The sequence below is a fragment of the Nodularia spumigena CCY9414 genome (assembly GCF_000340565.2).
In the GTDB taxonomy this organism is placed as follows: domain Bacteria; phylum Cyanobacteriota; class Cyanobacteriia; order Cyanobacteriales; family Nostocaceae; genus Nodularia; species Nodularia spumigena.
Genome location: NZ_CP007203.1, coordinates 4,519,332 through 4,574,992, shown reverse-complemented (window position 1 = coordinate 4,574,992; position 55,661 = coordinate 4,519,332). Strand labels below are relative to the sequence as shown.

At 41.4% G+C, this 55,661-nt stretch carries 46 protein-coding genes and 2 pseudogenes (1 of these 48 only partly in view); 19 read left to right on the top strand and 29 right to left on the bottom strand.

Annotated elements, in window-relative coordinates; all coding sequences use genetic code 11:
• From NSP_RS19985 to NSP_RS19960, 6 genes and pseudogenes are all read right to left on the bottom strand, one after another.
• On the bottom strand, positions 1–476 hold a 476-nt coding region (locus NSP_RS19985), incomplete at its 3' end, for an RNA-guided endonuclease InsQ/TnpB family protein (protein WP_017804370.1).
• Positions 460–894 (bottom strand): annotated as a pseudogene (locus NSP_RS19980) (IS607 family transposase); the annotation flags it as partial. The gene NSP_RS19985 and the pseudogene NSP_RS19980, both read right to left, overlap by 17 nt.
• Before the next feature lie 119 nt (positions 895–1,013).
• Positions 1,014–1,289 carry a hypothetical protein gene (locus NSP_RS19975; protein WP_006198233.1) on the bottom strand — a complete coding sequence of 92 codons (276 nt, stop codon included), beginning with the start codon at positions 1,287–1,289 and terminating at the stop codon, positions 1,014–1,016.
• A 145-nt stretch (positions 1,290–1,434) separates the two neighbouring features.
• On the bottom strand, positions 1,435–1,800 hold the full coding sequence (msrA, locus tag NSP_RS19970; protein ID WP_006198234.1) for a peptide-methionine (S)-S-oxide reductase MsrA: 366 nt from the start codon (positions 1,798–1,800) through the stop codon (positions 1,435–1,437).
• A gap of 39 nt (positions 1,801–1,839) precedes the next feature.
• The gene (locus tag NSP_RS19965) at positions 1,840–3,030 is read right to left on the bottom strand and encodes an RNA-guided endonuclease InsQ/TnpB family protein (protein WP_006198235.1); all 1,191 of its coding nucleotides are present in this window, start codon (positions 3,028–3,030) and stop codon (positions 1,840–1,842) included.
• Positions 3,031–3,237: 207 nt separating this feature from the next.
• On the bottom strand, positions 3,238–4,773 hold the full coding sequence (locus NSP_RS19960) for an FAD-dependent oxidoreductase (RefSeq protein ID WP_006198236.1): 1,536 nt from the start codon (positions 4,771–4,773) through the stop codon (positions 3,238–3,240).
• Between the two features lie 487 nt (positions 4,774–5,260).
• On the opposite strand from NSP_RS19960, the gene NSP_RS19955 reads away from it, so the two are divergent.
• The 7 genes from NSP_RS19955 (at position 5,261) to NSP_RS19930 (ending at position 14,786) form a co-directional block, all read left to right on the top strand.
• Positions 5,261–5,506 carry a hypothetical protein gene (locus NSP_RS19955; protein ID WP_006198237.1) on the top strand — a complete coding sequence of 82 codons (246 nt, stop codon included), beginning with the start codon at positions 5,261–5,263 and terminating at the stop codon, positions 5,504–5,506.
• Between the two features lie 14 nt (positions 5,507–5,520).
• Positions 5,521–5,697 carry a hypothetical protein gene (locus NSP_RS26085; protein WP_198138104.1) on the top strand — a complete coding sequence of 59 codons (177 nt, stop codon included), beginning with the start codon at positions 5,521–5,523 and terminating at the stop codon, positions 5,695–5,697.
• A 189-nt stretch (positions 5,698–5,886) separates the two neighbouring features.
• Complete coding sequence (locus tag NSP_RS19950; RefSeq protein ID WP_006198239.1) at positions 5,887–9,750, top strand: hybrid sensor histidine kinase/response regulator; 3,864 nt, start codon at positions 5,887–5,889, stop codon at positions 9,748–9,750.
• Positions 9,751–10,037: 287 nt separating this feature from the next.
• Positions 10,038–12,668: a trans-splicing intein-formed DNA polymerase III subunit alpha N-terminal partner DnaE-N gene (locus NSP_RS19945; protein ID WP_006198240.1), complete on the top strand. Its 2,631-nt coding sequence runs from the start codon at positions 10,038–10,040 to the stop codon at positions 12,666–12,668.
• Positions 12,669–12,891: 223 nt separating this feature from the next.
• On the top strand, positions 12,892–13,191 hold the full coding sequence (locus tag NSP_RS25660; protein ID WP_006198241.1) for a type II toxin-antitoxin system HigB family toxin: 300 nt from the start codon (positions 12,892–12,894) through the stop codon (positions 13,189–13,191).
• Positions 13,175–13,576 carry a helix-turn-helix domain-containing protein gene (locus NSP_RS25655; RefSeq protein ID WP_006198242.1) on the top strand — a complete coding sequence of 134 codons (402 nt, stop codon included), beginning with the start codon at positions 13,175–13,177 and terminating at the stop codon, positions 13,574–13,576. The genes NSP_RS25660 and NSP_RS25655 overlap by 17 nt, the downstream gene beginning before the upstream one ends.
• Before the next feature lie 349 nt (positions 13,577–13,925).
• Entirely contained in the window at positions 13,926–14,786 is an 861-nt protein-coding gene (locus NSP_RS19930) for a sulfurtransferase (RefSeq protein WP_006198243.1), read from the top strand.
• A gap of 62 nt (positions 14,787–14,848) precedes the next feature.
• On the opposite strand, the gene NSP_RS19925 is transcribed toward NSP_RS19930, so the two are convergent.
• The 3 genes from NSP_RS19925 to NSP_RS19915 all read right to left on the bottom strand — a co-directional run bounded on the left by NSP_RS19925 (position 14,849) and on the right by NSP_RS19915 (position 17,391).
• Positions 14,849–15,226, bottom strand: a complete 378-nt coding sequence (locus tag NSP_RS19925) for a hypothetical protein (protein WP_006198244.1) — start codon at positions 15,224–15,226, stop codon at positions 14,849–14,851.
• A gap of 122 nt (positions 15,227–15,348) precedes the next feature.
• The gene (locus tag NSP_RS19920; RefSeq protein WP_006198245.1) at positions 15,349–16,512 is read right to left on the bottom strand and encodes a glycosyltransferase; all 1,164 of its coding nucleotides are present in this window, start codon (positions 16,510–16,512) and stop codon (positions 15,349–15,351) included.
• 435 nt (positions 16,513–16,947) lie between these two features.
• Positions 16,948–17,391: an ATP-binding protein gene (locus NSP_RS19915; RefSeq protein WP_006198246.1), complete on the bottom strand. Its 444-nt coding sequence runs from the start codon at positions 17,389–17,391 to the stop codon at positions 16,948–16,950.
• Positions 17,392–17,423: 32 nt separating this feature from the next.
• Between NSP_RS19915 and NSP_RS19910 the strand changes: the two genes are divergently transcribed.
• On the top strand, positions 17,424–17,606 hold the full coding sequence (locus NSP_RS19910; RefSeq protein WP_006198247.1) for a hypothetical protein: 183 nt from the start codon (positions 17,424–17,426) through the stop codon (positions 17,604–17,606).
• 82 nt (positions 17,607–17,688) lie between these two features.
• Here NSP_RS19910 and petD read toward each other — a convergent pair whose 3' ends face one another.
• Complete coding sequence (gene petD / locus NSP_RS19905) at positions 17,689–18,171, bottom strand: cytochrome b6-f complex subunit IV (RefSeq protein ID WP_006198248.1); 483 nt, start codon at positions 18,169–18,171, stop codon at positions 17,689–17,691.
• Between the two features lie 304 nt (positions 18,172–18,475).
• Positions 18,476–19,123, bottom strand: coding sequence for a cytochrome b6 (gene petB / locus NSP_RS19900; protein ID WP_006198249.1), 648 nt, complete (start codon positions 19,121–19,123; stop codon positions 18,476–18,478).
• A gap of 487 nt (positions 19,124–19,610) precedes the next feature.
• Between petB and ctpA the strand changes: the two genes are divergently transcribed.
• Positions 19,611–20,864 carry a carboxyl-terminal processing protease CtpA gene (ctpA, locus tag NSP_RS19895; protein WP_017804367.1) on the top strand — a complete coding sequence of 418 codons (1,254 nt, stop codon included), beginning with the start codon at positions 19,611–19,613 and terminating at the stop codon, positions 20,862–20,864.
• Between the two features lie 198 nt (positions 20,865–21,062).
• Here the strand turns inward: ctpA and NSP_RS19890 are convergent, their stop codons facing one another.
• Positions 21,063–21,716 carry an MBL fold metallo-hydrolase gene (locus tag NSP_RS19890; protein ID WP_042202815.1) on the bottom strand — a complete coding sequence of 218 codons (654 nt, stop codon included), beginning with the start codon at positions 21,714–21,716 and terminating at the stop codon, positions 21,063–21,065.
• A gap of 221 nt (positions 21,717–21,937) precedes the next feature.
• Between NSP_RS19890 and NSP_RS19885 the strand changes: the two genes are divergently transcribed.
• From NSP_RS19885 to NSP_RS19870, 4 genes are all read left to right on the top strand, one after another.
• Positions 21,938–23,203: a site-2 protease family protein gene (locus NSP_RS19885; RefSeq protein WP_006198253.1), complete on the top strand. Its 1,266-nt coding sequence runs from the start codon at positions 21,938–21,940 to the stop codon at positions 23,201–23,203.
• A gap of 210 nt (positions 23,204–23,413) precedes the next feature.
• Entirely contained in the window at positions 23,414–24,022 is a 609-nt protein-coding gene (locus NSP_RS19880) for a hypothetical protein (RefSeq protein WP_006198254.1), read from the top strand.
• Positions 24,023–24,518: 496 nt separating this feature from the next.
• Positions 24,519–27,113 (top strand): bifunctional serine/threonine-protein kinase/ABC transporter substrate-binding protein, encoded by a 2,595-nt coding sequence (locus NSP_RS23755; protein WP_144360574.1) that lies wholly within the window; start codon positions 24,519–24,521, stop codon positions 27,111–27,113.
• A 91-nt stretch (positions 27,114–27,204) separates the two neighbouring features.
• Positions 27,205–28,788 carry an NB-ARC domain-containing protein gene (locus NSP_RS19870; RefSeq protein WP_006198948.1) on the top strand — a complete coding sequence of 528 codons (1,584 nt, stop codon included), beginning with the start codon at positions 27,205–27,207 and terminating at the stop codon, positions 28,786–28,788.
• 109 nt (positions 28,789–28,897) lie between these two features.
• Here the strand turns inward: NSP_RS19870 and NSP_RS19865 are convergent, their stop codons facing one another.
• From NSP_RS19865 to NSP_RS19840, 6 genes are all read right to left on the bottom strand, one after another.
• Positions 28,898–29,464, bottom strand: a complete 567-nt coding sequence (locus tag NSP_RS19865; protein ID WP_006198949.1) for a phycobiliprotein lyase — start codon at positions 29,462–29,464, stop codon at positions 28,898–28,900.
• Positions 29,465–29,534: 70 nt separating this feature from the next.
• Positions 29,535–30,215: a HEAT repeat domain-containing protein gene (locus NSP_RS19860; protein ID WP_006198951.1), complete on the bottom strand. Its 681-nt coding sequence runs from the start codon at positions 30,213–30,215 to the stop codon at positions 29,535–29,537.
• Between the two features lie 193 nt (positions 30,216–30,408).
• Positions 30,409–32,670 (bottom strand): TolC family protein, encoded by a 2,262-nt coding sequence (locus NSP_RS19855; RefSeq protein ID WP_006198952.1) that lies wholly within the window; start codon positions 32,668–32,670, stop codon positions 30,409–30,411.
• A gap of 99 nt (positions 32,671–32,769) precedes the next feature.
• A complete protein-coding gene (kaiC, locus tag NSP_RS19850) occupies positions 32,770–34,335 on the bottom strand; it encodes a circadian clock protein KaiC (protein WP_006198953.1) in 1,566 nt (521 codons plus the stop codon).
• A gap of 91 nt (positions 34,336–34,426) precedes the next feature.
• Positions 34,427–34,741, bottom strand: coding sequence for a circadian clock protein KaiB (gene kaiB / locus NSP_RS19845; RefSeq protein WP_006198954.1), 315 nt, complete (start codon positions 34,739–34,741; stop codon positions 34,427–34,429).
• A 15-nt stretch (positions 34,742–34,756) separates the two neighbouring features.
• A complete protein-coding gene (locus NSP_RS19840; protein ID WP_267897161.1) occupies positions 34,757–35,125 on the bottom strand; it encodes a circadian clock protein KaiA in 369 nt (122 codons plus the stop codon).
• 904 nt (positions 35,126–36,029) lie between these two features.
• Here NSP_RS19840 and NSP_RS19835 point away from each other — a divergent pair.
• Positions 36,030–39,641, top strand: coding sequence for an ATP-binding response regulator (locus NSP_RS19835; protein ID WP_044482786.1), 3,612 nt, complete (start codon positions 36,030–36,032; stop codon positions 39,639–39,641).
• Positions 39,642–39,937: 296 nt separating this feature from the next.
• On the opposite strand, the gene NSP_RS19830 is transcribed toward NSP_RS19835, so the two are convergent.
• Positions 39,938–41,767 (bottom strand): ArnT family glycosyltransferase, encoded by a 1,830-nt coding sequence (locus tag NSP_RS19830; protein WP_006198350.1) that lies wholly within the window; start codon positions 41,765–41,767, stop codon positions 39,938–39,940.
• 76 nt (positions 41,768–41,843) lie between these two features.
• On the bottom strand, positions 41,844–42,437 hold the full coding sequence (locus NSP_RS19825; RefSeq protein WP_006198351.1) for a hypothetical protein: 594 nt from the start codon (positions 42,435–42,437) through the stop codon (positions 41,844–41,846).
• A 321-nt stretch (positions 42,438–42,758) separates the two neighbouring features.
• Between NSP_RS19825 and NSP_RS19820 the strand changes: the two genes are divergently transcribed.
• On the top strand, positions 42,759–43,091 hold the full coding sequence (locus NSP_RS19820) for a DUF565 domain-containing protein (RefSeq protein WP_006198352.1): 333 nt from the start codon (positions 42,759–42,761) through the stop codon (positions 43,089–43,091).
• 2 nt (positions 43,092–43,093) lie between these two features.
• Positions 43,094–44,014: a hypothetical protein gene (locus NSP_RS19815; RefSeq protein ID WP_006198353.1), complete on the top strand. Its 921-nt coding sequence runs from the start codon at positions 43,094–43,096 to the stop codon at positions 44,012–44,014.
• On the opposite strand, the gene NSP_RS19810 is transcribed toward NSP_RS19815, so the two are convergent.
• The 3 genes from NSP_RS19810 to NSP_RS19800 all read right to left on the bottom strand — a co-directional run bounded on the left by NSP_RS19810 (position 44,007) and on the right by NSP_RS19800 (position 47,099).
• A complete protein-coding gene (locus NSP_RS19810; RefSeq protein WP_006198354.1) occupies positions 44,007–44,951 on the bottom strand; it encodes a response regulator in 945 nt (314 codons plus the stop codon). The genes NSP_RS19815 and NSP_RS19810 overlap by 8 nt on opposite strands.
• Positions 44,952–44,957: 6 nt before the next feature.
• Positions 44,958–45,494, bottom strand: coding sequence for an Hpt domain-containing protein (locus NSP_RS19805; protein ID WP_006198355.1), 537 nt, complete (start codon positions 45,492–45,494; stop codon positions 44,958–44,960).
• 147 nt (positions 45,495–45,641) lie between these two features.
• Positions 45,642–47,099 (bottom strand): protein adenylyltransferase SelO, encoded by a 1,458-nt coding sequence (locus NSP_RS19800; RefSeq protein WP_006198356.1) that lies wholly within the window; start codon positions 47,097–47,099, stop codon positions 45,642–45,644.
• A 240-nt stretch (positions 47,100–47,339) separates the two neighbouring features.
• Here NSP_RS19800 and NSP_RS19795 point away from each other — a divergent pair, with 240 nt between their 5' ends.
• Together NSP_RS19795 and NSP_RS19790 are read left to right on the top strand one after the other, a co-directional pair.
• Positions 47,340–48,542: an anhydro-N-acetylmuramic acid kinase gene (locus NSP_RS19795; RefSeq protein WP_006198358.1), complete on the top strand. Its 1,203-nt coding sequence runs from the start codon at positions 47,340–47,342 to the stop codon at positions 48,540–48,542.
• Positions 48,543–48,692: 150 nt separating this feature from the next.
• On the top strand, positions 48,693–49,139 hold the full coding sequence (locus NSP_RS19790) for a hypothetical protein (protein WP_006198359.1): 447 nt from the start codon (positions 48,693–48,695) through the stop codon (positions 49,137–49,139).
• Positions 49,140–49,786: 647 nt separating this feature from the next.
• Here the strand turns inward: NSP_RS19790 and NSP_RS19785 are convergent.
• The 4 genes from NSP_RS19785 to NSP_RS19770 form a co-directional block, all read right to left on the bottom strand.
• Complete coding sequence (locus NSP_RS19785; protein WP_006198360.1) at positions 49,787–49,984, bottom strand: NblA/ycf18 family protein; 198 nt, start codon at positions 49,982–49,984, stop codon at positions 49,787–49,789.
• A gap of 681 nt (positions 49,985–50,665) precedes the next feature.
• Positions 50,666–51,406: a Stp1/IreP family PP2C-type Ser/Thr phosphatase gene (locus NSP_RS19780; protein WP_006198361.1), complete on the bottom strand. Its 741-nt coding sequence runs from the start codon at positions 51,404–51,406 to the stop codon at positions 50,666–50,668.
• Positions 51,407–51,421: 15 nt separating this feature from the next.
• A complete protein-coding gene (locus tag NSP_RS19775) occupies positions 51,422–53,110 on the bottom strand; it encodes an ABC1 kinase family protein (protein ID WP_006198362.1) in 1,689 nt (562 codons plus the stop codon).
• Between the two features lie 129 nt (positions 53,111–53,239).
• Positions 53,240–53,566 carry a DUF6825 family protein gene (locus tag NSP_RS19770; protein WP_006198363.1) on the bottom strand — a complete coding sequence of 109 codons (327 nt, stop codon included), beginning with the start codon at positions 53,564–53,566 and terminating at the stop codon, positions 53,240–53,242.
• Between the two features lie 259 nt (positions 53,567–53,825).
• On the opposite strand from NSP_RS19770, the pseudogene NSP_RS19765 reads away from it, so the two are divergent.
• Positions 53,826–54,528 (top strand): annotated as a pseudogene (locus NSP_RS19765) (Uma2 family endonuclease).
• A gap of 123 nt (positions 54,529–54,651) precedes the next feature.
• Here NSP_RS19765 and NSP_RS19760 read toward each other — a convergent pair.
• Together NSP_RS19760 and NSP_RS19755 are read right to left on the bottom strand one after the other, a co-directional pair.
• A complete protein-coding gene (locus NSP_RS19760) occupies positions 54,652–55,227 on the bottom strand; it encodes a Uma2 family endonuclease (RefSeq protein ID WP_006198365.1) in 576 nt (191 codons plus the stop codon).
• Between the two features lie 25 nt (positions 55,228–55,252).
• Positions 55,253–55,661: the 3' portion of a CBS domain-containing protein gene (locus NSP_RS19755; protein WP_017804363.1), read on the bottom strand. It continues 2,285 nt past the right edge of the window; only the last 409 of its 2,694 coding nucleotides appear in the window; its start codon lies off the right edge, out of view; its stop codon occupies positions 55,253–55,255.

Sequence of the window (55,661 nt, the reverse complement as noted above, 5' to 3'; positions counted from 1 at the left end):
TTAGCCTTACGACTAATGGTTACTGATTTAATTTCTTTTTGAGGTAGTCTTTCATAAGTTTGGAGAACTCCTATCTTCGGTACTTGTATTTTATTTGACTCTAAATTTTTGACACTACCCTCTAAGGTAAAGCTATCATGTTTACCCTTTCTCTTAAATTTAGGCACTCCTGATATTTTTTTAAAGCACCTATCCCATGCTGTTTTTAAAGCTCGTAGAGCTTCTTGTGGTGCTGATTTTGAACATTCGTAATACCAGGGATTTTCACTTTTTACTAATGCTACTAACCATTTATGTAAATCAATAGCAGTAGGAAATTTTATTTTGGAATTAGGATTTAACTTATTGTGCTCTAATATCTGTTTGGTAAGAGCTAATCCCCAATTCCAAGCATGACGAGCAACACCACAATGTTGAAGTAGTTGGGTACGCTGATGGTTATTGATTTTTAACTCAGTTTTAAAGCCGAACAGCAACTTCTTTCAACTCCTCTATAATTTTCTTGTTTTTGTGACTTCTAGATCCATACAGTCTGGCACTAAAAACTGTAATTATTTCTAAAACATCTTGAGCTAAGTCTTCTTCAAAAGTTGAGTCTTCAGTTCTATTGATAATTACTATTTCTGTTCCAAAATGTTCACACAAACTAAAAATTAATTCACTACCAAATCTCAATAGTCTATCTTTATGGGTTAAAACAAGACGTTCAAGTTTACTATCAACAATTAATCGGATTAATCTCTTTAATCCTTTTTTGCTGTAGTTTAAGCCTGAACCTAAGTCTTCTATAATTTCAAATTGCCAACCATTTTGAGCGCAAAATAATTCAACAACTTGCTTTTGTCTTTCTAGGTCTTCTTTTTGGTCATGGCTAGAAACTCGACAGTAACCAATGGGTGGGTTAGCGCAGCGTAACCCACCATAAACTTAAGGATAATGGTGGGTTACGGACTAGCTTCCTAACCCACCCTACAAATTTGATATTTTTTATTTGGAAGTTTCTAAACGATAAATTATAGCAGTTTAGTTCCAGTCTTCCAAGCTGTTTCTGCTAACTTATCAATGAAATCAAACAAAGGTTTAGAAGCATAAAAAGGTTTGATTCCTAAATCTTCAACTTTATACTTTTTCTCAAGCATGACATTTGGGGGTAAAGAGTCAATTTGTAACTCTTGTGCTGTGACATTTTTAATCCAAAATTCATCAGAGAAAAAAGGTGGATTGTCAAACAAAGCTGCGTGAAGGTTTCCGTTTTTCATGAAGAATTTGATTTCGTGAACGTAAGCCATATATTTGTTAGATAAGTAGTAAAAACACCCAAATTCATGAAATATAGCTCATTCTAACCTGCGAATGCACAAAATTATCTATATTAATCTGTGTTCATCTGTGTCCATCTGTGGTTAATTAATTCTTCTCCAACCTCAAAAGTAATTAACGCCGCCCCTTCTTCTCAAAATACTGCTGATGTTCTGCTGTGGCTAAATAGTATTCACTAGCAGGTTTAATTTGTGTGACAATATTTTGCTCAAATTTGCCCGACATTTGAAGTTTTGCTTTTGACTGCTGCGCTCTTTCTAACTGCTGCGCGTTGTGGCAAAATATCACAGACCTGTACTGTTCTCCTTTATCTGCGCCTTGGCGGTTAAGAGTTGTCGGGTCATGAATATCCCAAAATATCGCCAACAAATCATCATAACTGACAGATTCTGGGTCATACTCTACCTGCACAACTTCCGCATGACCTGTAATTCTCGATAAGACATCTAAATAACAAGGGTTAGGAAAATGCCCACCCATTTGACACTCCCCGGCGTGAACGCACGGGGATTCTTCTCTCTATGAGGCGACTTGCTCTAACAGGATTGCTCCAGCCAAAGTAGAGGTCATCTCTCCAGAAGCGTTGCTCATGTCCAGCATGAAGGTTCCGGTATGCCCTACCGTACCCAATCCTCGACTCAGGATGTTTCTAGCCGCATTTTCATCTCTATCCATGACACAACCACACTGACAAATATGTGTCCTAGTGGAGAGGGATTTCTTCACAACTGCACCGCAGCTAGAGCATTCTTGGCTTGTGTATTGCGGATTCACCGCTACCGTTACTCTTTTGAACACTTTAGCAAAGTATTCAATCCAGACACGAAACTGATACCAAGATGCGTCATTTATCGACTTAGCCAAACCATGATTTTTCACCAGATTTTTAATCCTCAAATCTTCATAAGCTACCAAGTCGTTGGACTGGACTACGCACCGTGCTAATTTCACAGCATGGTCTTTACGTTGCCTACTTATTTTGAGGTGGCGTTTACCTAAAAGTTGCCTAGCTTTGCCTCTATTCTTTGAACCTTTGACTTTTTGAGAAACACGTCTTTGTGAACGTTTGAGAACTTTTTCGCCTTGGCGGAGAAATCTAGGGTTGGGGGCAGTTTTACCTTCAGAATCAGTATAAAATTCTTTCAACCCGACATCTAATCCAATTGTGTTACCAGTTGGTTTTATGTTTTCACTACGGTTGACATCAATGCCGAATTGGACATATACCCCGTCGGCACGTTTGACCAATCTGATCCGTTTTATTTGGTTAATTTGGTAGAAATGCAGGTTACGAGTACCTTTGAGCTTTAGTCGTCCAATCCCTTTTTTGTCAGTGAAAGTGATTGATTTACGGTCTTCGGCAAGTTTCCAACCTGAAGTTTTATATTCAACAGAGTGGCATTGTTTGCGAAACTGTGGAAATCCCTTTTTACCAGGGATACCCTGTTTGCAATTTTCATAAAACCGAGTGATAGAAGACCATGCTCGTTCGGCACTGGCTTGTCTAGCCATTGAATTCAGTTCATTCGCAAAAGGAAAGTTAGCCGCAAGTACAGCACAATATTTCTGTAAATCGTTTTTACCTGTACCCTTAACATCCATCCATAGCCGAATACAGCTATTGCGGATGAATTTGGCAGTCCGAATGGCATCATCTACTGCGGTTAATTGGACTGACTTTCCGTAGGCTTTGAACTCAAAAACAAGCATCTTTTTACCTCCTGCCTTATACTATCATACTTGGTATAAGTTAAACGGAGACATAAAATATTTTTGATAAAAAAGTCCCCCTGGAAGGGAGAGGCTTTAAACCCAGTTTCTCGGTAAAAAAATAACCCACGTAGGTGGGTTTTGTCTGTGTAGCCGCGACTTCTAGTCGCCAGGTGAATTTTAAAACATCCTCTGAAAATCAAATCTTCAGGTTTGCTTCTGATATACAGGTGCAAGCCCATTAATCGCCGGGCCATTAATTACCTTACCCTTAGCATCAAACCGCGAACCATGACAAGGACAATCCCAAGTTTCTTCTGAAGAATTCCAAGCAACGATACATTTCAAGTGGGGACAGACTGCGGAATTCTCATGCAAAGTGCCGTTTTCGTCTCGATAAGCGGCGATTTTAGTTAAGCCTTGACGCACTACTGCACCTGTACCGGCGGGAATCTTTTCGACAGAATCAACTTCCCCTGGTGTAATCCAGTCTAAATATTGAGTAGCAATGTTAATATTTTCAGAGACAAAATCACCTGTTGCACCAATTCTGGTTCTTAATGGGTCGTAGACTTCAGCCCAGGTATTTTTTCGCCCCAAAATCATATCATTGAGCAGCATTCCGGCGATGGTTCCGTGGGTCATGCCTAAACCTGTGTCACCGGTGGCGATGTAAATATTATCCTCATCTAAGGGGTTTTTGCCAATGTAAGCAATGCCATCATCAGCATTCATTACCTGACCCGACCAGCGAAATAACCTCTCTGTCGCCATTGGGAAACGTTCTCTTGTCCACACTTCTAGTCTGGCATATCGGGCATCAGCATCATGAGCTTGCCCGGTTTTATGGTCTTCGCCACCCACAATGAGGACATCATATTGTTCATCGAGATTTTGCAGGCGAATGTAGTGATAGGGGTCGAGAGTATCCCAGTAAAGGGCTTTGGTAACAGAACCGCGAGGAACTTTTATACCAATCACAAATGTCATGTAAGCCGCTTGCTTAAAGTGCATGGTAGCCAAATTACTAATTGGGGAATTGGTGGCTACAACTACAGCATCAGCTGTCACAACTTGACCATTGCTGGTTTCTACACGGGCAGTTACACCACCTGTAATTTTTTGTACGTGGGTTCCTGTATAAATTCTCCCGCCACGGCGTTGAATTGCTTCAGCTAATCCGGCGAGGTATTTCAGGGGGTCAAATTGCCCTTGGTGGGGAAAGCGCAGACACATTCCTGTATCAAAGCCATCTACTGGGGCTTGTTTGACAAGTTCCACACCCGTGAGTCCGGCGCGATGTGCTGCGGCTAATTCTCGTTCCATCTCATCCAGTGATTGCAGGTCAGGGGGAAAGAGATAACCGTTGAGTCGCTCTAAGTCACAGTCTATTTGTTCACGAGATGCGATCGCTTGTATAGTATCAATTGCTTTGGTATGACTTTCGGCAATCTGCTTTGTTCGCTCTTGTCCGTGAATATCCTCAAGTTCAAAGTAGCGATGATACAAAACATTGGAAAGGTGTGCCGTTGTCCGGCAAGTTTGACCCCCACCAATCGGTCCGTCATCTAGCACCACTACTGATTTACCTTCACGACTGAGCATATAAGCAGTGGACATCCCCGCCATCCCTGCACCGACAACGCACACATCAGCATGAGTGTTTTCTGCCAGTACAGATTGATCTGGCACTTCTGCCGTTGTCATCCAAATAGAAGTTGTTTTCCCAGAATCGTTTTGCATATTTTTGTAGTTTTTCAAGTCTAAATCATCTGCTGATAGCAGATTATTGAAATTATAAATTCTGTACGATTCTAAATCTAATTTACTAGTGATATATCTGCTGAATGATAGACTTTGCTAATCTACTATTTTGGGGAATAAATTTTCAAGATTAAATTATATGTAATTCCTATTTTAGGTCTAATACAGCAGTGAATATCTATCCTTTATTTTATGTCTCTTGTTATATAGATAAACAAGAATAGCTGCCCAAGGGAAGATATTCGCCATTAAATAATTTGAACATTCATACAATAATATTCCTTTAGATATATATTTATATAGTAGTTATAAAAATCCCCGTAAATGTGAATATTTGGCTGTATAATAAATTAAGTTAATGGCATTTATCAAAAATCATGAATTTTTATTCAAGTGATTTTATTTTTATAGTTTTAAACTGCTGAATTACTCAGCCTGAAAGCCAAAATTTAGAGAACTTATATATATGCCACAGTATTTCGGAAAATTACCAGTAACTCACCAAGCGTGGACAACTATTGGGACGGTGCAAGCTGTTAATAAAAACGATCGCACTATCAGTTTTGTCTGTGGTGATGCACTTCTGACAATCCGTGTACGCCTAGCAGCAACGAGACAATTTATACCCCGCCCTTCTTGGGCGATCGCATTAGATGATCCAGAATGGGCAACAGTACCTTTTGAGGTCAAGGAAACAGAAGTAGTAGTATAAATTACTACATTTAAATGTGCGTGTGTGTGCAGAAGCAAAACTGCCGGATTACCTGCTTCGATATAACTGTGGAAATTGGCGACCGAGAAGGAAAATGGACACCGACACCGCGTGAAGTTATTGTAGAACTGGTTGGCGTTGGCGAGCAGCGCTTCCCCGATGATGGTCGGGGACGGAGCCTGAAATTTTAAAATTATGTTTAGAGATAGATGATTTTGTCTCAATTATTCTCTAATCTAGACTTTGGAATCACAAAATATGCATATAGGTAGAGGTAAAATTTCTCAAAACTGAGTAGTTTACCTACTTACTTATCTAATTTTTAGTTCTTAAGAAATACTACACATTACTACGCTAGACAGTTCGGTGGTAAAACTTCAATGTTCAAAATTAACCCCTTGCAACTGGAATATTTACACAGATTAAGAGTGGTGCAAGCTGCAAGTGCGATAGCGATATTAGTCGGTGTTTTGGTGCTGTTGGGTTGGTTTTTTGACCTGGAATTGCTCAAAAGGTCTGGCAATAATTTAGTCACAATGAAGCCCAATGCAGCTTTAGGCTTTTTACTATCTGGTCTATCGTTGTGGCTGTTGCAGATGGCACAGGGTAAAAAAGACAATTCCAGCATTGCTTACTTACGCGGTTCTAGGATTTGTGCAGCAATCGTTACCTTAATTGGTTTACTGACACTCAGTCAATATTTGTTTGGCTGGAATTTGGGCATTGATGAGTTACTATTTACGGATAAACCGGATGCAATATTTACATCCCATCCAGGGCGAATGGGGTTTAATACTGCTTTAAATTTTATATTGGTGGGTATAGCTCTAGAAATTTTGGCGCATCCAAAAAATAACCGTAGTTGTTGGTATGTCCAAATTCTCGCCCTGATAGCAGCTTTGATTTCTTTACAGGTAGTGATCAGCTATGCTTATAAAGTTCAAATTTTCTCCCGTATTGCCTCATTCACCACATCAATGGTATTACATACAGGACTAACCTTCATTGTACTTTGTGTAGGTATTCTGTGGGCGCGTCCAGATAAAGGATTAATGCAAGTAGTGATGAGTGATACTTACGGCGGTTTAATTGCGCGTCGTTTATTGCTGGCCGCGATCGCGATACCATTAGTTTTAGGCTGGTTAATTCTCCAAGGTCAATTAGCCGGAAAATATGGTTCGGCTTTTGCTTTATTGCTATTTGCCATCATTTTAATCATCATTTTTACAATTTTTATTTGGCAAAGTTCAACCGTAATTACACGCCTGTGTCGTCAACATGATGAGGCGCAAAAAAAACTCCGGGCTTATGAAGAAAAACTCAGAAGCTTTGTAGATGCTAACGTGATTGGAATTAAATTCGGGGATGTGTATGGAGGTATTCACGAAGCAAACGACGCATTTCTACAGATGATTGGCTACACCCGTGAGGATTTATTAACAGGCAAGTTAAATTGGCGAAATATTACGCCCCCAGAGCATGTATACTCAGATAAGCAAGGAATCGCCGAAGCCCAAGGAAATCCCAATGGTGCTTGTACGCCTTATGAAAAAGAATACATTCACAAAGATGGTAGGCGAATTCCGGTTTTAGTCGGTTATGTATTGGTAGGCGAAAACCGAGAAGAATCAGTGGTATTTATTCTCGACTTAAGCGAACGCAAGCAAGCGAAACAACAAATAGTCCAACTTAATAAAGATCTACAGCGACGCATCGCTGAATTACAAACCTTATTTCAAGTTATTCCCATTGGTATTGGTATTGCTGAAGATGCGGAATGCAAAACTATTAGAGCTAACCCCTGTCTTGCTCAACAATTGGGGGTATCATCAGATGAGAATGTCTCCCTCAGCGCTCCTAGTGCAGAAAGACCGACAAGTTTTAAAGTGTACCGTGAGGGTAGAGAATTATTACCAGAAGAACTACCCATGCAGTACTCTGCTGCTCATGGAGTGGAAATGCTCAATTGTGAACTGGATATTGTTCATGAAAATGGCAAAGTTGTGAAGTTGCTAGAACACGTCGCCCCATTGTTTGATGAAGAGGGTGACAGCAGAGGTAGCGTTGGCGCGTTTTTGGATATTACGGAACGTAAGCAGGTAGAAGAAACCATCCAAAATCAGCAGAAATGGCTGGAAGATGTCTTAAACATGATGCCTATGCCATTACTGTTTATTGAACCAGGAACGGGGCGGGTAATCTTTGCTAATCGAGCGGTGGATGACTTAGCTGGAGGTGAGTTTCCCAAAGGTATCCCAGTGGAAGAATATCACACAGCATATTACTGCACAGATATGGCAGGAAATCGCATCCCTAACGACCAAATACCAGGGGCGCGGATAGCCCGTGGAGAACGTTTGGATGGATTAGAGATGGACTGGCACACGAAAGAGTCTGTACGCTCTATAAGGATATTTTCTGATACCCTCCCAGCAATGCACGGTCATCCAGCTACCTGTGTTTCAGCTTTCCAAGACATTACCAATCTCAAGGAAATAGAAAAAGCTAGGACATTAAACTACAGAAGGTTACAGCTGCTATTTAACACAGCCAGCGATTTATTATCCAGTCAGCAGCCATTAGCATTAATTCACAGCTTCTACCAAAAATTGGCGGAGCAAATTGGTTTAGATGTTTACTTTAACTATTTAGCTGAAGACCACTCTCAGGTAATGCATTTAGTATCTTTTACAGGCGTTTCTGAGGAGATTGCTAAAGAATATGAGTGTCTGAAGTTTGGTCAATCAGTGTGCGGGATTGTAGCCCAAGAACGCCATCCTATATATATCGAAAATGTTCAGCAATCAACTGATCCAAAAACAGAATTAATTAGGAGTTTAGGGATTACAGCTTATTATGGTTATCCGTTAATAGCATCGGCACGACTTTTGGGTACTCTGTGTTTTGGTAGCCGCAGTTGTTCTCGCTTCACTGAAAATCAAAGAGGTATGATGCAAGCGGTATCTGATCAAATTGCGATCGCAATGGAAAGATCGAGTTTAATTGCTTCTTTACAGCAGCAAACTGAGCAATTACGAGAAGCTAACCGCATGAAGGATGAGTTTCTGGCGATATTATCTCATGAGTTGCGATCGCCTCTCAATGCTATTCTCGGCTGGGCGCAATTATTGAGGTCTCGCAAACTCAGCGATATTCAAATAGCTAAGGCTATGGAAACTATTGAACGCAATGCGAGGATGCAAACTCAACTGGTAGAAGATTTGCTGGATATCTCCCGGATGATTAGAGGTAAGCTGCATCTCCACGTTTGTACTTGCAATTTAGTTCCTTTAATTGAGTCAGCCGTTGAGACAGTTCACCTAGCCGCCCAAGCCAAAGAAATTGATTTGAGAATTTCCCTGATTCCCTCCCCAGAAATGCCGCAGGATCATTCAAGATTTTTAGTTTCTGGTGATATTGAGCGTTTACAACAAATCATCTGGAATTTATTGTCTAATGCTATCAAATTTACACCTACAGGTGGTAGAATAGAAATTAGACTCTGCCAGAGCGTTGAGGATGATGAAAAATTAGCCAGAACAATCACTAGCTATGCTCAAATCCAAGTCATTGATACAGGTATTGGTATCAAACCGGAATTTCTACCTTATGTTTTTGACCGCTTTCGTCAAGCAGATAGTTCTAGTACCAGGTCTTATGGCGGGTTAGGATTAGGTTTAGCAATCGTCCGTCATTTAGTCGAATTGCATGGTGGTATTATCTCTGTCGATAGTCAAGGTGAAAACGAAGGCGCAACCTTCACCGTTAAGTTACCACTGTTATTAGAAAGTCAGGCAGTTATTCCTGACTCAGTTAATCAGAACAACGCAGATTTTGCTTATCCGTCCCCGGTTCCCTCGCTTTTAGGCGTGCGGGTGCTGGTAGTCGATGATGAAATGGACACTCGCGATTTTATCTCTACCGTACTGGAAGAGTGCCAAGCCGAAGTTAAAGCAGTAAAATCCGTTTCAGAGGCATTACAGGTGATTATAGACTGGAAACCGGATGTTTTAGTCAGTGATATTGCCATGCCAGAAGAAGATGGTTATTCATTAATCCGGAAAGTGCGATCGCAACCACAAGAACAAGGTGGTAAAATTCCCGCAGCAGCACTAACAGCGTATGCTAGAGCAGAAGACCGCACAAGAGCCATCCAAGAAGGATATCAGTTACACTTACCTAAACCCATTGAGCCGGCTGAATTAGCTACAGTAGTAGCCAGTCTTGTAATTCGTAATTCGTAGTTCGTAATTCGTAATGCCTCCTTCGGATGAGCTTCGCTAACGTAATTCGTAATCATATAAGCCGTATCATAGCCCCCTCCTCGCTTGCGGTGAACCAGCGCTGTAGGCGGGTTTCCCACCGTAGGCGACTGGTGAACCCGAAGGGGGAGGGGGTTGGGGGTGGGGTTCTCATACCTCACGAAACTAGAAAACGCTATAATTTGTAATTCGTAATTTAAAAAAATCAGGTGTCAATTTTGACCTTATGGTAGAAAATTGCTATCAGCTTGTGCTTGGAGAAGTATTATATGTCCTTTGTGCCGTTACATATTCATAGTGATTACAGTTTACTCGATGGAGCCAGTCAGCTACCGGAATTGGTAGATCATGCGATATCTTTGGGGATGAAGGCGATCGCACTCACCGATCACGGTGTCATGTATGGTGCGGTAGAATTAATTAAAATTTGCCGTAGTAAAAGTATTAAGCCAATTATTGGCAACGAAATGTATATTATTAACGGCGATTTCACTAAACAAGAACGCCGTCCTAAATATCATCAAGTCGTTTTAGCTAAAAATACTCAAGGTTATAAGAACTTAGTTAAAATTACCACAATTTCCCACCTCGACGGTGTGCAAGGAAAAGGAATTTTTTCGCGTCCTTGTATTAACAAAGATTTACTCAAACAATATCGAGAAGGGTTAATAGTCACCAGTGCTTGTTTAGGTGGAGAAATTCCCCAAGCTATCCTGAGTAATAGACCAGACGCAGCCCGGAAAATTGCCAAATGGTATAAAGAAATCTTTGGTGATGATTATTATTTAGAAATTCAAGACCACGGTTCCCAAGAAGACCGCATTGTTAACGTTGAAATCGTTAAAATTGCGCGGGAATTAAATATTAAATTTATTGCTACTAACGATTCTCATTTTATCTCTTGTTTTGATGTCGAAGCACACGACGCTTTGCTATGTATTCAAACTGGACAGCTAATTAGTGAAGATAAACGAATGCGTTATAGCGGCACAGAATATCTCAAATCTGCCGATGAGATGAAGCAGCTATTTCGTGACCATTTACCAGATGATATCATTGCCGAGGCGATCGCCACCACCGAAGAAGTCGCCGATAAAGTGGGCGTTTACGATATCATGGGTGATCCTCAAATTCCCACACCACCAATTCCCTCTGGTCATACTCCTGACACCTACGCCGAAGAAGTAGCTTGGAACGGATTATTAGAAAGATTAAATCGCAAATCCCGCAGCGAAGTTGATCCAGTCTATAAAGAGAGATTAGAATATGAATTAAAAATGCTGCAAACAATGGGTTTTTCTACATACTTTTTAGTGGTGTGGGATTACATCAAATTTGCCAGAGATAATAATATTCCTGTCGGTCCCGGTCGGGGTTCTGCGGCTGGTTCATTGGTTGCGTATGCTATGAAGATTACCAACATTGACCCAGTGCATCATGGCTTATTATTCGAGAGATTCTTGAACCCAGAACGTAAATCAATGCCTGATATTGATACAGATTTCTGCATTGAGAAACGTGATAAAGTCATTGAATATGTCACAGAAAAATATGGTAAAGATAGAGTTGCTCAAATTATCACATTTAACCGCTTAACGTCCAAAGCTGTGTTAAAAGATGTCGCCAGAGTATTGAATATTCCTTATGGGGAAGCAGATAAAATGGCGAAACTAATTCCAGTGGTGCGGGGTAAACCCACCAAACTGAAAGTGATGATTTCGGATAAAACTCCAGCCCCGGAATTTAAAGAAAGATATGATAATAATGCTCATGTGCGCCATTGGCTGGATATGGCCATCCGCATTGAAGGAACTAACAAAAACTTTGGTGTCCACGCAGCCGGCGTAGTTATATCTGCTGACCCCTTAGATGAAATTGTCCCGCTTCAAAGAAATAATGACGGTTCAGTAATTACCCAGTATTTCATGGAAGACTTGGAATCAATGGGTTTGTTAAAAATGGATTTTCTAGGGTTACGTAACCTGACACTAATTCAAAGGACAATTGATTTAATTGAAGAAACAAAAGGCTATCGCATTGACCCAGATGAAATTACAGGTCAGGAAAGAAAAGCGCAGAAAATCTTAGCCAAAGGTGAACATAGCAACCTACCCAAAGATGTCAAAAAATCTTATGAACTTTTAGAAGCTGGGGAATTAGAAGGAATATTTCAATTAGAATCTTCAGGAATGCGTCAAATAGTCCGAGATTTGAAACCTTCTAATATTGAAGATATTTCTTCGATTTTGGCGCTGTATCGACCAGGCCCCTTAGACGCGGGACTAATTCCCAAATTTATTAACCGCAAACACGGAAGGGAAGCAATTGATTATCAAAGTGCTATTTTAGAACCAATATTAAATGAAACCTATGGAATCATGGTTTATCAAGAGCAAATCATGAAAATTGCTCAAGATATGGCCGGATATTCTCTAGGACAAGCCGACTTGCTGCGCCGCGCAATGGGTAAAAAGAAAGTTTCTGAGATGCAAAAGCAGCGAGAAAAATTCGTAGATGGTGCGGCGAAGAATGGAGTAAAAAAACAAGTAGCTGATGAATTATTTGAGCAAATGTTGAAGTTTGCCGAATATTGTTTAAGCTATGATACAGAGATTTTAACAGTAGAATATGGCTATATTCCCATTGGGGAAATTGTCGAAAAAGCCATTGAATGTAGTGTTTACAGCGTTGATAATAATGGTAATGTTTACACTCAACCCATTGCACAGTGGCATAATCGGGGAGAGCAAGAAGTATTTGAATATAGTCTAGAAGATGGTTCAACTATTCGCGCCACAAAAGACCATAAATTCATGACCACTGACGGGCAAATGTTACCAATTGATGAAATATTTGCCCAGGAATTAGACTTGCTGCAAGTGCATGGTTTACCGAAGTAAGAACCCCACCCCAACCCCTCCCCCTTCGGGTTCACCAGTCGCCTACGGTGGGAAACCCGCCTACAGCGCTGGTTCACCGCAAGCGAGGAGGGGCTTTGTAGGTAGTGAGGACTTTAGTCCTCTCCATCTCCTATCAGAAACCCTACACAAACGAATCGGGAAGGGCTAGAGTCGCTTACTACGAGCTTATTTTATTTGTTAGCTAATCTTGTTATCAGGGAAAATGCACGTTATTAGTTTTAGAATCTTAAGAGAATATGCACAAAACCATGCAGATTGTCAGGAAGCCCTAAACAATTGGTATAAGGTTGCTATTAAAGCGAGATGGTCAAAATTAGTTGAAGTACAGCAGGTTTTTCCTAAAGCAGAAGCCGTTAGTAATTTTACTGTTTTCAATATTAAGGGGAATAAATATCGCTTGATTGTTAGTATAGATTATGAAGGGCAGTTAATTTATATTAAATATATCCTCACTCACGCTGAATATGATAAGGAGAATTGGAAAGATGACCCTTACTTTTAATCTAGATAAATACAAGGAATTATTAACAGCTTATCTTCCCAAGCTTATCAAGACTGAAGCAGAAAATGAGCAAGCTTTAGCGATAGTTGAAGATTTAATGCACCGGGAACGCACTCCTGAAGAAAATGAAGTTTATCAGTTGTTAATTACTTTAATTGAAAAGTTTGAACAAGAATATTATCAGCCAAGCCAGCAGAAGAATCCTCGAGATATGTTGTTATTTATTTTAGAGGAATCTGATAAAAACAAAGAAGATTTAGTAGCGGTTTTAGGGAGTGAAGATATATTTAATAATATTGTCAATGGACAAGAGAAGATAAATACAGAACAATCTCGGAAGCTAGGATATTTTTTTCATGTAGATTCTAGTTTATTTATGGAATAAGAATTAAGTATTGTAGTGGCGCGTTAGGATGAAGTAACGCACCATTATTAAGACTTTAATCCATTTCTCTGGAGATGTTTTTAGGGAATGACTCTATAAAATAATCCTACTCAGGATTTCTATAACCCTCAATAGTTGCAACTGTAATATTAACAAAAGGGTTATCTAAAACTTCCTTTAAGCACTTGTTTCTTCTCTTTCTCCCTTGGCGTACTTGGCGTACTTGGCGGTTCGTAAAAAAAAGTTATTCCAAAACATTCAAGATTTATTCTTCTGTGATATTAACTTCAAAGTGCCAATATCCAGGACGCGATAATGCTTAATGGCACGTTAACAGGAAAATAATATCTTGGATACAAAATTACTGATTTCCCCCCAAGAACTCACATCTTTGTTAGCAGAAGATTCATCACAAATTGCCATTATTGATACCCGCAGTCCTGAAGAATATATTAAATCCCATCTTCCTGGTGCTATCAATATCCGAGAATTATTTACTTACCTTTTAGAAAACTCTCAAGCTGACGGATTAAAGAAATTATCCCAGCATTTTTCTGAACTGTTGAGTAAAGCCGGAATTTCTGGTGCAGAAAAGTTGATTGTCTATGAAGATGCTTTAAATCAGGGTTATGGGCAGTCTTGTAGAGCAGCTTTTTTGCTGAAGTATTTAGGTTGTACTCAAGTATCTGTGCTGCACGGGGGTTATAAAGCCTGGCTAACGGCTGGATTACCTACCACTCAAGGGGAAGTACCTATTCGTAAAAGCAAGGTATTTACAGCGCATCCTGACGCGGCAATCATGGTGACTACAGAAGAGATGTTACAGGCTCTGGATGACCCGAAAATTATAAAATTAGATGTGCGCGATCGCAATGAATGGCAAGGACTAAGTTCTTCTCCCTACAGTCCTGATTTTTGTCCCCGCAAAGGCAGAATCCCGAATGCTGTATGGTTGGAATGGCATCGTTTAATGAATTGCGACGCTGAAATCCCGATGTTTCGCTCACCAGCAGAAATTTTAGAAATTTGTCAATCTGTGGGTATTACTTCCCATGCAAAAGTGTATATTTATTGCTTTAAAGGTTCCAGGGCTGCTAATACAATGATTGCTTTACAACAAGCTGGTATTTATAGCAGAAATTATTTTGGTTCTTGGAATGAATGGTCTCGCGATTTCTCTCTACCAATTGATCACCGAATCATAATATAAATCTTGTGGGTGAGGGCAAAGATGCCCGCCCTGATTTCAGTAATTATACATATACCGTCGGTTCACTTTTGTTCTTCTAGTGATTTGGCTGGTATTTCAATTGCTTTAATGTCAATTGTGCCTTCTGGTGTGAAGCGCTGAAAATGACCTTGTGTGACTGATAATTGCTCTCCACAATTAGGACACTGCAACTGAGTGTTATTCAAGCCTGTAAATTCATAATTGCAGACAGGACATTGATCATTAACTAAATTGCGTTGTAACCACCAGCGAAACCCGAAGAAGGCGACAACGGGTGTCAAGAACAGCAAACCAAAGATAATTAACAACGAATTCACCAACCATCCTAAGCCTAATGATGCTAGCAACCAGAAAACTGCTAACACCGTGAGCCAAGGGCGAAGATTTTCAAGACTCAATTGCAAAGATTTTAGGCTCATTTTTTAAATTATTGTCTTGCTCTTCCTCTAGGATAGCGAGTTTAATGGAGAGTCAAAAGCCCAAAGTCAACTACCAAAAGTCAAGAATTATTAATTGAGTCTTGGGACTATGGGCTGACTACTTAGGATAAAAGCAGTTCTTGTAAACGCTGTTGAAAGGCTTTCATCCCAAAAAGTGCGATCGCCTGTTCTCTTAACCATTCCCCATCACAACGCTGATCGTCACCTTGGAGAATTTCAATACAAGCTGTTGCTACCGCCTCTGGGTCGCGGTGCGGAACTCGCCACCCCAGTTTACCATCCTGCAAGGGGTCAGCCGAGCCATCGTCATCACCGGATAGCACTGGGACACCGCAAGCCATCGCCTCTAAATAAACGATACCAAAGCCTTCTTGAGAGGGCATAATATAAGCATCAGCGAGGCGATAGTGGGCGATTAATTGTTCTGTCGGCACAAAACCCGCAAACACCACGCGATCGCTCACCCCTAAATCTTCTGCTAACTGGGCTAATCGTGGTTGGTCATCGCCCCGACCAATTACCAAATATTTGACTTCTGGGAACACTTGTGCTAATCGGGGTAGGGCGCGAATTGTCACATCTACACCTTTGTAAATATCTCCTGACCACAATCGCGCCACGGTCATTAATACTTTAGTACCACCTAAGCCATACTGCTCAATTAATTCTGGCTGTTTAGAACCAGGAGTAAATTGCTCACCATCAATGGCACAAGGTAGCATCTTGATTTTTTCACAGTTTAGACCATTGGCAGCACAAGCGCGATCGCGGCTGTAGCGGCTAATTGTCCATATGGAATTTGCTGATGCTAAAGCATCTGTTTCACTGTTTTTCAGAGGTTCCCAAACTTCTTTACCATAAGTGAGGACTGTGTAGGGAATACCCAACGGTTGGCATAGAGTTTTAATTAGTACAGCTAAATTAATATGACCGCAATAAACGTGTTGGGGGCGTTTTTGTAAAAAAAATTTCAACAGAGCCACGGCCATTTTCAGCCGCCCCATTTGAGGCGACTGATTTTGAAAGTAATGAAATTTTAAATTATCGGACTCCCAAGGATTTGAGTGGTCAACGCTATCTCGCAACAAAAACACTTCGGCTCTACAGTCAGCACCAAATCCCGAATAAGCATGAAAAATATCCTTAACATAAGATTGAATCCCACCTTCGCGAGCAAAAATCTCTAAGAACACGAAGACATGATCAGCTTGTTTGTTAAGTCTATGATCCGAATTGAGCTTTGCTTTGACTGTACCAATCCCCATTTAAAGTTCAGTAAAATAAGGTAAAAATCACTGACGATTAATTTTGAACCTCCCCACGTCTAAAGCCAGGGGATTCTTGCCTACCTGAAAAAGGCGACAACGGGACATTCAAGTATCCCTCTACTCACTCAAAGAGCTTTTGCTCTCATTCGCGCATACTTTCTGAGTCCTTCATATTTTAAAGATGAACGCTCCATATCCTGCCATTATTCGCCCTTTAACTATTCCGAATCGAGTCGGATATGTCCGTTGCCGGGATTGCTCCGTACTAGGATACTTCAATGCGCTGAAGGTTATTCCTACTTGTTTTCTCGCTAATCTATTTTAACACTGTGGCTAAAGCCACGCAATCGTTTGACGGAACTTAAAAGTTCTTACCGCCTTCTCCCCATGCCTAAAGTCAGGGGCTTGCGTCTCGTTTTTCGGTCAACTCTTCTACTTTTTATCTTCTCTAGCATATTTGAGAATCAGTAAACAATTTTTACCATCGGCACTGCGTTCGTAGACAACATGGTCAGCCAATCGTCGCAGGAGAAACCAGCCATATCCCCCTACTTGGAGTGTACCTGGCTGTGGCTCGGCGATCGCATCAGGGTTGAAGGGTTTTCCGTGATCCCAAATTCTGATTTCCAGTCTGTCAATCCACAGACTAACTTCAATCTCTATGGTCGTTTCTGGTGGTAAAGCACCATGAGCGTGACGAACTGCGTTGGTAAAACCCTCCGCTAATGCTAAATTGAGGCGATACAATTGGCTTTCTGACCAGCCAAATTGTGACAAATATTTTAGACTGAATCGCTCAAACCATTGTTGTACGTAGTTTAGGAGCTTTAGTTCGCTCTTCACCGCCAGATGGTCTTGCTGCACTATGCTAAGCATTGACCTTGACTTGAATATAACTTTCGTAAAAAATGTCTGTATTTGTTGCTTTTTGGCAACTTTCCCGTTGGGAATATATTTTTTCTCCCCAACTCAAAACTCCAGATACTACCTGGATTACTAAAATTGACACCTGTAGGTTTCAAAATTACATCGGCCAATATGAGCAACTTTCAAAGAACACTTCTGTGGTGATTGCTTGGTGCAGTTTTTAGCAAGTAAACTTGCTGCTATCAACTGCTTAATTTGGTAGATGATCTGAAAACTACAGGTGTCAAAGGCTATTTGCTGCCTAGCTTAGAACAATCCCAATGTCAAGGATTTATCCAATGGTAAAGCAGCACCAATACCGAGCCACAGGGTGACAAGTGTACCAAAGAGGAACACTGTGGTCGCCACTGGACGACGGAAGGGGTTTTGGAACTTGTTCACGTTCTCAATAAAAGGAACGAGAATGAGTCCCAGAGGCACAGCAGCCATTGCTAACACTCCTAAAAGTTTGTTAGGAAGCGATCGCAAAATCTGGAATACAGGATACAAATACCATTCTGGTAAAATTTCCAAAGGTGTAGCAAAAGGATTTGCTGGTTCACCTGTCATTGCAGGGTCTAGCACAGCTAGAGCCACAATACAAGCAAATGAACCCATGATCACAATGGGAAATACATACAGTAAGTCATTAGGCCAAGCGGGTTCACCATAGTAATTGTGACCCATGCCCTTGGCGAGTTTAGCTCTTAACTGAGGATCACTCAGATCGGGTTTTTTTTGCGTTGACATATTTTAATGCGCTCTCCTGCTCAAATTCGGTTAAAGCATTTGTATCAGCCATCAGCGTTTAGACCAACCCATTACAGCACGGAGTAAATAGCACAACCATCTCAAATCATTTTTGACTTTTGACTTTTGACTTTTGAATTCCGCTTTGCGGTTGGGGTTTACAGCTTTCAGCTTCAAATACAAGTCTTTGCTCTTATTGTCGCTTATAAGATATTATTTGCTCATTTCTCATAAGTTTAAAACAAACATCTGCATCTGGAAACTGAAAGCTGTGGCCTTTTTGCATTTTGGCTTAATTATCAGATTACAAAGGACCGGAAATACCTTGCTTGCGGATCATCAAGAAGTGGAACAGCATGAACACCGCAATTAACCAAGGTAGTACAAAGGTGTGAGCGCTATAGTAGCGAGTCAGCGTTGCTTGACCAACACTAGAACCACCGCGTAACATATCAGAAATAAAAACACCAACTACGGGAATTGCTTCTGGTACGCCACTAACGATTTTTACAGCCCAGTAACCAACTTGATCCCAAGGTAGGGAATAGCCTGTCACACCAAAAGAAACGGTGATTACAGCTAGGATGACACCACTTACCCAAGTCAACTCACGGGGCTTTTTGAAGCCACCTGTGAGGTACACCCGGAAGGTGTGCAGAATCATCATTAACACCATCATGCTGGCAGACCAGCGATGAATAGAGCGAATCAGCCAGCCGAAGCTGACATCATTCATGATGTACTCTACCGAAGAGTAAGCTTCAGCCACTGTGGGCTTATAGTAGAAGGTCATCGCAAATCCAGTAGCAAACTGAATCAGAAAGCAAACTAGGGTAATTCCGCCCAAGCAATAAAAAATATTTACATGGGGAGGGACATACTTGCTAGTTACGTCCTCAGCGAGCGCTTCCAGTTCTAAGCGCTCCTCAAACCAGTCGTAAACGTTGGCCATACAATCTCAAGTTCCTAAAAATCGGTTGCGGTTGATCAATCTCCCAATTAACAAGTTTGGGATTTTCACAAAGGGGAGTTTGTTTGTTGGCTTTTGAGCCTTCAGAATGATAAGACTTTTCAGAAACTTAACACTCTGTAAATATGGAATATATTGCGTTCTCTTGGCAACCCAACACCCAAAATGCTGTACACCAAGTCGATCTTATCGTTTTCATCAGTGGAATGCATTTCATCAGTTTTTCAACAAGTTGATGAGAGGAATGCAACACTTCTATAAAAAAAGTAACATAGTTGAGATATAGATTTCATCAACGACGAGGTAACTAGTACAGGTCTGCGGAAATAAAACCACAATTCTAAGTCAATGAAAAGCCTATAGAATAAGGTTTTTGACTTTTGACTTTTGACTTTTAACTTCCGCCCTGCGGTGCTAGGCATTTTTCGGCAGCATTTTTCGGCAATTTGGGATCAGGTGGAATTTGGAAATGGGGTTCATGCAAAAACAGGTTTTTCGGCTAGGATTTTCACTGCTAGTGGCATTTTGGTTGGCGCTGGGCGCTCTGGTCCAACCAGCAGCAGCTTTAACGGATGAGCAAAAATTAGTTTCAGAAGTTTGGCGAATTGTCAATCGGACTTATTTAGATGAGACCTTTAATCATCAAAATTGGTCGCAGGCTAGGCAAAAAGCGCTGGAGAAGCCGCTCAAAAATAATGAAGCCGCTTATGCAGCCATTCAGAAAATGCTCAAGACTTTGGGTGATCCTTTTACCCGCTTTTTAGACCCGCAGCAGTACCGCAGTTTGCAGGTGAGTACTTCTGGTGAATTGACTGGGGTGGGGTTGCAAATTGCGCTCAATCCAGAGACGGGAAAGCTGGAAGTAGTGACTCCCATTCTGGATTCACCAGCAGATGCAGCCGGGATTAAACCTCGCGATCGCATTCTCAAAATTGAAGGCATTCTCACAGAAAATTTGACTCTTGACGAAGCAGCGACCAGAATGCGGGGGCCTGTTGGTAGTTCCGTCACGCTTTTGATTGAACGAGATGGGATAGGAGAAAAAGAAGTCAGAATAGTGCGCGATCGCATTGAGCTTAACCCTGTGGTAGCAGACCTGCGTTTTTCTCCTCAAGGTACGCCCATTGGCTACCTGCGCCTGACTCAATTCAACGCTAACGCCTCAATGGAATTAGCACACGCTATTTCTAGTTTAGAGAAAAAAGGCGCAGCTGCATATATTTTAGATTTGCGAAATAATCCTGGAGGGTTATTACAATCAGGAATTGAAATTGCCCGTCTGTGGTTGAATTCCGGTACCATCGTCTACACGGTAAATCGCCAAGGTATTCAGGGCAGTTTTGAATCATTTGGCCCAGCCTTGACAGACGATCCTCTGGTGATTTTAGTCAATGAAGGAACCGCCAGCGCCAGTGAAATTCTCGCCGGAGCGCTGCAAGATAACGGTCGTGCCACCTTGGTCGGGGAAACTACCTTTGGTAAAGGCTTAATTCAGTCCTTGTTTGAATTATCCGATGGTTCTGGATTAGCAGTCACCATTGCTAAGTATGAAACACCTCAGCATCGGGATATTAATAAATTAGGCATTAAGCCAGATACCGTGATTTCCCAAGAATCAATTACCCGCGCCCAAATTTCCACAGAAGCTGATTTGCAATATCAAGCAGCTGTGGAATTATTGAAAACAAATTCCGTCTTGGCGGGAGTGGGGAGTGGGGAGTAGGGAGTAAGAAGAGGCAGGGGGGCAGGGTGCAGGGTGCAGGGGGGACAAGAGGCAGGGGGCAGGGTGCAGGGTGCAGGGGGGACAAGAGGCAGGGGGCAGGGTGCAGGGGGGCAGGGTGCAGGGGGCAGGGTGCAGGGTGCAGGGGGGACAAGAGGGTAACTTCCCAATGACCAATGACCAATGACTAATGACTAATGACTAATGACTAATGACTAGACGATGGTAAGCATTATCTATGACACGTTTCCCTCGGAGGAAGCCAGTGTTAGCACCGGGACAAATGTACTGGAGTGTTTCTGGTGTAAAACTTTCTAGGATTAATTTCAGACTTTTAATTTGTCTAGGCCAGTGAAAGGTTTTGGCTGTGCGAAAAGGCACTGGCTCACCTTCCTGGTTGGGAACTAAATGGCGGCCAGAAAATATCACACCGCCTAAATCACTGTAGTAAAGGCAAGATGAACCGGGGGAATGGCCAGGTGTCCAAATTACCCTAGATTTGGAATTGAGTGTGAATTCCTGGGTAAAGCTGGTGACAGTTAATCCAGGTAATAAATATGCTTCTTGCTCTTGAATCAGCACTTCGCAGCCAAAGGTTTGCTGAATTTCTGCTGTTTTACCAATCGCATCTCGATGAGTAATAAATAACCAACGCACTCCACCATGCGATCGCATAAAATCTTGATTTGTGGCATCGTCCGCAGGAGAATCTATCAGGATATTGCCTTCATTTCCCACAATCAGGTAAGAGGTTCCCCCTAATGTGTCCCGATTTGGTGGAAAGGCAAAGATATTATCTAACACCGGACGCGGTTGTTTAGCTGTCTGACTTGGCTGTTGAGGTAAGGCGTGCATGGGCAAAAACCGAAACTGAAAAGGTGCTAAGATATAAGCTAATCGTGCGAGTTGAGGAAAGCGAGATTTTGGCAAGACTGAAAATATCAAAAACTCCTTGAGTACGGTAGGGCATACCGGAATTTACGCTTTATGAGAATTGACCTCTACTCCGGTTGGAGTAATCCTGCCAGAGCAAGTTAGCTCGTTAATTAAAGAATCTCTGTGTGTCAAACCTGAGAGTGTCAAACTGGCTATTGTTTCAATGGGGTCGGAGAACACTAAGAGATACACAAACTCAACCCCAGACTATAGAATCACAATCGGCTATCCATCCTACCGCAGAATCAGTACCAGTGCGTCCCATTGAACCAACGGAAGAAACCCAACTCAGAAATTGTTTTCCCTGGTCTGTTTACTATATCCACAATATTGAGTATAGACCCCAGGCTGTGATCTGTCGGGGTCAGATCAGAACAACACCGACTCAGGCTTATCAGCAGATTAAGGCCAATATTGAAGCAGAATTTGGCGATCGCTTTCTACTGATTTTTCAAGAAGGTTTCAATGGCAAACCTTTCTTTGTACTTGTTCCTAATACTCAAGCAACCAGAAATACCAGCCAGCCAGACCAAATCACACGTCCAGGATTAGCTTTATTTTTGGTAATAGCTACTTTAGTCACTACTACTTTGGTGGGCGCGACCATCGCCGGCGCTGATGCCAAACAACTCGCATCTGACCCCAGTATTTTGTGGCAAGGATTGCCCTATGCTTTAGGGCTGATGACTATTTTGGGTATCCACGAACTTGGTCATTATTTGACAGCGCGATACTACAAAATTCGGGCGACACTGCCTTATTTTATTCCTCTGCCCGTCTTTTTAGGCACTTTTGGCGCATTTATTCAAATGCGTAGTCCAATTCCTCATCGCAAAGCTTTATTTGATGTCAGCATTGCTGGACCACTGGCAGGTTTTGTGATCACTTTACCCTTACTCCTCTGGGGTTTGGTTAATTCGGAAGTGGTGACTATGACTAACCAAACAGGACTATTAAACCCGGAAGCTCTCAATCCCAAATCTTCAATTTTATTAGCATTGCTCTCCAAACTAGCATTAGGAAGCCAGTTAACTGCAACATCAGCAATTAACCTTCATCCTATAGCGATCGCTGGTTTTCTGGGACTAATCGTCACAGCTTTGAATTTGATGCCTGTAGGACAATTAGATGGAGGTCACATCGTTCATGCGATGTTTGGGCAGAAAACCGCAATAGTCATTGGTCAAATTTCCCGCTTATTATTACTACTGCTCTCTTTAGTGCAGCAAGGATTTTTGCTCTGGGCAATTATCTTATTATTCATCCCCTTAATTGATGAACCTGCCTTGAATGATGTCACGGAACTCGATAATAAACGTGACATTTTAGGCTTGATGGCAATGGCATTGTTGATTATTATTGTGCTGCCACTACCGCAGGCGATCGCTAACTTGCTGCAAATTTAAGTAAATACTCGCAACTTTTTCTTAAATAGGGAACAGGAATGGGCAACCTTAACTGAACGGTACTGCCCTACCCCCTACTCCTTTGTGATGATTAAATGAACTTTTTCTGAGCCAAAACTGAGGGTTGCTCTGACTTTTTTATACGTGGTAAACCTTTAATTATAGTTCAGCGAAGAGATATCAATTTAACATCCATAAGGAGATACAGTCATGCTATTTACAAATCCTCTAACTATAGCTGCCACTTCTTTTGTACTAGTTCTTGGCACGCAGAACCCAGCAGTAGCCTTGGTTAATCCATCCATTTCTGCCATTGAATCAGTATCTAGTACTACTAAAGTCCGGACACCCAAACAGCCTATTCTCATTGCTGAAAACGATACATATTGGGGTCCAAATCGGGATTTTAAAATTTTGATGCCCGGTAAAACTGTAACAAATACAGCCGATCAATTGATATCTGTCAGTGCTACTGAGTCCGTGTACATGGTCATACACAGAAACTTTCCACAAGCTTCCAGGATACCTATTCCACAGTTGCGGCAAGTGTTACAAAGTGCAATGAGGGAAAGTATTGGTCTTGATGGCAAGATTATTCAAACTACTAATCTAGTAATTAATCAACATCCTGGATTGGAGTTACTCATGCAACATTCTGATGGAACTCTGGGAAAATATCGGGCATTTCTGGTGAATCAGCGTTTTTATTTGATGGGGACTTTAACAAAAAATGAGTTAACCACAGAATCTGTTAACTTCTTCGATTCTTTTCGGGTTTATCCTGAGAACATTACTTATTCAAATTGGGATGTTTATTAATGGTTGAAGTGCCAAGTTATGTTTGGCATACTTGTTGCTAAAACGTGAGCGATTTTAATTATTACCGGAAATAATTAAAATCGCCGCTAGAAGTCGCGGAACCATCTACACAAATTCCGCGGCTCAACTGACTTGTACTGAGCCTTGTCGAAGTAGCTTCGCCCAACTTCCTACGCGGACTAACCTCAAAATTAGGGTTTCAAATTTAATCTGACGGGAGCTTTTATAGACTTATTTCTATGCAATCTATAGAATATTCTTCTTGCCAAAAATGCAAGTTTACGCATATTGCCAAAAATATGACTATGGTTCAGAATTAATACGTAAAGAAAAATTCTGAGGAGGTAAATGTAAGTTCAAGTAAAAACCTAAGTATTGATTGGTAAATTTGTCATGTACCACACACACCATACAGTAGAGTGCTAAACTAAAACAATTTGTTTTTTATCAAGTGTGTAGCTAATCTAGCCAAAGTAAAGCTGAAGGTGAATAAATTGTGAATAGCGATACCTCTCAGAAGTTTGATGTTTTCTGTACTCGTCCTGGTTGTAATCACCCTCAAAATTTTATTTCACAGAAAGATATCGATTCTCCTGATATTAGAAAAAAAATATGTTGCCATAATTGCGGAATGCCCTTGATTTTGCAAGGGCGTTTCTTGCCAAAACGGTTATTAGTATCAGAGCAAGAACAAGGCGGAATCGGCATAACTTTTCTAGGAGAGGATCTTGACTTTGAGAAAGAGCTGCGCGTAATTAAACAGTTACACCCTAGACAAACCCTGAGTTCGACACTGATGCAACGAGTGGAAGAATCGTTTAAGCGTGAAGCGAAGATTCTATCAAAACTGAACTATCAACAAATTCCTAGAGCATGGGCATTTTTTGTGGTGGAAGCTGATTCAAGCAAGTATCCGCCAAAGTTTTTTTATTTGGTGCAAGATTACATCGAAGGTGAAAATTTATCTCAGATATTAAAGAAACAAAGGAAGTTTTCTGAGGCGGAAGTTCTCGATATTCTCAAAGAAATTTTAAAAATACTCACGTATATTCATAATTATGATCACAAATTAAAAACTATACACAGGGATATTAAACCTGCCAACATCATGCGCCGTCAGAGCGATGGACAGCTATATTTGATAGATTTTGGTGCAGTTAAGCAGGTAACAGAAGGATTACCTGGATTATCTGCCGAAACAACATCTATGATGTTCACTCCTGCGTTTGCGCCACCTGAGCAACACGATCAAGCTGAAGTATCTCCTGCATCAGATTTATATGCCTTAGCGACAACTTGTGTGTCTTTGCTGACAGGGTGTAAAAACCCCAATCAGCTGCTGTTTAATTCAAATTGGAAAGAACACGCAAATGTCAGCAATCATAATTTTGCCAATGTTATAGACTCAATGCTCAAATACGAGAAAGGAGACAGGCCTCAGTCTGCCCAAGACGTGCTTGATGCTCTTGCTGAAAAACAACCTAATCCGCTTCAGCCGTTGCTCGATTGGCTGAAAAAATTTCCTCAACAACGGCGTTGGATAATTTTAGCTGGTTTGGCTTTATTAGGAGTAGCGATCGCTATTATTTTAAATTTTATAGAAACAACATCATCAGAGCCACATTTATCCCAATACTTTAGCCGGGGAGAAAACGCTTTAATTAATGAGAACCCAGCAACTTCTCGCATCCCACAATGCACAGATGCTTATGAGTTAAAACTAAAAGGCATAGATGCCTTTAGAGAGGCTAGCTCTTTAGATTCTGTAGCAGGTTTTCGACAAGCAGAAAATTATTTCAAAGAAGCCACAGATAAATTTAGAGAAGGTGCTGTTCAAACGGCTGATAGCGAAAATAAATGTCAAGTTGATCCAGAAACATTGATTTACTATTATAACTCCAAAGCTGCTCAAAATGCCCGTGATCTGCCCACAATCGCAGTTGTTATTCCCAGTGTTCCTGAATTTCGTGGTACTGCTCTAGAAATATTGCGTGGTGTTGCCCAAGTTCAAAGTATACAAAGCACAGCAGATAGTCCCGTATTTCAGATAATAATAGTAAAAGATAATAGTAATAACCCAGAAAAATTCACAGAAATAGTTAAGAAACTCTCCAATCAAAATAATAATATTCCAGGAGAACTAGAATATTTTAAGGATAGTCAAATATTAGGAGTTATTGGACACTCTACAAGCGACGATACTTGGAAAGCAGGAGCTATTTATCAAGAACAACAACTTGTCTTAATTTCACCCACAAGCACTGCTGTGAGGAAGCCAAATCCAGATAATCAATATGTTTTCCGCACAGCTGCTGATGACTATATTGCGGCTACAAACCTAGCTAAATACTATTTAAATAATCAGCCGCAACAAGGAAAAATACTAATACTTTTTGAATCTGAGAGTCAATATAGTGAATCTTTGAAAGAAGAATTTGCTAGAACTTTGTTGAGATTGTCTCCAAATAGAAGACCTACCTTGATTCAAGAGTATTGTGATTTATCGACTCAAACCAACTCAAAAGATTGCATTAAAAAAGCAACAGCAGCAAATGTGCAAGCTTTGATGTTGGCTCCCAGTCGTAACCATCTGGAAACAGCACTAGAAATTACTAAAAAGGCCAAGGACAATGCAAAATCCGAAAATCGAGATTTGCAACTCTTAGCAGGAGATGTTCTATATGGCAAAGAAACGTTTGAGAAACTAGGAAATCTTGCCAATGGTATGGTAGTTGCTGTGTCTTCTCATGCCGATATTGCTAACAGTGATTTTACACAAAAAGCCATCGAACTTTGGTCAACAGCAAAAGTCAGTTGGAGGACTCTTACTTCCTATGACGCAGCACAGTCATTTTTCCAAGCTTTGACGGAACTGAGTCCGGATGGCAGAATTAATCCCACCCGTGAAGAAGTATACCAAAAATTAAAAACTATTTCAGCACCTGGTGCTACTCAGGTAAGCGTTGAATTTGATACTTATGGAGACCGCAAAGAAGCCATAGGTGTTGGCATTTTAGCACAAGCTAGTTCTAGTGACGGCTCAAGTGATGAATATCGCTTTACTTATCTGGAAACTCCAGAACGGAAATAATTTTTTTACTATTTTAAACAACGTCCAATCATATTAAACTTGACCAATAAATACATTTAAATTTATGCCTAAAAATTATTCCTAAAAAATCATGCAAACTTTAAAAGCTTCTGAAAGCGGAAAGATTCTGATTAAGGAATCTAGGATGAGAAAAATTGAACAAGCCAGAACCAAAAGAATTGGTCTACAAGGAATAATTGAAAGGGCTTGGGATATGGATGAAATATTTCTGAGGGAAGCAAGTAAAATTTTAGAACCAGATCAAAACTGGGATAATTCTCAAACATTTGCCGTAGCATTAGCGACTTGGAAACGGTTTCGAGAAGCAAAGCAACCCATTAGGGCTGATACTTTCAAGGCTTTTTGCCAAGTGTTGGATTTAGAATGGGAAAATGTAGTGGAAAATGATGTAGAGAGCCGCAGAAATATCAGCGAAGCTCCAGATTTATCTAGTTTTTCCGGTCGCACCGCAGAATTAGCCGAACTTCAGCAATGGCTGATTAAAAACGGCTGTCGGTTAGTTGTTGTTCACGGAATGGGAGGAATTGGCAAAAGTGCCTTAGCTCGCCGTTTAGTAAACCAAATTGCTGACAAATACGATTATATAATCTGGCTTTCTCTAGCATCATCACCTCCATTTTCAGAAGTTCTGCTTAAACTGGGACAATTCCTATCTAAAGGTGAAAAAGAACCAGATGATATTACTCAAATCATGCAGTATTTACATCATCAAAGATGTTTAATAGTGCTGGATGGTTGGGAAGAAATAACAGGCAATCAAAGTACAGATTATATCAACTATAGCACCTTTGTAGAAAGAGTTGCGACAGAAGCCCATAGAAGCAGTTTAATACTGCTGAGTAGAAAAGTAACTCATGATATTGCAATATTGAAGGGACAATTAGTGCGTTTCAAAAAATTGGGAGGTTTAGAATATGAAGAAGCTCGACAAATTTTCAGATCAGAAGGTATTTCTGGTACAGATATTGAACTAGAGAAATTAAGTAAGGATTATAGCAATCCCTGGATGATCAAAGTAATTGCACAACAAGTTAAGACTGTATTTCCAGATTATCTACCGCCATTTATTATTGATAGATCAGTTTTGGTTAGTGATCCCATTAAAAAATTTTTAGATAACCAATTTAAAAGACTTTCAAATATAGAAATAAATCTAATTTATTGGGTAGCTATCAGACGAAATTCGGCTTCATGGAATCAATTATTACAAGATAATCAGGAATTATTATCAGATAAACAGCTATTTGAAACATTACATAATCTAATAGCTGGGCATTCATTTATAGATAAAAATATAGAAGATATTCCCACACTATATATCCTAGACCCAGTGATTCTCAAGTATACTACTGAGCGATTTGTTGAACAAAATTATCAAGAGATAATCCAACTATTTAACAGTGAAAGTATTCAGGGTAACGAACTTTTTATTACCCACAGTTTCGTCACAGAACACCCACAAGATGAGGAACTAAATCAGCAGCAAATGCGGCGGATTGTAAAACCCATTCAAAAAATGCTCTTAGCTAAGTTATGTCGTCAACAGCAACTGCACGATGAATTGAAAAACGTGACATCCCTATTTAAAAATCAAGGATTGTCTCCAGGGTATGCTTACCAGAATATCTCGCACCTGATTTCAGCTTGCTACTAAATCTAGCTAACACAATGGGCGTTTTGGGGGATGAACAAAAGGAGGAAAAATTAATAATTTGCTCCTCCAGTTCCTTCTCCCCCCATATCCCCCATTTCCTCATATCCCACTAACTGGAAGCAGAATCAGCCGTTTGTGATACTTTTGCAGCTGCAAAAGTGCCACCCATACGGATTTCCGAAGTAAAGGAAGCCATACTAAAGCCACCAAAACGCTTGAGGATACTCACCCGCATCCGTAAATTAGGGCTTGCAAACCACAAACGTTCTTCAGAAGACATGGTTTCGTACTCTGTAATTAGAGTCAAAGCGCCATCGCTGCCCATCTTATAGCTACCAGCAACGGGGGCTTTCTCGGCATAACCCATTTCTCGCAGTAACTTACCTTCATGGGGATTTACCGCATCAGGTACGGTAACTAACACAGTCGAGCCAGTGTGTTTTTCTTCATCCCATTCCATCGTGCCATTCCAGGTGACTCTAGCGCCACAGGAGGCGGCACTGGGAGCAATTTCGTATTGTTCACATAGTTTTATCACCTCTGGATGATCTGCGGGTAGACTCTCAATTACTAGGTCTGATTTGCCGTCCTCAGATTGTTTAAAAGCCAAATGGTGACTAGTCCGATGGGAAAACCATTTACCAGCACTCAACTCAAAAAATTCTTCAATATTCATAAATAAAATTACCCTGAAACAAAATGCTCAATATGCAACTGGCGATAAAAAAGTGGTAAAAGGTGTTGAGTTAAGCTTGATTGCCTTTCTCTTCCAACCTTCTCAGAGAAATCCTCGCCGCTTCGGCAACATTGAAATGCTGATCTTTTTCTAAATATTTTAGAGCTGAAACACTCTTAGTAGTGGGAAGATTTCCCAAGGCTTCTGCCAGACGTTGCCGCACTAACCAATCCTCTGACTGAGCAAAGCGCAGGATACTATCTACAGACTCAATATCTTCGATTTCCCCCAGCGCAGAAATTGCCGCTTCTTGTAAGACTGTTTCGCTGCTATCCAATGCTTGAATTAAAACATCATGGGCGCGGGGATCTTTAATATTACCCAGGGAAACGGCTGCACTAAAGCGCACTAGCCAATCAGTATCCTCATAAAATGTCCGAGCCAGTACCTCAAAGGCTCTAGCATCACCTAAATAGCCTAAAGCTCCAGCAGCATCGGCACGAATGCCATAATCTGGGTCATTTTCGAGAATTTTTACTAAAAGTGGATAAGATTCTGCTGTGGACTTAACTCCTAGAGCGAATATGGCCATTGATCGCAGTTGCAACGATTCATCATTCAATACCTTTTTAATTAAAGGTACTGCGTCTTCCGGGGATAGATTACGCAAACTGGCCAGAGCTACCATGCGATCGCGCAAATTCGGACTTTCTAACTGAACAGAGATTTCCTCTAAGGGTAGAGCAGCCATTTAATTATGAGCGTTTTCTTTACTTATCTTTACTTTAACTGATTCCCTTCTAAGGCTGTGGGCATCGCCACTTAGGAGTTTGGTACTTTGTCAATCATAGCCCTTGACTGATAAGTGATAACTGATAACTGATAAAGCCCCACGGATACATCCGGGGGCTTGCAAGCAAGATGCAACAAGTTTTTTGACGAATTTACTCACCTAATGCTCTGGTGGTGACGGCTCGTTGTAACTGAGCCAAAGCGCGATTGTAATCTAAGATAGCTGTAATCCGATTACCTTCAGCTCTTGTTAAGTCGTTTTCAGAATTAATCACATCAGTTTGAGTACCTACACCAGCTTGGAATCGCAAGCGCGCCAAACGCAGAGCTTCCCTGGCTTGTTCTAAAGCAGTATTGGCAGTTTGCACATTTTCCAAATTAGCTCTCTGGGTAGAAAAAGCTTCTTCCACCTGAAAGCGGATTTGGTTGCGCTGTTCACTAAATCGAGTTTCTGCGATCGCTACATTAGCTTTCGCCTGAGCAGCACTGGCTTTAGCCGCTCCACCATCGTACAAATTCAGGCTAGCCCTGACTCCCACAGAGTAACCATCGGTAACACTCACACTATCATCAAACTGATCTAGCAGGTTATAACTGGCAATCAAGCTAACTTGAGGCCCTAGGGCTGAAAGTGCGGCTCGTCTCTGCTGTTCACTGATGTTACGCTGTGCCAATTGCTGTTGCAGTTCTGGACGATTTTGAATCGCTAAAACAATGCTACTTTCTAGGTCTTGCTTCCATAAACCCGCTAATTGTACAGGATCTGCTGCACTCAGATTTACCGATTGTGGCACACTTAAGCGAGTCGATAGAAGGCGACGGGCAATTTGCTGCTGGGAGACATTATTAGTGAGTTCTTGCTGGGAATTAGCTAAATTTACTTGCGATTGCAACACATCAAATCGCGTACCCACTCCAGCCCTTTCTAAAGATTGTGCATCTCGCAAACTAGCCTGGGCATTTTCCACAGCAGACTGGGCAATGCGTACTCGTTCATCTGCTTGTTGCAAGTTGTAGTAATCCGTAGACACACTCAACCGAATTTCTTCAGATTGGCGCTCTACAGCCAACTCATTCAACCGTACCTGTTCTTCTGCCTGTCTAATGTTAGCTTGTCGTCTGCCATTCGTAAAAAGGTCATAAGTCAGTTGAGCTTCACCCCTAAAAGCTGTATTAGCTTCGGCTTGTGGTGCTGGTTGATTCAATTGTCGGGCTTGTTGATCCAACTGTAGCTGTTGTGCAGCAGCGCGACTGCGAGTGATATCAGCATTCAGACCAACATTGGGCAACAAAGCAGCTTGAGCCTGGCGTAGAGCAGCTTGAGCGCGTTCTAGCTCCAATAAGGACACCTGTAAATCGCGATTGTTCCGCTTTGCCAGTTCTAACGCCTGTGCCAAAGTAATCGGCTGATTGTTTTCAATTCTCACTTCCTCTGGTTTGGTCGGAAATTGCAGAGGATTGGCATTAGGATTCAGGTTATCAGGAATTTCGGCCGCACCAGTAGGCGCAAATTCCACAGTTTCTGGTTGCATGAGATTTTCCCCAGTATTAGCAGGGGGAAAATTCTCCGTTTCTGTTTGCATGAGATTTTCCCCAGTATTAGCAGGGGGAAAATTCTCCGTTTCTGCTTGCGAAGGAGTTAACTCCCAACCAGTATTTTCCAAAGCTGAGGTGGTGTTGGGAGTAGACGGATAACTCTGAGCTATCAAATTACCCGCCAAATTTTCAGGTTGACAAGTACTGGTAGCTGAAAACCCAGAAATCAATATACCGTTTGTCCCGTTTTCTTGTGAGCAACTATGCGCCGCCTGCAAATTTGCGGTTCCTCTACCTGTTACCGCAGTTGGTAAAACTGTCGATAACTGAGTTTCCGGTTGTTTGGGAGACGCTGCTGATGTCCATAAAGCAGACAGGGAAAAACTGGCTGGCTGGGCAGAAGTTGCTTGGGAGGTAACATTAGGAAAAACTGTTGTCTCTAATTGCTGCTTAGAAGTAGCGACCTGACTTTGTTTTTCATGGCTTTCAAAATCATGCGGCGCTGAGTTTTGGGCAGAATTTAACGAATGTGTGAAACTGGAAAATTTATCTTCATCTTGTTGAGATAGCTCATTTTCTATGGGTATAGCAGTATTGCCTGTCAAGATAACTGTGTTACTATGACCACTTGAAAACTGCAAATCAACAGTAGTTAACCCAGATTCGAGTCCTATATCTGGAAAAATCTGTGTCTGAGAATTAGGCAGTTGAGTGTTAATATTGTCTGCAACCCAGGTTCGACTATCAGTAGAAGTCAAGAAACTAGGAGAAGACGTAAGTTGTACACCATTTACTGTACTAGCCAAAGCAGGCTGGCTTGTTAATACAGCTGCTGTGACACCAGGTAAGAAACTATAAAATAAGTATTGTCCTTTCACCGCATCCCCTCACACGACAATCAATACTAGCGGCAGAAAACCCTTCTTCTCCACAGAATATAGCACGATCCTCAATTTAGATATGGATATACCATCACACTAAATTGAGGAATCGGAACTTGGTTTATTTTCAAAACTTTGGACTATGCGAGACAGTTCCGCCTTTTCATCGATACTAACGCGGGTAGGCGCACCACTAATAATTCGTTCGTAGTTACGGAAAGAATCTTTAATTTCGGGGCCGTCAGCCGTAATATTGTACTCACGGATACCTTTGTCGTGCCACGAACCGCGCATTTTAAATACATTAATTGCTCGTGACATTTCGCCACGAATTTCCACATACTGCAACATCAAAATTGTGTCAGTAATTGTGGAAATATGGGAGTCAGTAATCGAATGTAAACCCAGAAATTGGTCAGTTGTGTTGGTAAAAAAACCAGTTATTTCTTCTTGCTTGGCATAACCAGTCACACCGATGACAAACTGGCGGAAGGCATTATTGCTCACTCCTCTAGCTAGTGCTGAAAGGGAGTCAATGGCAATGCGAGATGGTTTAAACACGGCAATTTCTGATTTAATAATTTGCAAGTGGTCTTCTAAACCAGTTGATTCAGGATAAGTGCAAATTATTTTGAGTAATCCTTGACGTTCTAATTCTTCAAAGTCAATTCCCCAAGAGTAAGCATTGCGAGACAGTTGAGCGCGTGATTCTTCATAAGCAAATAATATTGCTTGTTCACCATTTCTACAGCCATCTTGCAAAAATTTACTGACTAATAAAGTTTTACCAGTACCGGTAGCTCCCGTTGCCAAAATAATAGAATCTTTAAAGAAACCACCCCCACACATTTCATCTAGGGTTTTGACTCCCGATGATACTCTGACATTAGAAGAGCGTTGGGTCAAGCGCATTGCGCCCAAGGGGAAAATGTTGACTCCTGCATTGGTAATTGTAAAAGGATACTCGCCTTTCATATGAGTTGTACCACGCAATTTGAGAATTTCAATGGTGCGGCGACGACGTTCTCCTTCTAAAACGTTACGCACAATTACCACATTATCGGAAACAAATTCTTCTACTCCAAATGAAGCAACAGAACCGTATTCCTCGCTACGTTCGGTGGTAATGATAGTTGTGACGTACAGCTGCTTGAGACGGGCGACAAGGCGAAAAATTTCCCGTCGCACTACTCCCATTGCTTCATACTGTTGAAAGACAGCTGTGATTGAGTCAATAGATACTCTTTGGGCTTTATATTTGCGAATTGCATATTGCAAACGCTCAATCAGTGCCGAAAGGTCAAAGTTACCCACAATATCTTGACCTTCGGGATCTGGTGAAGCATCAAGAATAAATAATTTACCTTCGTCAATTAAGTGTTGTAAATTCCACCCAAAAATTTGAGCATTTTTAATAATATCACTGGGGGACTCTTCAAAGGTCACAAATACACCCGGTTCATCAAAGCGGGTAATTCCGTTATAGAGAAATTGCAGTGAGAATAAGGTTTTGCCTGTACCAGATGTACCACTAACTAAGGTAGTTCTACCAATAGGCAAACCTCCGTGGCTAATATCGTCAAAACCTTCTATCATCGTGCGAATTTTTTCTACACCAGCAATTGGGGTGTTGTTTGGCGCTGCTTGGTCTTTTTCGCTCATTGCTTATTAACAAATGGGTATTAAACCCGGTTTTTATATTACTAACCTAAACTTGGTAATTTTTTAGCCAATTGGTGTGATTAAACGTTGTTTATTCTTCCCAAGATTCTTCACTCAGTTCTTCATAAAGTAAGTCTAATCCAATCAACACTCTTTCTCTGTCTGATAGGTCACCAATTATTTTGCGAACAGGTGGCGGCAAAATTTTCGATAATGTTGGTGTAGCTAATATTTTGTCTTCTTCCGCTAGCTGGGGATTTTTAAGCACGTCAATCACTTTCAAAGCATAGACACCTTGAAATTCTTGTTCTAAAATGTTTTTAAGTATCTTTAATGCTCTTACTGAATTGGGTGTATTCCCTGCTACATAAAGCTTGAGAACATAAGTCTTTCTGGCTTGATTCATTATTATGAATTTAGTTTATTTAGAAATTGAACACCTATAAAGTTCACACAAGTGCGCTAGGATATCTATGAGTGCTAAACGATAATCAAGTAATGCTTCATCGCTCCTGCCTTCTAATTTTAGCTGTATGGAAAAGTCTTCAATTAGTTCCATGTGAAATTCTATAATTTGTGGCACAGGAATATTAGCACAAAATAGTGCATGGATAAATTTATCAATTTCTTCTTTCAGAGTTTTATCTGTAGTAAAGTAATTTATAAGAATCCGGCGATAATCTGATTTGAGTTGTTGTAACAACACCTGCCGATCAACTTGAGTCATCTGCTGAAAGAACTGCTGTAGTTTTTGCTTTTGGCATGGAAATACATAAGAATATTGAGAAATAAAATTTTTATTAAGGTATTGTTACCACCACTGCATTAGGTAGTAAATTTTAGCAGTGGTAGTAGTGATGCTCGGCGAGAAGCTGAAATAGTCGGTGGTGTACTAGACAGAACTCCACATCTGCCTGCTTAATCTTAGTGTTGTGGCTAGTTTAGCCGGATTATCTAAGTTTTTGGGAACATCGGGTGGAAAAATCGACATAATTAGTAACATCTGTATAGTTATATATCTTAATTAATCGCCTTGACCAATATTGGTGGACTATCTGCTATATAACACTTCTAAGTTTATGTGTAGTTGTGTATTAAAGTTGCAATTTTTCTTTGAGAGAACGCTTCATGTCACCATATAATCAATATCTGGTTGTTGAAGAGCAGATGCAGTGTAATCATTGCTAGGACTTAGTAGGTTGTGGATGAAGCGTCTGTGGTTAATGAAGATACGTTACTTAATTGATGATTAACTTATGTATATTTCTCCAGATATAGATCCTTTGATTTGACTCCTTGATAAGATCCTTCAACGAACTTAAAGTACCGTCGCATTCTAAATCATTATAATTCCTCAAGGTTCTAAAGCGAATCTTTGGCCTCATAATTGTTTTAGTTGTCACTATCGCAGAGCAGTTTCAACACCAGTAGGAGACTGACAAGGATATTTCCCTAAACTTCTCAGTGGCAAAGGTAACGAGTAAATCCCATAAGTCTTGTCTGTGAAGAATCTCGCCGTGAGCGCTGCCGTTCGGCAAACTCATTGTTTCAATGGCGTTGAAGCTGTAACAAGAATCAGTGAAATGAGTCTTCTGAAAGAATATTGCTTTGCTGCTCCCACACTCACTATTTGCCCAAAGTGGGGATGGTGAAGCCGCAAGCTTCCACAAAGAAGAATGACCCTAAGGTTCCTTATGTCAATGCTACAGTACCCGCTTTATGACTTTCTAGCAACCGTACCCAACTGCGTAGAAACAAGTACTCTGGCTATCGTGCTGGAGATATTTGAGCAAGAGCAGTGCGATCGCTTGGTAGTAGTAAATCAGCAACAATGCCCGTTAGGATTGGTGCAATCTGCCCGTTTAACACAAAAATTATTGGCAGCATCTGGTGACAATCAATTTTTAGACTTGCAGCAGCCCTTGTCAACCTGGGATAAAGCCATAATCGAGCCACTCAAGACGTTACCAGCAAGTTATTGTGTAGAACAATTTAAGCTGCTGTTGCGTTACCAGCCCAGCCAAACAAACAGTAACTTCGATTGGGCATTGATTGATGGATCTGGGCAATTTCTGGGGCTGCTGAATAGCGCACGTCTGTTAAAAGCATTGGCTAAGGAAAAATTGGCCATGAATGGTGAGAGAACTGGATACTCACCTTCTACCCAGAGAACCTCGGAAAATATTTCCCCAGACCATGCTCACACGTCCAGCACAAGAGCCAAAACTCACGGGCGTGATGATCACAAGTCAGGGTTGGCGCAATCTGCTTACAGCAGCGCTGAGTACAAATCACGCGCTCGGCGATCGCGATCGCCAAGAATAAATCAACGTCAACCATCACAAAAATCACTGGTACAGCTATTAGACCTCCTGCCTTGGCCGTTAATGCTGCAAACTCAAACAGGTGAAGTAGTCGCCAAAAATCCGGCTTGGTGGCAGCAATTGGGAGCATTCAAAGATCCAGAAGGTATCCGACAACAAGTCGAAGCAATACTAGCCCCAACCCAGACCAAAACGGCTACAGAATACGCCAGCCAACAAGCAACCAAATTTTATCCTGATCATAAAGGAAATGCTCATCCGGGACAGGGACAATCCATACCGCGACAATCTCATTCAGGAGAACATACCTTTGTGTCACCGCCGGAAGCGCCGCCCCTAGCGCCATCATCCCCACCACCGTCTCATAACCGTTCGGACTTCGGCGTGAGCGCTCAATTGAACGCTGAGGCTAATGGTAAAAGCCTGCATCAGCAGTCAACAGCCACAACGACGACATCCAATCGCTGCTTTTTAGATAGCCCGATGGGTACTTGTACCTGTGTTGTAGAAGTGCAGAATGGTCAGGAGCGAATTTGGCAATTTGCCAAAATCCGCTTAGATAGTCCTAAGTCAAAACTTCTATTCCGGGAAATGTTTGCCGGAGAATTTACCTTTGAGCAAACTGCGGCGACTCTCAGAACTCAACGGGGTCATGACTTATGCTTAATATTAGCGACTGATGTCACCGAACAGCACCAGATATATAAAGAACTAGCAGCGAAAAATGCTGACCTAATTCAACTAAATCGCTTAAAAGATGAGTTTTTAGCTTGTATTAGTCATGAACTAAAGACCCCCCTGACTGCGGTTTTGGGACTATCACGGTTGCTTGTAGATCAGCAGTTGGGTGAACTCAACGAGCGCCAAGCCCGTTATGCGGGACTGATTCATCAAAGCGGACGGCATTTAATGAGTGTGGTCAATGATATTTTAGATTTGACCCGCATGGAAACGGGACAGATGGATTTAGCCCTTGTACCCGTGACAATTCGGACAGTGTGCGATCGCGCCCTCACAGAAGCAAAAGCCATCCACACTCAAACTACCAAAGCCAGCGCCACCCCAACCCCAACAGCAAATTCCGAAATGGAATTTTCCATCTCCATTGAACCAGGCTTAGAACAGATAGTAGCCGATGAATTGCGCTTGCGTCAGATGTTGGTACACCTACTTTCCAACGCCTTTAAATTTACCCAAAACTCTGGGGAAATTGGTTTGCGTGTCAGTCGTTGGGAAGGCTGGATTGCCTTTACAGTCTGGGATACAGGTATTGGTATTCCCGAACATCAACAACATTTAATCTTCCAAAAATTCCAACAACTAGAAAATCCCCTCACCCGCCAATTTGAAGGTACTGGTTTGGGGTTGGTTTTAACTAGGGCTTTAGCTCGTCTCCACGGAGGTGATGTCAGCTTCTTATCTCGTGAAGGCAAAGGTAGCCAATTTACATTACTCCTACCACCAAGTCCACCTACCACAGGCTTCACTGAACCAGAGATGGGAATCAGAGAAGATCACAAAATCCAATTCCCCGAAACACGAGAAGTCCCCGCCTCAGCACGTGGGCGGATGACTACAACTCCCCAACATCAACCCACTAGCTCACAACGGTTAGTGCTAGTAGTGGAAGCAGTAGCGAGATATATCGAAGATTTGACCGATCAGCTCAAAGGTTTAGGTTATCGGGTCGTAATCGCTCGCTCAGGTACAGAAGCAGTCGAAAAAGCCCGTCGTTTGCAACCGAAAGCTATCTTCTTAAACCCCTTATTACCTTTACTTTCGGGTTGGGATGTCCTGACTTTATTGAAATCTGATGCTGTAACTAAACACATTCCCGTAATGGTGACAGCGACAGGGGCGGAAAAAGAACAAGCTTATGCTAATCGCGCCGATGGTTTCCTCAATTTACCCGTACAGCATCAGGCCTTAGTACCACTCTTAGAAAACTTAGTTGCTCAACCAGCAATTGGGCAGTCAGGGTTAGGAAATCACAAAATCGCCCCCACTACAACTCCCCTCAGAATTCTCAGGTTGGTAGAACAGAATTTAGCATCAATTAACCCCCACCCTTCACTGCGAGAACATCGGGTGATTGAGGTAGATGACCTAGATCAGGCAGAACTCTTGGCGCGGGTTTGGCAGTTCGATGTCATTTTACTCGATGCCGAAGGTTCTTTGGCACAAACCTACCTAGAACAGTTAACTCAACATCCCATATTGGCTGATATTCCACTGGTGACTTGCGATGTCGCAACTACCCTAGCGGCTTCCCAGATACCTGGTTTGTCAGTGTTTCCTTACTTGACAGCATTCTCTAGAGACCAGGACAACCACAGCGATCCCACAGATCCTTTATTATCTGTGCTGCAAATTGCCTCTGGTATCTGCTGCCCACCTAGTATCCTTGTGGTAGATTTGACGATGCTGGATGATTTACCACAAATCAGGCGCAAACATTTACAGAATGGTCAAACAGTCAAAAAGTCTTCAGTAAATAACGACACTACCGAACGGGGATCTGAGTGGTTCCAAGCTTTAATTCAGTATTTACAAACAGCTGGCTTGAAAGCAGCAATGGGGCGTTGTTGGGCAGAAGTTCTACAACAAATGCGCCACCAAAGCGTTGACTTACTGCTGATTAGCTTAGGCGATTCCTCTGTGCATCAAGAGGTAATAACAAAGCTCAAAGCCTTGGCAGACTTACCTTTTGAGTTACCACCAATTTTGATCATCGACCAGCGATTCCATCACACTTTCACCCATTCTCTGTTTGAAGGTTCCTCAGGCGAAAGTAATCAGCCTAGCCAGAGTAAATTGGATGCAGCAGAAAATCTCATGAGTGAGTTAGCGCAGCTTGTGGTTCGCATAAATTCTCGAAAACAAGACATCGCCGCCCACATTGTGCCTCGTTCTATCTCAATGGAAGATTTATTAACTCAAATCAATCAAGCTTTAGCAGGACTTACGCAAAAACTTTCTTAAACCCTCTTGACCGAAGCGATTTTAGATTTTAGATTTTAAATTTTGGATTAAATGAAAATCTGAAATCTAAAATATTTGGTCTCAAGCCTCTGGGTTCACGCAGAAGAAAAACAAAAAGTTTTCCATGTTTAAGCCTCTTCTTTATAAGGAGAGGTTAATCCAAAATCGTAAATCCAAAATCCAAAATTAAGTGACTCAGTGTACTCTGTGCCTGGAGTGGTAGCCTTCGGCAAGCCCTTCGGTCTACGTTTTCCCATAAATGCGTAAGTTCTATTTTTAACAGGTCACCAATTTGCTCAAGATATTGTGAATGTTTCTTGCTTGATTCTTCTCAAAGAAACGCGAATTAACTGATAAGTGTCCCTAGTGTCTAAAATATCGTAAGTACCCGGTCGCAAGTCCATTTTAACAAAGGCTTTCGGTTCCGCTATGACTAGCAAAGAAGGCGGCTGTTTTCCTTGAGAAGTGCGATTTTGAATATGCTCTACAGCATCCTTGGTTAGTTTAATATAATTTACTGGCTTTTGAGTGTAAAACACTACACTTGGTTTTTTGAACCCCACCATCACTAATTCTTCATCTGATTGCTGTGCTTCCACGACAACCGCCGCTAAATCTCTTAAAGGTTGCTGACGCTGCTGATCCATTAAATCCAAAGCTGGCATTAAGACTAGGATCAAAAATGCTGTAAATACCAGTAAATTTACGTTAACAATACTGTGCCAACGGCGACTGATGATCAAAGCGGCAATCATCAGCGCTCCAAAAAACCAAGTGAATCCCCCTAGCACTGGTAAACCTGCGTTTTGAATCAGTCGGGGAAAGCCGGGAGCAACTGAATAATCATTGATTAAATGATTGATGTTAAATAGTGCTACGGTTAGGACTGTGGCAAAGATGACATTTATCCAAGCACTGGTTTTGAGAGCAGAGGATGCAGAAGGTATATTTTGGTGGTTTTTGGGGAAAAAGTCGCTCCATAACAACGCTACTAAAATAGCTGCGGCTGGCATTAAAGGTAACACGTAGCTGGGAAGTTTGGTGACGGCGATGCTAAAAAAGCTAAAGATAGTAATAAACCAGATACAGGCAAATAAACCTAATTGTTGAGAGCGTTCTTGGGATTTCCAATGCGATCGCTGCCAAAATCTTAATTTAACTATTGCTACGGGTAAATACACTGAATACGGCGCAAAGCCCAGTAATACTACTAAGAAGTAGAAATACCAAGGAGCCGAGTGACCATTAACTACTTCTGTGAACCTTTCTACATTGTGATAGCCGAAAAAAGCATCAATATAATCCCAACCATTACGCCAAGTTACTAGCAGATACCAAGGGGCTGATAAACTAAAAATAATCAGCATACCCATGAGGGGACGCATTTGGGTTAAGACTTCTCGGATATTGCCCACATAAATGATAAATGCGGCGATAATCAGCGTAGGCAATACAATTCCTACAGGCCCTTTGCTCAAAATCGCCCCAGCAATGAGGACGTAACAAGCCAAATACCATTTGTTGGGGAATAGAGATGAGGCGGATTTGGGTTGAGTTTCTGTCTTTGCTGCATACCCTAGAAAAAAACATAATAACGCGGATGCCATGCACCCAGTCAGCATCATATCTGAAACACCGATTCTTCCCCAGACAATCATCTCAGGACTGAGTGCGAGCATAGCTGCTGCAATCAAAGCTGTTAAGTTGCGCCGAGTCGGGTGTGAAACCTGTTCTAATTCGTCTTTTTGAGCAAAATACCACTGTACAGTGTAAAAGGTTAAACCGATGATGACCACAGAGGCGATCGCCGAAGGAAGCCGCACTGACCACTCATTTACCCCGATAATTGCATAGGCGATCGCTTGACACCAATAAATTAAAGCTGGTTTATCAAAACGAGTTTCACCATTAAACATCGGAGTGATCCAATCACCTGTAACCAACATTTGACGGGAAGCTTCAGCAAACAATGGCTCTGTTTCATCAATCAAGCCGACACTACCCAAATTCCACCCATAAGCCAGCCAAGCAATCAAAATTAGTATAGTCACAGCAAAAACTGGACTTTTGACTAAATTTTGCCCCCAATCGTTGAGACTACCCGGAACACTCAGTTTTATCCTCATTATTTATCAATAGTCAACACTTCAACATAACTAGTCAATAGTCGTTAACTAGCTATCTTTTGTTCTTGTCTGGGGGTCAAGGACTCAATACCAATAACCATTCTCGATTTTGAGTGTTCCATTGAGGCGCAGAAGTTTCCCCCACAACATAGGGTCCCCAGTAACGGCGAGAACCATCTTGTGCAAAGGCAACTATAACATCTCCCCTTTCCAAATTGAGATTGCCATGAGGCAGGGATAGAATCAACCCCTTTTCACTACCTTCTTGGGGTTCAAAATCCCAATGAGCCGGAACATCATAGTTAGTGGGTTGATCTCCAGAGTTTTTCCCCTGGGGTTGTCGTGCTAGTAAGGCCACGCGCACAGGCTGATCTGTTTGATTACTCATGCGTAAAGTCCCTTGATTTTTCGCATCAGCAGTTGAGTGTTGACGATCTACTAAGATGTGACTATCGATGAGTCCGATTTTATTGGTTTGGTTAGTTTCTGGAATTAAGGTAGTAGAACTAACTCTTGGATCTGGGACAGGTGGTGCTGGAATTACAGGCTCTGATGTACCTGGATCTACTGACTCAAAAGACACACTTATTTCCCAGCATCCCACCATGAACCCAAGCAAACCCAAAGCACAAGCTGCAATCGCAGCGTTACGATATACTGTAAATTTCATAATTCTTAGTAATAATACTTTGTCTAGGCTTGACTAAAGAGCCAGGAGAGAGGGCAGCAGGGCTAAATTAAGGTGAAAAAGCCTGATTATTGGTGAGAATAATGTTCATAAACGCATAAAAGAGGCAAAATATGAGCCAAAAAAACTAACTTTCGTTGTAGAAACACAAAAAGCAGCTTTGCTGAATTAACTAGGGAAAATTCTTGATATATCTTCATATTTTCCAGTAAATTCAAATTACTGCTTTGATCTCAAACAGACTCTTGTTACGATCAAAGTCGGGAAAATGTCAACGTTTCGCACCCAGTCCCTACCTAATTCATGCAAAACACTCGTCTGACTAACTTATTCGATTCCATTGCTAGGCGTTTGGGGCAATGGTTTTTAAATCCTTGGCGACGTTTATCGTTATTGTTGATTAATTTCTTTTTTGGTTTTTTTCTGGGGACAGCAATTTCTACTATAGCCGGACAAAGAGGTTTATTAGATATTGTGATTGCCGGGATTTTGGTGGTACTGACAGAGGTTACTAGCAGAATATTTTATAGTCCGAGCTTTTTGTCTAAGCGATCGCTCTTGGTAGAATCACTAAATATTCTCAAAGTCGGTTTTATCTATAGTATGTTTGTCGAATCCTTTAAACTGGGTTCTTAATTATGGATGCTTGGGCTAGTGATGTAGATACCACAACAGTAGGTTTACTCAATTCTATTTTGCCGAGTTTTAGCGAATTCTGCCACACTCACCTGCATAAACCACCAGCAGAAATGTTGGCGGTGTTGTGTGACCTATGGCTACCACTGAGTATAAAACTAGCGACGCATCGCCAAGCCTTGGGAAGACCGCTAATTCAGGGAATTTTAGGTGGACAAGGTACGGGTAAAACTACAATGTGCCAAGTTCTGAGTTTGATTCTCCAGCAGTTAGGATATCGGACTCTGAGTTTATCTTTAGACGATTTGTATAAAAGTTATAGCGATCGCCTGATTTTAACTCAGCAAGATCCCCGATTGATTTGGCGAGGACCACCAGGAACCCATGATCTAGATTTAGGTTTAAAGGTGTTAGAGCAAATTCGGCAGGGCGAAAGTCCAGTGAGGGTTCCCCGCTTTGATAAATCTGCATATCATGGTGCTGGCGATCGCACTACCCCAGAAATTGTCGAAAATATTGATATTGTGCTGTTTGAAGGTTGGTTTGTGGGCGTGCGACCAATTGATCCCGATGTATTTAATCATGCACCGCCACCAATTGTTACAGAAGAGGATAGGGTATTTGCCCGTGATATGAATCAGCGACTCAGTGATTATTTGCCACTGTGGGAACGATTAGATAGTTTAATGGTGCTATACCCTACTGATTACCGTTGTTCAATGACATGGCGTAAACAAGCAGAACAACAAATGATTGCTGCGGGTAAATTGGGGATGTCGGATGCACAGATTGAGGAATTTGTCAACTATTTTTGGCGATCGCTACACCCAGAATTATTCATTACGCCCTTGGTGAAATCGCCCACAGCAGTGGATTTAGTGATTGCCATAAATCCTGATCACAGTGTAAGCGCAGTTAAATAAATTTTAGGCGATCGCGTCCTGCTGTTTTTGCTTGATACAGAGCTTTATCAGCCAGAGCAATGATTTGTTGGTAGTCAGAACCAGGTTTGGGAATGAGTGTAGCTACTCCAGCACTGATAGTTACAAAAGAACTAACTGGGGAAGTACTGTGGGGGATAGCCAGTTTCCTGACAACAGTACAAATAGCATCAGCCAGGATAATTGCGCCTTCCATATTCGTATTCGGTAAAATTACGGTAAATTCCTCCCCACCATAACGGGCGACTAAATCAGTAGAACGTTTAATAGTATTTTGAATAGATTTAGCAACCGCTTGGAGACAGCGATCGCCCAACTGATGGCCATAGGTATCGTTATACAATTTGAAAAAATCAACATCACCGAGAATCAGAGAAATAGGCAATTGTTCCCGTGCCATCCGTTGCCATTCTGGGACTAAATATTCTTCAAAGCGTCTGCGGTTAGCGATTTGAGTTAATTGGTCAATAGTAGCCAATTTTTGTAATTCTTGGTTAGCTGACTCCAGCTGTTTCTGAAGTTGGGATTGGGAAATCAAGCGTTTTACTCGTTGACGCAAAACAGGCCAGTGAATCGGTTTAGTAATAAAATCTATTGCACCCACTTCAAAAGCCCGGTCAACCGACTCTTGATCATCCAGTCCTGTAATCATTAAAACGGGAGTACACTGACTAAACGCCACAGACTTCAAGCGAGTGCAACACTCGAATCCATCCATATCAGGCATAATTGCATCCAGGAGTATGATATCCGGGTGCAATTGCTCACAGAGATTTAAAGCCTCTGTGCCGTTTTGAGCTTCCACTATTTCATACCCTTCCCGTTCCAGGGCAAGTCGCAGTTGCATCCGGATAAATTGTTCATCATCAACAATTAGAATCAGAATCGGAGATTGGTTTTCTTCAAATGTAGTATTCAATGATGCTCAGTTCTCCAGTTGTATTTGCAAAGCCCTTTTAACTAGCTCATATTCCTTGTAAAGTTGTGAGCAGATGTCTTCACTGCTTTCTAAATCACTACTTCGTCCTTTGACTTCTATCTGTTGGCAGATTTGTGCTAAAGTTGTAGCTCCAACAGAGGCACTACTAGACTTAAGAGAGTGAGCAGCCTGCCATAAAGCCTCGACATCTTGAGTTGCCCGTGATGCTTTGATAATTTGTATAGACTTAGGAGCTTCTGTCAGATAACAATTGAGTAGTTGCTGAAATGCCGCCTCATCTCCTGACATCATATCTCGTAAGCAATTAAGAATTTTAGTATCAATTATAGTCTGTTCCATATTCCGGGTGATAATTTGCCCTCCTCTGGGGACATGAGAAAACATAGTTTTGGTAGAATTTAATTCAGAACGATTGCGGGGTTGGGATTTACTCAGTGCTAGGGCTAACTCTTGAAGTTGTACAGGTTTGCTAATGTAGTCATCCATACCAGCTGCCAAACAGACTTCGCGATCATGCTCCATTTTGTTGTCCCATCGCGCCTGGAAGAACTCAGAGACTGCACTATGTAAGCAAATATGCAAAAGGTGAACTAGAAAAAAACATAAATTTTTACTTTTGCGGAATGCAGAAAAAGTTGCATTTGTAGTCTGTGGAGTTTTAAGAAATCACTAGCTATGGGATGTAATTTTTTTGACTAAATCATCAAAAGGTTGCCAGTTATCTTCTTGGGCGATAGGTTCCCAAACCGATTCAATCAACGGTCTTAATAATGCTGTTTGGGGATTATTTTTAGCAAGAGTTTGGGCTATTACATCCATGTATTCAGAGTCCAAATAATTGAGGATTTTATGATAAAGCACACACCAATTCTCAAAAATCTTTAACTCTCCAGAAGTTGATATAAGATCAGAACCTTTCATCACCATTTCTGGATCATCTCGCCATGTATTTGCAAAATTAACCGCCATTTCATAGAAAAACTGGTGATAACCAACTTGGCTGTCTTGTAAGAATTGAATCGTTAAGTTTAAGAGTTCATTTGCTTCTGGCAATTGCAACTCTTCAAAACCCAATTTTTTCAACATTAACGAGCGATATTCAGCTTGATAATACTGATTGAATTTTGTTAATGCTGACTCCATTTCGGCTTTGTCAATAATTGCCTTTAATGGTTCCTGAAGCATTTCTAAATTCAATTGACAAATACTTGGTTGATGGCTATAACAGTAGCGTCTATAGTAGTCGAAATAGGCAGCTGTAAAGTATGGGTCATAAGTAGGAATGAACGCATAAGGGCCATAGTCAAAGCTTTCCCCGGTAATTGACATATTGTCAGTATTCAGGACTGCATGACAAAAGCCAGCCGCCATCCATTGCGCTGTTAGTTCTGCTACCCGTTTGACTAGTTCTGCATAAAATAAAACATATTGATTTTTTTCCTCAATTAAATGAGGGTAATAATACTGAATTACGTGGTCTAAAAGTTTCTTACTTAAATCTGGTCGCTGCAAATAATGCAAGCGTTCAAAAGTGCCAAAACGTATATGGGAACTGTTCACCCTGACCATCACAGATGAGCGTGTCGGTGATGGTTCATCACCCCGCCACAGGGATAAGCCGGTTTCAATCATGGTCAAACAGCGCGAGGTGCGTACCCCTAATTGGTGTAATGCTTCTGCTGCGAGAACTTCTCGCACTCCACCTTTAAGTGTAAGCATTCCATCACCGCCACGAGAGTAGGGGGTTTTACCACTTCCTTTTGTGCCAAAGTCGTACAATTGGCCATCAGTAGCGCGGATTTGTCCGTAGAGAAAGCCTCTACCATCACCTAAGTTAGGATTATATGTGCCGAACTGATAGCCGTGGTAACGCAATGCTAATAATGGTTTGCGTCCCTGAAATTTACCAAAGGCGTTGCTAAAATCTGCGTCTGTAACGGCTTGGGGGTTTAGTCCCAAAAGAGGTAACAATGCATCATTGCGCCAGCGTAAGATATGCTGGGGAAAATCCGCCGCACTTACCTCGTCGTAGTAATCATCACCCAAAGATTCTAATGCTGGTTCGTAGTTGAGGGTGAGAAAAGGATTGTGAGAGTTTTCGTTGTTGGGAGTTTGGGCCAGATTCATTACGAGAAAAGTTAATTGATTCTACCTTTTATCGTACCGCAGGCGGTGTGAACTGAATTACCTTGAATATCGCTGTGATCTAGTAATTCGATGGGAATTGATGGCGATCGCAATAGAAGGAGTGGGGAAGCAACTGCCCAGGATTTGATCGTTTTAAAAGCTTCTGCCTCAATTGCCCCCAACCAACATTAGAGTTATAAATTGAATACACATTTGCAATCTAGAAAAGAATCTCTGCCAATGCCTCCGACTAAAAAAGTTACCGTACCTACTCGCGTTATCGGTTTAATTAGCGGCACTTCCGTCGATGGTATCGATGCTGCTTTGGTAGAGATTTCTGGTAGTGATTTGGATTTGAAGGTTTCGTTGCTAGCAGGGGAAACATATCCCTACACACCCGAATTGAGAGCAAAAATTTTAGCCGTGGGCGCTGGGGTTGCCATTTCTATGGCAGAATTAGCAGAAATAGATGATGCGATCGCCTTAGCCTTTGCCCAAGCTGCTCAAAATATCCAAATTGGTCACCAGCCCGCAACTTTGATTGGTTCCCACGGTCAAACTGTTTACCATCGACCGCCCCAAGGGGTTCGTCAAAAATCCAACTGTCTGGGTTATAGCTTGCAATTAGGTCGCGGTGCTTTGATTGCTCATGTGACGGGAATTACCACTGTGAGTAATTTTCGCTTGGCGGATATCAATGTTGGTGGTCATGGTGCGCCCCTTGTGCCGAGAGTAGATGCTTTTTTGCTCAGTGATTCAGCCGAGGGACGTTGTATTCAAAATATTGGTGGAATTGGCAATGTTGCTTACATTCCGCCGCGTCGTGGTTACTGGCTCTCAAAAATTCGCGCTTGGGATACCGGTCCGGGAAATAGTTTATTAGATTTGGCAGTGCAACATTTAACTGATGGTGCTAAGTCCTATGATGAAAATGGTAATTGGGCAGCTAGTGGTATTCCCTGTGATTCATTAGTCGCACAATGGCTCCAGGAAGATTACTTTCATTTACCGCCGCCTAAATCTACAGGTCGTGAGTTATTTGGTGTGGCTTACCTGCATCAGTGTTTAAAAGATGCTGAACCGTACCAATTAAATCCGGCTGACCTACTGGCGACACTCACAGAACTGACTGTTGCTAGCATTGCTCACAGTTATCAGAGTTTTTTACCCGAAATGCCACAACAGGTGTTATTGTGCGGTGGCGGGAGTCGTAATCTCTATTTAAAACAAAGGTTACAGTTATTGTTGCCATCAGTACCAGTGTTGACTACAGATGAAGTCGGTTTGAATGCTGATTTTAAAGAAGCGATCGCCTTTGCTGTTTTAGCCTACTGGCGACAACTGGGGCTTCCTGGTAACTTACCTGCTGCTACTGGCGCACCTTGTGAAATACTTTTGGGAGAAATTCATTCACAACTAGGGATAAGTCGGGTTGATATTTAGAATTTAGAATTTAGAATTTAGAATTTAGAATTTAGAATTGTTTATCACCCCCCTGATCTTGAAGGCAAATCACTATGGCAGTGGTATTTATACTTAGGAGTTATGTCGTGCTGTACTTGGGTTATTGGATCAAGACAAGGAACATACAAGGTGGCTCACACTTTTTTATTGGAACCAGGGCGCTGGACGATGGAAGGCAATTGGCTGGAGCGTCATGGTATGCCAATCAGCGTTAAAGGTATGACCTTGGTGGCTTGGAGTCGAGATAACTGGTTCACTATGGCCACAAAGCTCATATTTCCAAGTAGCGATCGCTCGGAAATCTCTCTGCAATATAAGGGGCGGTTGGACAATGGAGAGCGTCAGTATAGTTTTTTACTGCAACACAATGTTTTAGGCAAGATTGAAGGTGAGGGTTGGATTGGTGTAGATACAATTATGCAGCATTACTGGGTAATAGGCGATCGCCAACGTCGTAGCGGCTTTGAAACCATACATCGCATCTCCGAACAGACCTATTATCTCAGCAGTACCTTTATGGCAGGTCATGTCTTAACCAATACAATGGAAGCTAGCTTACAGCGTCAGTCAGCATAAACTGGGTAATTCTGCGTAAGTTGTATATAAAGGATATCTAGTTAGGCAAAATTGGGCAAACTAAAAATATCTCCATCTCCAAGTGCTGAAAATCATCACACATCAGGAGAAATCTACTACCTACTGTATAGGTATTAGTCACATTTATTGAACATTGGAGTTGAATTTTCTATGTCAGACCCCAACCATATATCATAAATTGTCGTTTTTAGATAATGTAAAACTTTGTTAAGAAAAATCTCTAACTAGTTGTAAGCGTTATTTATAAAAAATATAATGACTATTAATGACAATTGCAAAATTGCATTTACATGAGTACAAAGATCACAGATCATTGAACTCATGGAGTAGAGGCTGTTTAGCGGGATTCAAACAGCGCCAAATGTCAAGAATCTCATCGCCTGTAGGCAGAAAAAATCAGCGTCTGTATATATTGAAACATACCGATGAGTATGATTAATTTCACCCCAAAGCCACAGTAGATTGGAAAAACAATAGAGAGCTTCTGATCTGGCTAAGTAAAGCTTGAAGTCTGGAATTATGAGGATTAACTTGTTTATTTGAGTTGACGCCCCAGCATCCCCAGCTCGTTTCCTCCGTGGAACTAAGCAAGAGAAGGAGGTCGCCCACTGCGACACACATACTCTCTATGCCATAGTGGAACCTGAATCCAAGCCCCACTGATGCTTGAGCAACTCTTGATAAGTTGCTTCGCGCACCATCATTTGTTCATAAAGCTTGACTAAAAAATCTTTAGCTTGATCGTTACTCATGTGCTGTACTTGGGTAGCAAAGGAGCGGATGCTAAATTGCTGTTCCAAAGATAGTTCGATGGGTTGGCTCATAATAAACTCCGAGAAAAACAACGGGTAAAATTTATATCGCTGACACAAATCCCAAAGGTATAATAAGTGGGTCAGTATAGTTCATCCATTTGTACCTCTGTATTAAGAAAGATAACAATTGTTTGACGAATTGCCCACATCCTTATGGGTAAGTTTGTTGTTTTCATATCTTGCACTTCAACCAACTGATGTATAACCTAGGTTGACCAAAGCAAATCTTGGGTAGAAATCACTTTTTGCATACCATCGGTAATTTAGTTGGAATACCCTGATTTACTTCCCACTGATTTCAACTTCTCCTGTAAGGATCTGCTGGTCGAGGGGTAGCAAAAGGTATTAAGCGTTAATTATATTCGCCATACATCATTAGGTGCAAGAAGTCAATTAACGAAATTTTGCAGTATCAGTCTCCAATAGGTAATTTGGAGGTTAAAAGTATTTGTATCAAGTTGCAAATAGGAAAAATGCTCAGGTTGAACAAATTCCTGAGTATATCTACTAAAAAAATGATTTATCAGCTATTTGGGATTTTGAGTTAGCTGTTTTTGGTCAAAACCAATCTCAAATCAATCCGCTACACGGAGTCATTAGTCATTAGTCATTAGCCCACTAGGGGCGGGGTATCCGCCCCAAAGAACCTATGGGCTGTTGGGTCGGAAAATCCCAAATGACAAATTTCAACTATCCTGGAGCGTTTTCTTCCAGCGAGACCATGACGATTGTGATGTTATCGTGTCCACCCTGGGCTTTGGCGGCTTCAATTAGAGAAAGGGAAGCTGTTTCCAATATGGGAGATTTGCCCAGGTGTTCAGCAATATTTTGATTGTTCAGTTCTTCGGTCAAACCATCACTGCATAAAAGCAGGCGATCGCCTATCTTAACATCTAGCGGTTGCACATCAACTTTATGCAAGTCTTCCCTTCCCAAACACCGGGATAATATATGGCGGTAGGGGTGATTTCGAGCTTCTTCTTCAGTAATTTCACCTATTTTTATAGCCCTGGCTACCCAAGTATGGTCTTCCGTGACCAGTTGTAATTGCGACTCCCTAAACCGATATAATCTGGAGTCACCAACGTGAGCGCACCAAGGACAATCAGGTGAGCGAAAAACCACTGCGACCACTGTAGTACCCATATCAGAGCGTTCGGGATGCTGTTGCTGATCATGTACAATGGCTTTGTTTGCTTCCCATAGGGCTTTTTCTAGCAATTTGGGAGTAGATTCACTATCATCCCAGTGGGACACCAAAAACCCTTGAATTTCTTGCGTGGCGATGCGACTTGCTTGTTCACCCCCAGCATGACCACCCATACCATCAGCAACAATAAAAAATCGCCCTTCAGGGTCGATATAGAAAGCATCCTGGTTACTAGAACGAATAAGTCCCGGGTCGCTAAAACCCGTGAAGTTAAGTTTCATAATTTTTGAGAACAATTAATACGTGCGGTCATAACGGTCGAGGCGTGAGAGCAAGCGAATCAGGATGACTGATAATGCTGCGGCAATTAAACCAGCTAGCACAGCCAGCCATACATAACGATTTACCAATAAAATTGTAGCGGAAAGAGTAAATCCACTGATAATTAAAGCGTAGGTTGTGCCTAATTGAATATTACTTTGCCTTCGTAGTAGACGTTCGGTTTCTATAGAACGAACACGCACACGCATATCACCGCGTTCTAATTTTTCTAATGTATCCTCTAATCTCCGGGGTAAACCGAATGCAGTTGTACTGACTTGAACTGCTTGGCGACTTAACTCATTGATAAAGCTATTATTATCAGAACCATTCATATCTGTTATTAGTTGCATTGCATAAGGTTGGGCAACTTCCATAAAGTTAAAATCTGGATCTAAACCTTTGCCTACCCCCTCTAGAGTAGAAAAAGCTCGCATCACAAAAGTGAAGGTTGCAGGGAATCTAAATGGCTGATTATAAGCTAATTCATACAGGTCGTCACTGATTGCGGCCACAGACTGATTTTCAAAGGGCTGATCCATGAAATGGTCTAGCATATACTGGACAGAACGCCGCACTGGCCCCATATCCTCAGTCGGGGCGATCGCCCCTAAATCGATCAGAGACTGGACAACGCGATCGCCATCTTTTTGAGCAATACCAAACAGCGTTTCCATCAATCCTTCACGCACATTAGACTGAATCTGCCCCATCATGCCGAAGTCGTAGAAAATTAAGTCACCATTGGGACTCACCGCAATATTACCAGGGTGAGGATCGGCATGGAAAAAGCCATTATTTAGCAGCTGCAACAAATAAGCTTGAGCGCCAAGACGTGCTAACAACTTACGATCTAAACCTGCGGCTTCTAAAGCTTCATATTGGCTAATTTTAATTCCAGGGACATATTCTAAAGTTAATATTTTGGGTGAAGCATAACGCCAATAAACCCTAGGGACTTTTACCCATTCATAGCCCCGAAAGTTGCGGCGAAAAGTATCAGCATTACGACCTTCATTGAGATAATCAATTTCTTCCCAAAGAATGCGACAACATTCTTCGTAAATTCCCAGCCAATCGCGCCCCCGACCCCATTTCGGGTGGTTTTGAAAATAGCGGGTGATACCCTTGAGAATCTGTAAATCGATTTCAAATAGCTTCTTTAGTCCAGGACGCTGAATTTTCACCACAACTTCTTCCCCGGTGTGCAGCACAGCTTTGTGTACTTGTCCTAAACTAGCAGCCGCCAGGGGAATCGCTTCAAAATTATGAAATAATTCCGGAATTTTCTTACCTAATTCCTCCTCAATACTTGCTTCTACTTGCTCATAGCTGAAGGCTGGCACTTTATCCTGTAATTTTGCCAATTCTTCGACATACTCGCCGGGAAATATATCAGCACGGGTAGAAAATAACTGCCCGACTTTAATAAAAGTGGGGCCTAACTCTAATAGGGTATTACGAATCCAGACCGCTTGGGCTTTGCGTCTTGCAACTTGCTTGACCTCAGTCACACCGCCAGGGTAACTCCAAGATTTGTTGTAACGCCAAAGCTTGAACATTAAGGTCAAGACAAAAGACCAAATGTCCACAAAGCGCCGTCTGCTAGAGTAGTTTTCCTGATTCCAACGGTATGCTTGATGATCTAAATAACCTGTTTCCATATTTTTTGTGTACCGTTGGTTGTTAACCAAATCCCTTGGATGAAAAGACACTCTTATTCCTGAACCATTTACGAGCAAGTGTCATGTGATCATGGCTAATGACCGATGACCAATGACTAATGACTAATTTTATACAGAATTACTGCGATGACGTTGCAATTCATTCCGCAAGAGGGCAATTTCTGCTCTGAGTTCATCGATTGTTGCTTGCAAATCAACAGGCTCAGAACTAGAGTAGCTACCGCCGGGGGTACTTTGACCAGAATTAGCCGCTTCTGCTGCCCGATTTGCCCGTTCTAGGACCTCTTGTGTGAACTGGCGCATTTGTTCTCTCGCTTCGGCATCAAATTTGCCCAAATCGCTCAAAGCGTCGGTTACAGCTACCTCTAGGCGCTCATTAATTACTTCGGCTACAGCTCTGCCTACGAAAAAGGCTTGTACAAGTGGGTTACTCATAAATTTTTGTTACGTTGCTCCGCAAGAGAATTATAACTTGCCTGTCTGCTTTGCGGCTTCTGCTGAAGAGGAAGAAATTTAGACCAGTCAGGAATGAATAAATTACCGCAGGCTCTAGGAGATTATATAGTAGCAAACTTATCTATACACAGGCTATTACTTACGGTAAGCTACGCGTTCAGGCAGTATACCGCAGGCGATCGCATAGCATAAAAATGCTAAAATCGATTTATAATTTAGTTGATGCCATACTTATTCTATGACCATTGCTCAAGAATTAGCGCCCCCAGCAGGCATCTTTCAAGATGTAATCTTTCCCCCTAGTGATTTATATAGTGATGAGCCTCCCTTGGAAACTGAACTACATTTAGAGCAAATAATGCTCTTACTCAAATGCTTAAAATGGCTGTGGCGAGACAGAAATGATTTTTATGCGGCGGGAAACCTAACTATCTACTACAGTCCACACCAGCGCAAATCACAAGACTTTCGAGGACCAGACTTTTTTGTTGGTTCTGGGAACTGAACGCAAAACTCGCAAAAGTTGGGTAGTTTGGGAAGAAAACGGCAAATATCCTCATGTGATTGTGGAAATTCTGTCTAATTCCACAGCACAGACAGACAAAGAATTAAAGAAACAACTTTATCAAGATACTTTCCGTACCCATGATTATTTTTGGTTCGACCCCTACACATTAGAGTTTGCGGGATTTCACTTATTAGATGGAGAATATCAACCTCTACAACCAAATGAACAAGGACATTTGTGGAGTCATCAACTAGGTTTATATCTGGGAGTTCATCAGGGGTTGGTGAGATTTTTTACAGAAACTGGGCAATTAGTGCCGACACCGGAAGAAACAGCAGAACAAGCAGAACAAAAAGCTGAACAAGCAGAACAAAAAGCTGAACGTTTGGCAGCAAAACTGCGAGAATTAAATATTGACCCTGATACTATTTAATTTGTAATTCGTAATTCGTAATTTAAGAGCGTATATTTATTGGAATCAGTGGCGATTCCCAAGTTATCACTGATTGTAATTATTAATTATGTTTACTCTTGATGATGAAGGCTAATCTTATTCTCATTCAAAATTTATTCCTTCATAAATATCACTGAGAGAAATTTGAAAATCTATTGTTTGTAGTGATAATACTGCATCTTGGGTTTCATACTCTGTTAATACCCATTGACCATCATTATTTTTATAAAACTGTTCCACAAAATATTCGTATTGGTCAATCATAATATATTCTTTAAATGTGGGCAGAGAACGGTAATATCTAAATTTACTGGTTTTATCGTAGCTTTCTGTAGATTTAGATAATACTTCGGCAATTATTACAGGGTTAGTGATAGTCGTAGTCCCAGTTCCTTCATATATTGGTTCTCCTGGAATAATCATCACATCAGGATATGTGTAAATACGATAACGGGGTATCGATAATTTGACATCACCCATGTAAATTTTGTAATTTTTACCCCGCATTCTGAATTTGAAATTGGTGCAAAAGTTTAAAGATATTTCGTTGTGATTGGTCGTACCACCAGCCATAGGGACAATTTCTCCATCTAGATATTCATTTTTGTATTCTGATTTCTCTTCTATTTGTAAATATTCTTCTGGGGTGTACTGGCGTTTTTGTGTTTGGATTTGCATAAAACTTACCTCTGTGTAAGACAATTTATTGAGGATAATTCTCGGCTAAAAACTCTTCAGCTTCTGTTCTATTTTTAATCACTCCGTCTAAAGTAGCAGCGCGTAAATCATCTAACATTTGGCGAAATTGTTTCCCTGGTTTGTAGCCTAATTGCTTTAAATCATTACCATTGAGTATTGGTTGTACATTTGCCAAAACTGTTAAATAATGCCATATCTGCTTTCTGAGGATGCGCGGACTTGGCAAAGCGATTAAAATCAGCATGGGTAAATCATACTTTCGTAGTAACTGCACTACTTGACTGGGACGCTGACAAGTGGGTAATAATTCCCTCACCGTAGTTTGAGCTTTATCCAAATTTTGCAAGCGTTTTATTCCATCCTCTGGTAAATGCAGATTTTTGGCTACTTTCTCGCGATACTGCGGTTCTAAA

Bases quoted from the DNA above. Each gene is read 5' to 3' on its own strand.
- NSP_RS19975 (WP_006198233.1), bottom strand. From the start codon at position 1,289: ATGGCTTACGTTCACGAAATCAAATTCTTCATGAAAAACGGAAACCTT.
- msrA (WP_006198234.1), bottom strand. From the start codon at position 1,800: ATGGGTGGGCATTTTCCTAACCCTTGTTATTTAGATGTCTTATCGAGA.
- NSP_RS19965 (WP_006198235.1), bottom strand. From the start codon at position 3,030: ATGCTTGTTTTTGAGTTCAAAGCCTACGGAAAGTCAGTCCAATTAACC.
- NSP_RS19960 (WP_006198236.1), bottom strand. From the start codon at position 4,773: ATGCAAAACGATTCTGGGAAAACAACTTCTATTTGGATGACAACGGCA.
- NSP_RS19955 (WP_006198237.1), top strand. From the start codon at position 5,261: ATGCCACAGTATTTCGGAAAATTACCAGTAACTCACCAAGCGTGGACA.
- NSP_RS26085 (WP_198138104.1), top strand. From the start codon at position 5,521: ATGTGCGTGTGTGTGCAGAAGCAAAACTGCCGGATTACCTGCTTCGAT.
- NSP_RS19950 (WP_006198239.1), top strand. From the start codon at position 5,887: ATGTTCAAAATTAACCCCTTGCAACTGGAATATTTACACAGATTAAGA.
- NSP_RS19945 (WP_006198240.1), top strand. From the start codon at position 10,038: ATGTCCTTTGTGCCGTTACATATTCATAGTGATTACAGTTTACTCGAT.
- NSP_RS25660 (WP_006198241.1), top strand. From the start codon at position 12,892: ATGCACGTTATTAGTTTTAGAATCTTAAGAGAATATGCACAAAACCAT.
- NSP_RS25655 (WP_006198242.1), top strand. From the start codon at position 13,175: ATGACCCTTACTTTTAATCTAGATAAATACAAGGAATTATTAACAGCT.
- NSP_RS19925 (WP_006198244.1), bottom strand. From the start codon at position 15,226: ATGAGCCTAAAATCTTTGCAATTGAGTCTTGAAAATCTTCGCCCTTGG.
- NSP_RS19920 (WP_006198245.1), bottom strand. From the start codon at position 16,512: ATGGGGATTGGTACAGTCAAAGCAAAGCTCAATTCGGATCATAGACTT.
- NSP_RS19915 (WP_006198246.1), bottom strand. From the start codon at position 17,391: ATGCTTAGCATAGTGCAGCAAGACCATCTGGCGGTGAAGAGCGAACTA.
- NSP_RS19910 (WP_006198247.1), top strand. From the start codon at position 17,424: ATGTCTGTATTTGTTGCTTTTTGGCAACTTTCCCGTTGGGAATATATT.
- petD (WP_006198248.1), bottom strand. From the start codon at position 18,171: ATGTCAACGCAAAAAAAACCCGATCTGAGTGATCCTCAGTTAAGAGCT.
- petB (WP_006198249.1), bottom strand. From the start codon at position 19,123: ATGGCCAACGTTTACGACTGGTTTGAGGAGCGCTTAGAACTGGAAGCG.
- ctpA (WP_017804367.1), top strand. From the start codon at position 19,611: ATGGGGTTCATGCAAAAACAGGTTTTTCGGCTAGGATTTTCACTGCTA.
- NSP_RS19890 (WP_042202815.1), bottom strand. From the start codon at position 21,716: ATGCACGCCTTACCTCAACAGCCAAGTCAGACAGCTAAACAACCGCGT.
- NSP_RS19880 (WP_006198254.1), top strand. From the start codon at position 23,414: ATGCTATTTACAAATCCTCTAACTATAGCTGCCACTTCTTTTGTACTA.
- NSP_RS19870 (WP_006198948.1), top strand. From the start codon at position 27,205: ATGCAAACTTTAAAAGCTTCTGAAAGCGGAAAGATTCTGATTAAGGAA.
- NSP_RS19865 (WP_006198949.1), bottom strand. From the start codon at position 29,464: ATGAATATTGAAGAATTTTTTGAGTTGAGTGCTGGTAAATGGTTTTCC.
- NSP_RS19860 (WP_006198951.1), bottom strand. From the start codon at position 30,215: ATGGCTGCTCTACCCTTAGAGGAAATCTCTGTTCAGTTAGAAAGTCCG.
- kaiC (WP_006198953.1), bottom strand. From the start codon at position 34,335: ATGAGCGAAAAAGACCAAGCAGCGCCAAACAACACCCCAATTGCTGGT.
- kaiB (WP_006198954.1), bottom strand. From the start codon at position 34,741: ATGAATCAAGCCAGAAAGACTTATGTTCTCAAGCTTTATGTAGCAGGG.
- NSP_RS19835 (WP_044482786.1), top strand. From the start codon at position 36,030: ATGTCAATGCTACAGTACCCGCTTTATGACTTTCTAGCAACCGTACCC.
- NSP_RS19830 (WP_006198350.1), bottom strand. From the start codon at position 41,767: ATGAGGATAAAACTGAGTGTTCCGGGTAGTCTCAACGATTGGGGGCAA.
- NSP_RS19825 (WP_006198351.1), bottom strand. From the start codon at position 42,437: ATGAAATTTACAGTATATCGTAACGCTGCGATTGCAGCTTGTGCTTTG.
- NSP_RS19820 (WP_006198352.1), top strand. From the start codon at position 42,759: ATGCAAAACACTCGTCTGACTAACTTATTCGATTCCATTGCTAGGCGT.
- NSP_RS19815 (WP_006198353.1), top strand. From the start codon at position 43,094: ATGGATGCTTGGGCTAGTGATGTAGATACCACAACAGTAGGTTTACTC.
- NSP_RS19805 (WP_006198355.1), bottom strand. From the start codon at position 45,494: ATGGAGCATGATCGCGAAGTCTGTTTGGCAGCTGGTATGGATGACTAC.
- NSP_RS19800 (WP_006198356.1), bottom strand. From the start codon at position 47,099: ATGAATCTGGCCCAAACTCCCAACAACGAAAACTCTCACAATCCTTTT.
- NSP_RS19795 (WP_006198358.1), top strand. From the start codon at position 47,340: ATGCCTCCGACTAAAAAAGTTACCGTACCTACTCGCGTTATCGGTTTA.
- NSP_RS19785 (WP_006198360.1), bottom strand. From the start codon at position 49,984: ATGAGCCAACCCATCGAACTATCTTTGGAACAGCAATTTAGCATCCGC.
- NSP_RS19780 (WP_006198361.1), bottom strand. From the start codon at position 51,406: ATGAAACTTAACTTCACGGGTTTTAGCGACCCGGGACTTATTCGTTCT.
- NSP_RS19775 (WP_006198362.1), bottom strand. From the start codon at position 53,110: ATGGAAACAGGTTATTTAGATCATCAAGCATACCGTTGGAATCAGGAA.
- NSP_RS19770 (WP_006198363.1), bottom strand. From the start codon at position 53,566: ATGAGTAACCCACTTGTACAAGCCTTTTTCGTAGGCAGAGCTGTAGCC.
- NSP_RS19760 (WP_006198365.1), bottom strand. From the start codon at position 55,227: ATGCAAATCCAAACACAAAAACGCCAGTACACCCCAGAAGAATATTTA.